Here is a 52,647-nt window from a genome sequence, read left to right as displayed (position 1 = left end):
GGCTGGATGACGCGTGGTACAGCTTCGACGTGACCAACCAGCTGGCGCGCCCGGAGCGACACCTGAAGCTGGCGGTGGGCCTGGATTATCTCGATGCCTGCCCGGTGCGCGGCATGCGCCGGGGCGGCGGCTGCGAGCAGATGCATGCGAAGGTGTTCGTCTCGCCGACGCCGGTTATTTCCGTGCAGCAACAATAGTTCTACGCACGCAAAGCCCTGTGGGAGCGAGCCTGCTCGCGAAAGCGGTCCATCAGCCAGCCAATCAGCGACTGACATTCCGCCTTCGCGAGCAGGCTCGCTCCCACAAGGGGACTGCATCAGGGCTTGGCTTTGCGGCCGGCCATGTGCTTGAGATAGCCCACCAGCATTTCAAGATCTGTATCCGGCAATACCTCAGCAGAAAACCCCGGCATCTTCGCCTGCGGCCACTGACGCAAACTCTGCGGATCGCGGATGTAGCGCTTCAAGAAATCCGCCCCGAAATACTCGGTCGGGCTATACGGAATATTCAGATCCGGCCCGAACTGCGCATCGCCCGCACCATTCAATCGATGACACGCCAGGCAGTTCTTCTGAAACAGGGCAAACCCCTTGTTCACCGGATCATCGGCCTTCAAGGCAGGATCGGGCAGCAGGGCAGGGAAGCGTTGGGCCACCGGCGCCATCAGCTTGATGCTGGCGACTTCGAACGGCCACTGTTCGGGGCTGATATTGCCGGTCTGCGGATCGGTCCAGACCAGATAGAACGGCCCGGCGCTGTGCTTGCCGGCAGACAGCGGTGGCCACGGCCGCGCCGGGTCCTCGATTGCCAGCCATGCTCGTGCGCCGTCCCTGTTCAGCAAGGGCGCAGCGGCCAGCTCTGCGGCAAAGCCGTCCAGCGCCACCGCTTGCAAGTGATCATCCGGCTTGATCCCCTTCAGCAATGCGGCCAGAGGCACAGCCTGATAGGTCATGTCTTTCTTGTAGGAAACATCATTGTTGATCGTGAGAGTTTGCAGCTGAGGATGCTTGAGCAGCTCTTCGGTCTGCCAGGTACGGCTGTTTGCGCCCAACTGCAAATCCAGTTGTGCGGCAGACAAGGGCAAGCTCAGCAGCAAGGCGCCGAGCGCAATGAGCGTTTTCAAAAGATCGCCGTCCATGTCGTAGAAGTGCGCAAAGGTTGGCACAACCACGCTGGCCCGGGTAGCGGGCCAGTCACATTTTCAGTGGCGATATACAGCACGCGACGTTTGAATCAGCCGATGACCTTGGTCAGATTCGGCAAGATCAACAACAGCGTCGTGGCGAAAAGAATGAGCCCTGCTTGACGTACTTTCGGTTGTTTGAACATGGCTTGACCGCCTTTATTGTTATTTCCTGATGCATGCCTGACTGCATATCCCTGACGGCACGCGTTGCACTTCCTGTTGAAGGACGCCCGTCTCGGCAAAACCCGACGACGATGGCGTACATCTTCACCTTAGGGCCCACGTCCGCGTTGACTTAGATCCATTTCATATGGAGTGCTTGGAAAAAGCTTTAAAAAAAGCATGAGGCGTATTGCCAGCTTCTTTGCCGCCCGCTGGCTAGACAACTCGCTGACCTGAACCGGTTCACCTCATGCCGGATGACCGTCCGTCTGAGCGTGTGCGTCAAGCGCTTTGAGCAATGTGGTCATTGCTTGCCAGTCGGCGCAGGGCGAAAGTGAAGTGACAATAAATCAGGTTCGAGGACGTCATGACTGAAGCTTTGATTTTCGATGCGTTACGCACCCCGCGTGGCAAAGGCAAGGCCGATGGCGCGCTGCACAGCGTGAAGCCGGTCAACCTGGTGGCCGGTTTGCTGAGCGCCTTGCAGGCGCGCATCGCGCTGGATACCAGTCAGGTCGATGATGTCGTCCTCGGCTGCGTCACGCCGATCGGCGATCAAGGTTCGGACATCGCCAAGACGGCGGTGCAAGTGGCCGACTGGGACGTCAGCGTCGCCGGTGTGCAGATCAACCGTTTCTGCGCTTCAGGTCTGGAAGCAGTGAATCTTGGCGCGATGAAAGTGCGCTCAGGCTTCGAGAATCTGGTGGTGGTCGGCGGCGTCGAGTCGATGTCACGGGTGCCGATGGGCAGCGATGGCGGCGCCTGGGCACTGGACCCGCAGACCAACCTGCACAGCCACTTCACGCCGCAAGGTGTTGGCGCCGATCTCATCGCTACCCTCGAAGGCTTCAGCCGGCAAGACGTCGATGCCTATGCCCTGCACTCGCAGCAAAAAGCCGCACGAGCGCGAGCCGACGGCTCGTTCAACAAGTCGCTGGTGCCGGTGCAGGATCAAAACGGCATCATCCTGCTTGATCACGATGAGTTCATCCGCGCCGAATCGACCCTCGAAGGCCTGGGCAAACTTAAGCCGAGTTTCGAAATGATCGGGCAGATGGGCTTTGACGCCACGGCGTTGCGGGTCTACAGCCAGGTCGAGCGGATCAGCCATGTGCACACGCCGGGCAACAGTTCCGGAATTGTCGACGGTGCGGCGCTGATGCTCATCGGCTCCGAAGCCAAGGGCCGCGCCCTGGGCCTGCAGCCACGGGCGCGCATCGTTGCTACAGCCGTCACCAGTACCGACCCGACCATCATGCTCACCGGCCCGGCGCCGGCGACCCGCAAAGCGCTGGCCAAGGCCGGACTGCGGGTGGAGGACATCGATCTGTTCGAGGTCAACGAAGCGTTCGCCTCGGTGGTATTGAAATTCATCAAGGACATGGCCGTCGATCCAGGCAAGGTCAACGTCAACGGCGGCTCGATCGCCATGGGCCATCCGCTGGGCGCCACCGGTTGCGCGATCCTCGGCACCCTGCTCGATGAACTGGAAGCGCGCACCCTGCGCTACGGGCTGGCGACGCTTTGTGTCGGCGGCGGCATGGGCATTGCCACCATCATCGAACGCCTCTGAGCCCCGACTTCAAGGAACCCTGTTATGAGCGAAGCCATTCGTTACGAAAAAGGCCAGGACGGTATCGTCGTGCTGACCATGGACATGCCGGGCCAGAGCGCCAACACCATGAACGCCGTGTACCGCGAGGCCATGGCCGCTTGCGTTGCCCGTTTGCTGGCCGAGAAAGACAGCATCGCCGGAGTCATCATCACTTCGGCGAAGAAAACTTTTTTTGCCGGCGGCGACCTCAATGAACTGATCAAGGTCGGCAAGCCCGAAGCCAAAGCTTTCTACGACATGGTGCTGACCCTCAAGGCGCAATTGCGCAGCCTGGAAACCCTCGGCAAACCGGTGGTCGCGGCGATCAACGGCGCGGCGCTGGGCGGTGGTTGGGAAATCTGTCTGGCCTGCCACCATCGCATCGCTGTGGATGATGCCTCGGTGCAACTGGGTTTGCCGGAGGTGACGCTGGGGCTGTTGCCGGGCGGCGGCGGAGTAGTACGCATGGTGCGCATGCTCGGCATCGAAAAAGCGCTGCCGTACTTGCTTGAAGGCAAGAAGGTGCGCCCGCAACAGGCGTTGCAGGCCGGGCTGATTGATGAATTGGCAGCAGATCCAGATGAATTGCTGGCCAAGGCGCGCGCCTGGATTATCGCCAATCCGGCGGCAGTGCAGCGCTGGGACGTCAAGGGTTACCAGATTCCCGGCGGCACGCCATCGAACCCGAAAGTGGCGCAGATGCTGGCGATCGCGCCATCGATCCTGCGCGCGAAAACCCAGGGCACTCTGCCGGCACCGGAGAAGATTCTGTGCGCAGCGGTGGAGGGCGCTCAGGTCGATTTCGACACGGCGCACCTGATTGAAACCCGCTACTTCACCGAACTGACGACCGGGCAAATCTCGAAAAATCTGATCGGTACGTTCTGGTTTCAACTGAACGAGATCAACGCCGGCGGTTCACGACCGCAAGGTTTTGCGCCTTATAAAACGCAGAGAGTCGGTGTACTCGGCGCCGGAATGATGGGCGCGGGCATCGCGTTTGTCAGCGCCTCGGCCGGTATCGAGGTCGTCCTCAAGGACATCAACCTCGCCGCTGCCGAAAAGGGCAAAGCGCATTGCGCGGCGCTGCTGGATAAGAAAGTTGCCCGTGGCCACATGACTGCCGAACAGCGCGAAGCGGTGCTGGCGCGAATCGTTGCGAGCGAAAGCGATGGCGATCTGGCGGGTTGCGATCTGATCATCGAAGCGGTGTTCGAGGATCGCCAACTCAAAGCCAGGGTGTCTGCCGCCGCGCAACAGGTCGTCGGAAGCGAAGCGGTGATTGCGTCTAATACCTCGACGCTGCCGATCACCGGCCTGGCGACCGCCATTCCGGATCAACGCAAATTCATCGGCCTGCATTTCTTCAGTCCGGTGGAAAAAATGCCACTGGTGGAGATCATCAAGGGCGCGCAGACCAGCGATGAAACTCTCGCTCGCGGTTTCGATTTCGTTCTGCAGATCAAGAAAACTCCGATTGTGGTCAACGACAGTCGCGGCTTCTTCACCTCACGGGTTTTCGGCACATTCACCAACGAAGGCATTGCCATGCTCGGCGAGGGCGTCAGTGCGCCGATGATCGAGACCGAAGCGCGCAAGGCCGGAATGCCGGTCGGGCCTCTGGCAATCTCCGACGAAGTTTCCCTCAGCCTGATGAGCCATATCCGTCAGCAGACGGCCAAGGACTTACACGCAGAGGGGAAACCACTGATTGAGCATCCGGCCTTTGCCGTGATTGACTTGATGCTCAATGAATTCAAACGACCGGGCAAAGCTGCCGGGGGCGGTTTTTATGACTATCCAGCAGGTGCCCAAAAGCATTTGTGGCCGGAGCTGAAAACGCGCTTCGAGAAGGCCGACGGACAGATTTCTGCGAAGGATGTGCGTGATCGTCTGTTGTTTGTGCAGGCCATCGAAACCGTGCGTTGTGTGGAGGAGGGCGTGCTGACCTCGACGGCGGATGCCAACGTCGGCTCGATCTTCGGCATCGGATTTGCCGCGTGGACCGGCGGTGCGCTGCAGTTCATCAACCAATATGGCCTGAAGGACTTCATCGCCCGCGCGCAGTATCTGGCCGAGCAGTACGGCGAGCGTTTTACCCCGCCAGCGCTGCTGCTGGACAAAGCGGCGAAAGGTGAAATGTTCTAGGGCCGGCGAGCATTTCGGGGCTTGCCTTGGCCGGGTGTTTCAGGGCAGGCTCTGGGGTGTTCATTATTCCCATCACGTGTCAGGTATTTTTTATGTCGTTGCGCATCTGCATTCTCGAAACCGACATCCTGCGGCCCGAATTGATTGATCAGTATCAGGGCTATGGGCAGATGTTCCAGCGCCTGTTCTCGCAACAACCGATCGCCGCTGAGTTCACGGTCTATAACGTGGTGAAGGGTGAATACCCAAGCGACGACGAGACTTTCGATGCGTACCTGGTCACCGGCAGCAAGGCCGATTCGTTCGGCACTGACCCGTGGATCCAGACCCTCAAGACCTATCTTCTGAAACGCTACGAACGCGGCGACAAATTGCTCGGCGTGTGCTTTGGCCATCAATTGCTGGCGCTGCTGCTTGGTGGCAAGAGCGAGCGTGCTTCCCAAGGCTGGGGCGTCGGCACTCACAGCTACCAGCTGGCGGCCAAGGCGCCGTGGATGAGTCCGGTGCGCGAAGAGCTGACACTGTTGATCAGCCACCAGGATCAGGTAACTGAGCTACCAGAGAATGCCACGGTGATCGCCTCCAGCGATTTCTGCCCGTTCGCGGCGTATCACATCAACGAACAGGTGCTGTGCTTCCAGGGCCATCCGGAATTCATTCACGACTACTCGCGCGCGTTGCTTGATCTGCGCCAGGAAGCGCTGGGTTCGCAGATCTACACCAAGGGTGTCGCGAGCCTTGAGCAGGAGCATCATGGCGCTACGGTTGCAGAGTGGATGATGCGCTTCGTGGCGCACAAGCCAGAAGCGGCTCAACGCTAAAAGGGCCTGCTCCCACAATCCCTGTGGGAGCGAGCCTGCTCGCCAATCCGGGACAACGCGGTCCCGGCTACAGCCACCCGGACCGCTTGAAGCTCGCCCACAAACTCACACACCCCACCGCGATAAACCCCAGCACTGCAAAATAACCGTAGTGCCAGGTCAACTCGGGCATGTTCTGGAAGTTCATCCCATAGATCCCCGCCACCGCTGTCGGGAACGCCAGAATCGCCGCCCACGCCGCAAACTTGCGCTGCACCACGCTCTGCCGTGATGCCTCGAGCAACACGCCGATCTCGATGGTCTGGCTGGCAATGTCCGCCAGCGTGCTCAGGTCTTCCATCTGCCGCGTCACGTGAATCTGCACATCGCGAAAGTACGGGCGCATGTTCTTGTCGATGAACGGGAAACTGAGCTTTTGCAGCTCTTCGCCGATTTCCACCATTGGTGCCGCATATCGGCGCAAGCGCACCACGTCACGGCGCAGACCGTGCAGCTTCTGGATGTCTCGCTCGTTGAGGGCGCTGCACAGCACGTTGCGCTCCAGCTCATCGATCTCGGCGTGGATCGCTTCGCCCACCGGCTGATAGTTCTCGATGACGAAATCGAGCAGCGCATACAGGACGAAATCCTCCCCGTGCTCGAGCAACAGCGGACGCGCCTCACAGCGTTGGCGCACGTAGGCGTACGACGCGGAATGGCCGTTGCGTGCGGTGATGATGTAACCCCTGCCGGCGAAGATATGCGTTTCGATGAATTGCAAAACGCCGTTTTCGCGGACCGGTGAGTAGGTGACGATAAACAGAGCGTCACCAAAGGTTTCCAGTTTCGGACGGCTGTGTTTTTCCAGCGCGTCTTCGATGGCCAGTTCATGCAGGTTGAACTGGCGTTGCAGGTTGAATAATTCCTGTGCGTCCGGTTCTTCCAGACCGATCCAGACGAAGTGGCCGGGTTTGGCCGCCCACGCAGCACCTTCGTCCAGCGAAATATTGGTGACTTTCTTACCCTCACTGTACACCGCAGCAGCAACAACTCGACCCATGGTGGTGATTCACTTCTTCTTGGCAGATGGCAGGGAAACCAGGCTTCAGCTTAGCCGTGTCGCTGCTTGAGAGTCAGTGAAACTTCTACAGTTCACCCGGCAAAAGAAAACCCGCACAGGGCGGGTTTGTTTTTCACGCGGCTTGCAGTTGCCGATCCATCGACTCGATGCACTCGCGCATCTGCTCGCGGCATCGCTCGATCAGCAGAGGCATGTCTTCCATGGTCAATCCGACTGTCGGAATCGCCGGCAGCGAGCGTATGAGAACCTCGCCGCTGCGCCAGCGATTCAGGCGCATATGCTTGATATAGCTGCTCACGCACACCGGAACGATCGGCACGCCGGCGGCAATCGCCATCTGGAACGCGCCTTTCTTGAACGGCAACAAATCTTCACCGAGGTTGCGGGTGCCTTCGGGAAACACCCAGATCGAGGTGTCTTCGTTCTGCAAGGTGTGGGTCGTCGTCAGCATCGACTGCCGCGCCTTGTGCGCATTGCCACGGTCGATCAACACATTGCCGGCCAGCCAGAACAATTGGCCGAACAACGGCACCCACTTCAGGCTTTTCTTGCCGATACACACGGTGCGGCGCGGGACGACGTTGCCGAACACAAACAGATCGTAGTTGGACTGATGGTTGGCGATGATCACGCAACTGTCGGGCTTGTTCATCAAGCCGTTGACCTCGGACTTGACCCGCAAACGCAAGATACACATCGCCGGCAAAGCGTAGAGGCGGGCGCACAGTCGGCTATTGTCCGGGTTGAACGGACGGCACAATCCAAGGATCACGCCGAGCACGCCCGCCAGAATAAAGTGCAGGCCCATCAACAACATACGAAACACGAACAGCATTTTTGCAGGCCCACCGCGACAAAAGGTGGCGCAGTGTACGGATGTGCACTGTTTTCGGCAATTGCCGCTATAGAGTCCGGAGATAGCCGATGTTTAAGCGCATGTTTCAGCATTGCCTGTCAGGCGCGTCCTAGAGCTTTCAGCGAATCTTCAACGCTGAACGTAAGAAAAAGCCCGACACGAAGGTCGGGCTTTTTCTTACCGGCAGATTCTGGACGAGTCAGCCCAGATGTTGCTGATCCTGCAGGATGGCATCGTCGAGGGTTTCCAGCAGTTGCTTGCGTACTTTCAGCTTGGTGTTCTTGTGCGCCAGCATGTTGATCTTCTTCAGCTGCCGCGCGGCAGCCAGGGCGGCGCCTTGCAATTCTTCGGCAGTGACGACTTTGTCGAGGAAGCCTGCGTCAACGGCGCTTTGCGGATCGAACATCTCGCCGTTGATCACCGAGCGATGGAAAGCCGAACGCCGCAAGCGATCACGCGCCAGCTCGATACCGGCATGGTGCATGGTCATGCCGATCTGCACTTCGTTAAGACCGATGCTGAACGGGCCATCGACACCGATGCGGTAATCGGCAGACAAGAGTAGGAAAGCACCCTTGGCCACGGCGTGCCCCGGGCAAGCAACGATCACTGGAAAGGGGTGAGAGAGCAGGCGGCGGGCCAGGGTCGAACCGGCCGTCACCAGAGCAACGGCCTCTTTCGGGCCGGCCGTCATGACCTTCAGGTCATACCCGCCCGAGAGGATCCCCGGCTGCCCGGTAATGATCACCACGGCGCGATCCGCCACCGCCTGATCCAGCGCCGCGTTAAACGCCGCAATCACATCCGGAGAAATGGCGTTGACCTTGCCATTGTTCAGGGTCAGGGTCGCGATACCGTCTTCGAGGTGGTAGGCAATCAACTCGCTCATGACGCTATTCCTTATTAGAAAGATGGGCAGACGTTACCCACCGCCGCAAGCCAGGTAAAGCGCCGTGACTGACCTGCCAGTCACCGTTTTGCGCTTCGGCCAGCACGGCGCGCCTCTTGCCTTGTATAAAGGAAGCGCGCGGCTCACCCGAGATTGGCGGGTTTGCCATCGTGCTCACCGGCCGAATGCAGCGTGCCCTCTTAAGCACATGAAAATTCTGAAAAAAAGTTTGCCATCAGAAAAGCTTTCGACTACATTAGCGCGCCTCGACAGACAGAACATGTCTGCAGAGATACGGTGAAGTGTCCGAGTGGCTTAAGGAGCACGCCTGGAAAGTGTGTATACAGGAAACTGTATCGAGAGTTCGAATCTCTCCTTCACCGCCAAATTCAGAAAACGCAAACCCCTGATTTTCCTAGAGAAAGTCGGGGGTTTGTGGTTTTTGGCGTCTGAAAAAAGGCCATATGGGACTGATATGGGACTGGTGCACTGTTCTGGTGCGAGAAATTTTGTGCGGCGAACGCTGGTTTGGTGATGATCCGACTGTCCTGGACTACGCTCTCCAGGAACCCTCGCTCAAGGACGACCCTATGCCAAACAGTTCTGAATTCAACGTCGCCACGGCAGATGCTCTGACATTGCTCCTGCACAACCAACATGCCTTGGCTGCAGCACTCGAAGAGGTCACGAAGTGGCTTTTAGAGAATGGTGTAGAGACAGTTGCAGATAATGCGATCGAGGCTATGGAAACCCTGGATAAAAACGCGATAGCGATTACTGCTGCTATTAATCGTATCCGGCAGATCTAGGGAATCGCCCAGAAAGGCTGCGATCCGCCAAAAGCGGACGGGCCAGCACTGGTTAACAAACTGTCGCTAACGCTTGACGTTATTCACAAAACTAAGGGCGACTCAGAAAGCCTTGATCTGTACTGGCTCCTCAAACATCTAGTTATAAAGTCGAACTCCCTTTGCATGAAGACCTTGCTTACAATTGGCCATCATTCATGCAACAAGTGGTATCAATGTCGCTTGAGGAAGTCAAAGAGATTCAACACGTCCGTGACTTCCGGATGGTCAACGAAATGATCAAAGTCGGTTGGGTTCTTGTTGATACCAACCCAGGCACTACAGAGGATGGTGCCGCTTTGCCGCTTTACATCTCAGGTTGGAAACATAATCGTGTAACCGCCAGCGTAAAGTAGGATTGGTAGTACTAATTTTAACTAGAAAGGAATCTCCGCAATGCCGATGATTGACACCGCCAAAATCAAACCTGCCAGTGACGCCGTACAGGACGCCCTCGACGCAGTCAGGAAAGCAGGGAGTGAGCTATTCCATTTAGAAAATGACATACCTCGGGACTGCGACAAGATTGACGCGGCTGAAAGGGCGTTAAATGAAGCTCGCGGGCTATACATGACGGAACTGTTCAATCTGTCCAACAAAGTGCATACAGCGGTCAAGCTGGCCGAAGCAGCTGAAGGGTAGGGTTGGCCTGTTAGCAATATCAAACCGAAAGGAACCCAGGTGGCTCTGAAGGAGAGTATCAATGAGCGATGTAAACAAAGGCGTTGAATATCTTGTCAGCTTGGCCAAGCAGGTAACCAATGGTTCGGCTGTTCACTTGGCGGCTTTGAAGGCGCTGGGTGAAGCCGGAGGGCCAGTTGCACAGGATTATCTTGTCAGCTTGGCCAAGCAGGTAACCAATGGTTCATCCGTTCACCTAGCCGCTGTAGATGCCTTGGGAAAGGCCAGCCGCGAGTGACCCCTCGTTACGTGTAATTCCAGCCTATGTTCAATCGGCCCCCACACCTGGCTCAGGTGTGGGGGCCTTTTTTTGGCAGCGTGGAAACCACTCCCACCCAGGCTGGCTTACCACTCCATGATCTTGTGGCTTCGCTGAAAGCGGTGGCCTGAGCGGATTCAGTGTAGAGCTGTAACCGGTGACAGCTTCAAGGCCATTTGCAACATCCCCACCACGTCCGGCCCATCCTCATTGATCCACGTCCCGTAGTGCTGACGGATCATGTTGCCGTTGGTATGGCCCATCTGTTCGGCGATCCAGTCGATCGACGCCACACCGGTGGTCAACAACTGGCTGGCGTAGGTGTGCCGGCACTGACCTGGTCCCCGATAGCGAACGCCGGCGGCGAGCAAATGCGCCTTGAAGAAGCGATCGCGTACCACGAAGTCGTTGGCGTGCGGCAGACCAGTCTTGGTGTTCAGGAACACAAAGTGCAGTTTGTGTTTTCGCACCGTTTTGTTGTCCCGCTCGACCACCTCCACGGTTTCCGCTTTGCGTTTGCGGGTCAACGCATCGATCTGGCGCAGGGCGTCCCACGCCGGGGCCAGCAGGCGCACCCGGCGCGTCGATCGGCGGGTTTTCGTCACCCGGTAGGCGCCGCGCACCTTGGACCGGCGAAAGGTCACCGTGCCTTGCGCCAGGTCGACATCCTCCCAGGCCAGGGCGATCGTCTCCGACACACGCGGGCCTGCCCATAACATGAACTGCACCATCAGCAGTTCGTGTGTGCGGTGGGTGGGCGTGTCGAGGATCTGTTTGATTTCCGCCCGGGTGAACGGGTCCGGGGCTTCCGGATCGGGCAAACGCACCATCAATCCCTCAGTCGGATCGTGCGCGACTTTCATTCGCGTGCGGTACAGACGGAACACCTGGCGCACATTGCTGATGATGTCGCGGATGGTCTTGTTCTTCAGGGTTTTCGACAGCGTGTCCTGTATCCATTCCTGCAGGTCCAGGTGATCGATCTGGTTGATCTGAACCTTGCCCCAGCGCGGTCGAACATGCACCTCGGCCTTGTTGGCGTAGCCCCGGAAGCTCGAGGCCGCAACGCTGTTGGCCTTGATCTTCAACCACAGATCCAGGTAATGGCCGAAGGTGTTTTCTACCAGCCTGGGCGAGTTGGGAAAGTGCCGGGCGTAATCGAAGGTGCCGGTCTGGATCTCGTATTCAACGATGTCGGCCAGGCGCTTGGCCTGGGCCACGGTAGCCGGTGTGTTGACGCCCGGGACCGTTTCCCGGCATTTCTCCCCTTTGTATTGAAAATAGATTCTCACGGACTTGCCGCGAGCTTCGACCCCACTCATGTAAACCCCTAACGCTGTACTCGTATTTCGACAGTCTGACGATCGGAAACAAAAAGGCCCGTTTCCGGGCCAAGTATCTGCAAGCGCGTCTTCTGGTGGACGCGGCTTATGGTTTGGGCTTGTGCCGGCGCAGGTGGGCATTCAACAGCTGACGCCGCCGGCTGCAGGCCTGGTGATTGCCCTGGGCGCGCCACTTGCCGCACTGGTCGCACACGCTGGTGTGATCCATGTTCCAGGGAAAGCGGCGCAGCGGTGTCGCGGCAGGGTCATTGGTCATGGCGTGACGCTCCCCAAGTAGCCGGGGTGGCCAGCAGTTGGTTGATCACGGCGACATCCGTTTCGCTCAGGTCCCCCAGGGTGCTGGCCATCTGGCTGAGGCTTTCCAGGCGCGTTCGGGCTTCAGGGGTTTTATGCACCAGGTAGCCGATGACGGCGGCGCCGATGATTGCGGTGGCCACCAGGTGGCGTGCCGGTGTGGTAGCCTTCGTGCCGCTGCTGCTTTGGTTCTGTGCTTGCATGGTATGGTCCTCGGAAGTGGTCGGGTGTCGAGGAGCTGCAACTCCTCGGCACTGTTTTTTACGCTCAGTCCTTACGTGCCAGGTGGATCACCAGGCCGTCAAAATCCGGCTCATGTTCCACACATGATTGCCATTCCAGTACCCGCAAGATCTGTTGCCTGCTGCAGTCGTCCACGAGGATTTCGCGCTCGCCAGCGGCTACCCGCACTTCCAGAATCTGCAGCAAACCTTCCTCCCCGTACGCACCGGCCTGAATGATCGGCGCGGTTTGGCCGGTGACTTCCAGGCGGCTTTGCACCCACTGCAGCTTGCTCGTATTGCCGTCGCCGGCATTGCCCATAAACACTTGGATCTGCATCGGTCTTGCTCTCCTTTACGCCTTGAATGTCCAGCACTTGACCGTGGTCGGCCGGGGTTGTGAAACGGGGTTGCGATGGTTGAAGGCTGCGCGTACGGCGCTGTGCACGGCCTTGTTGCTGTCGAGAAATTTGCGTGACCGTGACTCTTTGAGCAGGTCGCGCAACGTGGCCACGTCGGCCAGCTTTTGTTTGTGTTCGGCGGCGCGCTCGCAGAATTCGTTGAGGTTGATGGCGATCACGGTTGGATCAGAGCTGTGGTCGACCACCGGATCTTCACTGAGGGATTCGAGGTAGTCGTAAACCTCCCAAAACTCGGCCACTGCCGGATGGTCGGAACTGATCGAGGCCTGGCGTTCGATGGCCATACGGACGATTTGCCGTTGCGTGGCGGCGACTTGCGGATCACTCAATTTCAGCACCAGGCGCAGTCCGTCCAGCAGTGAGAGCAGTTGCGCGTGGTTCTTGCTGATGCGCTCCACGCGGATGTAACCGCGCAGGTCATAACCGCAACTGCTGCAGTTGCCCTGGTCGCTTACATAGGCCGTACCGCAGGCAAAACAATGCGTGTGCAGGCGGCGCAGCTTCGCTTCGTGTTCGGGCATGCGCTGGGCGAACAGATCGAGCACGGCGGACTCCTTGCCTACGGCGCGCAACAGAAAGTGGCTGAGGGTGCCGCCGTCCAGTGCGTTCAACTGGTCAGCGGCCGCACGGCTTTCCGGGGTCACGATCGGGCGCACGAAGTGCAGTTTGACGATGCGCGTCATGATCGCCTCGTGGGCGATCACCGCCGCGTTCTGGCTGATGGCGATCGTTCCTCGAAAGGGTGGTTCGTACGTCTCGTTGCCCGCCGTCTTGACGCCTTTGGTGGCCAGCGTGCCGCCGCCGTAGAAGTCTTTCAGCTCATCCCATTCGAAGGTTTTGGCGTGTACCCGATCGTCGCTGTGGCGGTCGGCCTCAAGAAACACCACCGGCATGCCGGAAACCTGGCCCATCAGGCGCGAGCGTCCGGCTTTGGTCGATTTCATCGGGTCGAAGCCTTCATAGCCTTCGCGTCCGAGCAGCTTCCACAGCAGGTTGAGCAGGGTGGTTTTGCCGGCACCGGCTTCACCGGTGGCCTCCAGAAACGGAAAGGACTGGTAACGCGCGCGGATCTGCTCGCAGAACAGCGAGCCGAAAAAGAACACCAGCGCGACGAAGCCCTGGGCGCCGAAGCAGGTCCACAACAACCGCACCCATTGCTCGTTGAAGTCTTTTCCGTCCCGCTGCAGCTTGATCGGGACACCTTTCTGCAGGGTTTTCAGGCGCAGCTTGCCGAACTCGAAATAGTCTTCGCTGTTGACCTTGTAGGTGGTGCCATCCTTGATTGCGATGTCGCCATAGACGTAGCAGGCGTATTCCTTGCTGTAGCCCACGTAGTCGATGGTCGACACGGTTTTGATGCCGAATAGCTGGTCCTTCATCAGCTTGTCGAGCTGCTGACCGCTGCCCGTGAACATGGCGCCGGCGGCCATGCCGAGCAGGCGCTTTTTGAATTCACTGGCGGCGGACAGCTGGCCGCTGGTGAAGGTGTTTTTCACGCTTTCGGAGTCGTGCGGGAAGTCCACGCGCAGGTAATACCAGGACTCGTCGGTGACTTCGTTGCGCTGAAAGTACAGGGCTTGCGGGTAGCAGTTGGCAATCTCCACGACGCTGCCGGACTGCTGCAGCGCCTTCTCGCGCTGTTGCGCCTGGTTGAGCAACTGGTCGTCGTGGTTCTCGCTGTCCTCGATGTCGGACATGGCCCGGTTGAATTTCTCCATGTCCAACTTGAACCAGTACAGGCGGCTGCCAAAGCCCAGGTGAAATTCCCCGCGCTTGTTCCAGTCGTAAATGAGCAAGGCCTTTTCAGCTGCGCTCTCTGCCAGCAGCAGGGCGCCCTGATGGCGGGCCTGTTTGAGGTCCGTTGCGATCTGTTCGGCGCGCTTGGTGTCGTCCTGAATAAAACTCCAGCGCTGGTGCAGGTCGTTCCAATCAGACTTGCGGCCGTCACGTTGCGGGATCTGTGCTGACTCGCAGACGAAACCCAGGGCACGGGCTTCGCGGACCCAACGCCGGGTGTAGGCATTGGCGCTCGGTTCGTTGTCCAGCGCCCAGACTAACTTGGGCAGCTTGCCGCCCTCACGGGTTTTGATCAGCGCCTTGAGCGAGTCCCCCGGGAACGCGTTGGACGACATGGCAGATACGGCCGCGATGTCGTTGTGCACCAGAGCGATGGCGTCAAAGATCCCTTCGACAATCCAGATTTCCTTGACCTCGAGCAGGTCGACGCAAGGGGGGCACCACCAGACGCCTCGATAGCTGTCCTTGGATTTGAAGCGCGCCTTCATCTTTCCGAAACGGTGCGGCTGATCAATCAGTCGTTCCCACCAGCCGCCTTTTTCCAGGACGAAACGCACTGTGGCGCTGCCGGCGTTGTGGTCGGGCGAGTAGAAGCTTTCCTGCGTGAACCAGCCCTGGATCAGTTCAAATCGAAAGCCCCGGGCGTACTCCAGATAAGCCCGTGCAGTGGCGTTGGGGTGCTGGTCCGTCGCCGGCGCACGCTTGCTCCAGTCCTCAAACAGATCGTCGTACAGCTCTTTTACGTGCAGGGTATGGCCGCACTTTTCTGGTCGACCACAGATCACCATCCATGGTGTATCGAATCGGGAATACAACTCCTTTTTCTTGCACTTGGGGCAGGTGCCACCGCGCATGTAATCGGTGCCTACGCGGTGCTTCAATCCGAAATCGAACTGGAGGCGTTGCAACACGTCGTGGCGGAGATCTTCTTTCATGATTACTTCACTGCTTTGAGGCTGAGGGAGAGAGCGGCCATCAGGCGTTTCTGGGCGGCCATCACCGGAGTTCTTTCGAGGATCGAGCTGTGCCGTTTTTCTTGCGGGACATACCGGTATTCATCCGCGTACCAGTAGTCGTTGAGGCTCAAGCGGTACTGCTCACGCATCGCAGCCAGAAGTGCTTCGGCCTCTGCAGGTGGCAGCTGGGTAGTCACAATTACGGCGTTTCCCATCTTGAAACCTCGATTTCGGGCGCAGCTCACCCAAACCCACGGAGTGCGGGGCAGGCGTTTGTTTGAGGGGTGGTGTTACGAGTTGGCTAAGCGAACGCGACCAATGTCTGGCGCGTTGATGATTCGCTCATAGATGAGGCTGACCGGTACGGCCCATTGTCGGCCGGTGACCGGATCAACGATCACGGTGTGCGTCGACGTGCTGCTCTGGATGTTCAGGCGTTGCCGATCGCGAACGGCGACCATGGTGGTGCCTGCCAGGTGAACGATTTTTTCAGCGACCTGCGTTTGCACGTCGTAGTCTGCAACCAAGTGTTGAACAGCCCGGCTGAACAGTTGCTGATCGTCGCTCAGGTGTTCGCAGTGGTGACGCTCAAGAAACGCCAGCGCGGCGCTCTGCAGGACATCCTGGTATTCCGGTACTGCAGACAAATTGTTCATTGAGCCTTTCCTGCGCGGTAGAGAGCGATGGCAGCCAGCACTTCTGCGTGCCTTGCTGCTACGTGGAGGTTATGCGCGTCCATGATGAATTCGGCTTCTTCATCACTGATCGAACCGTCTTCAAGAGCGGCGGCAATCGCTTGATCAACACACCCTCGCTTTGCAGAAACCTGCACGGAGCGTTTGTAGAGTTCGACATTGTCGAGCGTTCCAGGATCGGCCACTGGTACGAACAGTCCCCCGTACATCGACGCGACGTAATTGGGGAAGTGCTGAGTTCCACAGTCCTGCTCGAGCATGAAAACTTGTAAGTCGCTGAGGGGACTGCAACCAGCATTTTCGTAGGCATGGTTGTCGAATTTTTTGAGCTTCAGACCCAAGCGCGCAGCAGCGGCTTCGCGTCCGCCGGCGTAACTGCGGATGATCTCGCTCATGACTTCTTTACGGGTATCTAGGATTGGACTTTTCAACTTCTACTTTTCCCTGTTGAGCGCCACGATTACTGTTCAATTACGCCGTCTTTGATGCCAAGCAACACGGCGGCGCGATGTGCCTCCCCTCGGCGACCTTTGATCCGACCGTTCAAAAGGTCGCTGACCAAATTTTTGTTCAGTCCATGCTTGCGACTGAACTCCGCGATACTTAGTCCCTTTCGATCGAGAGCCGCCCGGGCTTGCTCGTGCGTAATGGTGGCGGGCATAGTGTTCCCTCTGTTCATTTGTGTTTGTTTGCGTTTGTCTGTGGTGATTCTTGGTCAAAAAAATGATCAAGTCAATGGTGGTGACTAAAAAAATGCTCATAGCGGATCGAGTAGGTGAACGCCTCAGGGAAGAGCGCGAGCGCTTGGGGTTAAATCAAACAGAGTTTGGAGTCCTACTTGGAGTCAGTAGGGGAACGCAAAAGAATTACGAACTGGGAGCCAGCTCCCTAGACCTTCGTTACGTCACGGCCCTGGAAGAGAAGGGGGTAGATGCGGCGTACGTGCTTACGGGACGTCATGCGACACCATTGGGCCAACTTTTTAGCCCATCGGAAGAACAGATGATCATGCAATTCAGGTCGATCCCTGATGATGATCAGAAGGCGATTCGTCGTTTCCTTGAAGCGATGGCCGACGACGCCGCCCGGCACCGGTCTTAACTCGCAACAATCCCGCACAGTCATTGGGGTATCTCTTATTCCAATGCAGTTGCGCCCACCCCATAAAGTCCATTCAGCAATGCACTTTATGGAGTAGTTAGCATGTTGGATCGCAAGAAGAACGATCACATCAACCTCGAATACGCCGGGTCGGAAATTCCCGTACTCACGGACATTGAGCGTCGACTGATCGATCTGTATCGCCGGCTGAGCCGCATTGAACAGCAACAGGTTCGTCGCGTGGCCGAGATACTGGCAATCAACCCAAAGGAGAAAGTAGAGGGCTGACCGTCATTCCTTGAATGATCCCGATCGCCGGCGCTACAGCGTTGGCGGTTTGTAGCTACGCCACCGCCTGCGATCCCAACTGCTCGAAAAGCTCCCGCTGCTTCGCCCTGGGCATTTCGCGCAAGCGATCGATCAGCATCCGTTCGAACGTCTGCGATGACGGACTGAGCGTGTGCGAGAACGTCAGATTTGCCACCCATGTGTGCCCGCACTTTGCGTCTAGGCACTGGCAGTACAGTTTGACAAAGGCTCTGGTTACCTCTTCTCGCGAGGCAATCCGGCCCTTGTGTCCGCAATTGCATACAACTCTCATTGTGTCCCTCCCCAGGGGCAGCTGATCGCCACCATATTGCCACAATAAGTAGTGGCTTTCTCTCCACTGGATTGTTCATGAAGTGGTATCCACTGCCTCAGGAACAGGTTTCCAGCTAAAGCGCCTGTCTTCTCGCAGCTTGTCATTAAGCTGGTTGAACAACTGGCAGATCGGCCGGATTTCGTTGCTGGTGTACACGCGATCGATCTTTTCGATGTCTCCGAATCCACCGGTATTTTCCGGGATGATGCCTGCCAGCGCCGGGTTCATCCGCCAAGCCGCGATGACATCGTTTCGAGTGATGTTCTTCACTTTCTCCAACTCGTCTTTCGCCTGGAAGTCGCCCACCGGGATGATCTGGATGGCGTTTTCCTTACCGTTGGGGATGTTGACGAACATAGATCGGAAGTTGCCCACGCCCTTGCTCGCGCTGATTTGGGCGCGCAGCTCGTCCTCGTCCTCTTCGGTCAGGTCGGGGTCGTTTGTGTAGAAGATGTAGCCGGCGTGCGCACCGTTGCTGTAGTAGCGCCGGCGGAAGAGGGTAGCGGCCTCATTCAGCAGCAACGCCTGCAGACCTCCCAAGTAATCCGGAATCCCGTAAATGTTCTGTTCTACGTCGTAGTCCAGGACGTGGGAGATTTCGTGCGCCTCGAACTCCATTTCCTTGTTGTCGGGCAGCAGCATCACGAAACCGCCGTCGACCTTCACGCGCATGTTGATTGCCGGCAGGTGCTGCAGCTCCAGCACCTGGCCGAATGCGTTGGTGTCGTTGTAGAAGTACGCTTCGCCAAACACCATGTAGTCCAGTCCCGCGCGGCCCATTGTCTCGGTGCTGCAGCCGACCGAGGCGATGAACTCACGTAGCAACAGGTTGCGCTTGAACTTTGGAATGGCGCCGTGGTGCGCGTTGGCGCGCAACAGCTTGGCCAGGCCGGCCCGCGATACCGGCGGCTTGTAGATCTTCCCGTCGTCGCTGGGGAACACCCCTACGTACTCGCCGATGTTGCCGGACAGCACCTGCTCCGGCTCCCCGAACGTAAACGAGCGCATCGGCTGTTGCTGTGGTTGGGCTACGTGGTGCTTTCTGCGTTTGCGGTTGGCCATGGCTGCTCTGGTTACTCGTGACGTAGCGGCTACGGCGCCGCTTGTTGGTGTTCAAAGGTTCGTTGGACAGGGCGTGCATCACCGCCCAGGCAATGTCGGCGTGGCCGGTGGCCTCGGTGCGGGATGCGCTGTAGGTGATCTGGCCGCTGTTGGTGGCGCCGCGTTTGATGGTCAGGAACGCCTGTGCGATGTCCGTCCAGCCGGCGTCCCACTCGATGCGACTGCCTTGGATCGTGTCCTGGGCTTTAAGTACCAGGGCGTTTTTCGCTTCCAGGCTGTAGTGAATCGGTGTCGCCTTGGCGTAGAAGTCGCGCACCAGGTCGAAAACGCCGTAACCCACGCCGGTGACATCGATACCGATGTGCTGCACGTTGAAGCGCTCGGTCAGCTTCTTGACCTGCGCGGCCTGGTAGGTGAACGAATGGCCCCGCCAGCTGTGCTTCTCCAGGATCCGGAACTTCGCCCCGGGTTCGAGCGGCGGCGCGATGACCACACAGGTGGCGTCGTCGCGGGTGCGACTCGGGTCGTATCCTAGCCAGACCGGGCTGTTGCCGAACGGGCGATCCAGATCCGGGTTGTAGTCCTCCCACAACGACAGATCCGAGTAGCAGCGCTCCAGATCCTTGAGACTGAACGCGCTTTGGGTGCTGTCGATGAACTTGCAGTAGAACAGCTGCTGAAACTTGTCCTCGTCGTACTCCAGCTGCAGCTGCTCCAGGTCGAACAAATCGCAGCCGCCGGCGATCGCATCGTCCAGGGTGATCGTTTTGCGCCACTGGCCGTCCGGACACAGCGCGCCCTGTGTGTAGGCCGTTTCGCTCGGCCACACACCGCCGGCCTTCTTGCCGCGCTTGCTGTTGCGGAACTCTTCGCCCGACCAGAACGGATACGCCTGGTGCGACACGGCGCTGGGCGTCGAGAAATAGGTTTTGCGCCACTTCTTGTGGGTGCCCATGGCGCTGGCCACGGTGCTGAGTTTTTCGAAGTCGCGAATCCAGAAATATTCGTCCACGTAGACGTGGCCGTGGTAGCCCTGGGCGGTGCTGCTGTTGGTGCTGAGAAAGCGCAGCTCGGCGCCGTTGCTCAGGGTGATCGGGTTACCGGTCAGCTCAATATCAAACCATTGCTTGGCGAACTGGATGATGTAGCTGCGGAAGATCTCGGACTGCGATCGGCTGGCCGACAGGAACACCTGGTTATCACCGCTCAACACGGCGTCCATGAACGCTTCGCCGGCGAAGTAGTAGGTCAGGCCGACCTGACGGCTTTTGAGGATGTTCCGGACACGGCGGGTCAGCGGGTTCTGTTTCGCCTCGAACAGTTCTTTCTGGTAGCCGTACATTTTCGAGATGAACTTATCCAGGAAGTCCACTTCGGTCAGGCCGCTGATGTCGTTCTTTGCCTTCTTTTCGCGCTTCTTGCCGCCGCCTTCGCCACGCTCACGGCGTTGGCCAGGCTGACGTTCGCGAGGCTCGTCCGGACGATCTGTTGCCGCCGCCGGCGCAGGTTTGGCCGCTAGCTTTTTCAGTCGCTCAAGCAGGCTTGTCAGCCGCTCCAGTTCGTCCAGTTCGGCTTTCGTCAGCGGCTCGATCTTCTCCAGAATCAAGGTGATTCGTCGGTTGACGGCGCTCAACGGTTCTTCATCCGTAAGCATCTCGTCCCAGCCGCCTTGGCGGATCCAGTAGTAGACGATACGGATATTTGGCAGCTTCAAATGCGCCTGGATTTCCTTCACCGAACAGCGGCGCAGGTAGAGGCGTTTTGCGGCTTCTTTGACTTCGGTCGGGTAGTTCATGGGCCGCAGTCTATGCGGCGAAAACGCCGGAAACGCGGGGTTAAGTCCCATCATTCGCCTATATCCGGAAAATAGGAGATCGCCGAAAACCAACCGTTTGTTTGGGGCAAAGCGGCTCCCTATCGTGGCGGCTCATTCAGTGATTGAGCGCAGTTACCCACCATGCCCCGTTCCCTTGTCTCCTACTGGAAACGTGTTGCCACCAGCGGCCCGACCGTCGATGGCCGCGAGATCCTGCCCCAGGAACTGCGCGACATCGCCGAGACCTACACACCTGCCAAGTACACGGCGGTGATCTGGTGCGACCACGAACGCTGGCCAGGCTCGCACGGCACCGTATTCGCTGTGCGTTTGGTGGAAGAGGGCGAGGATCTGGAGCCTGGCCAAATCGCGCTGGAAGCGCAGCTGAAGCCGAACGACCGCCTTCTGTATCTGAACGACCAAGGCCAGAAGTTGTTCAGCAGCATCGAGATCACCCCGAATTTCGCCGGCAGCGGCAAGGCCTATCTGACCGGCCTGGCGGTGACTGATTCGCCGGCGAGTCTTGGCACTCAAGAGCTGTATTTCTCCAATCGAACCAGCCGCGCCGCTTACTACGCCGCTTCGCAAGAACTTGGCCCGCTACGCGAAACCGAGCCGCAGGGTGAGATCGGGCGCCTTGCCGCCATGTTCACCCGCCTGTTCAAGCGTTTCGGTATTGAAGACACGTCCACCGAAACCACCCCGCAAACCCCAACCGAGAGCAAACCCCCAATGGATGAAGCTACCGCAACGGCCTTGAAAGCCCTGCTGGCCCAGCTGCTGGTCGTCGCTGCTGGCATTCAGGCCGTAATCGAGCCTGCAGCCGAAGACGCACCGGAACCTGATCAAGCCCCGATCGATGACGTCAGCGTGGCTGTGGACGAGATTGTCACGACTGCCGAAGAAGAGCGCGAATTCAAGCGCAACGGCGGCGGCAATAAGGCTGTGCTGGCAGCGCTGACCAGCCTGCAGAAACAGTTCACTGCGCTACAGAACACCTCCACCGGACGTCAGTTGCCGCGCAATTCCGGCCCGACTGACAAATCCAAAGCGCGGGTGCTCTGACCATGGCCCGTTCCCTGAGCGCTTACGGCGCCAAGATGTACGCCGAAATGCAGCTGGCTATCGCCGAGACCTACGGTGTCGCGCTGGCCAGCAAGATGTTTTCCGTTGAGCCGTCGATCGCCCAAGAGCTGAACGACGCCATTACCGCCAAGGCGGACTTCCTGCAGCGCATCAACGTCATTCCGGTGACCGAGATCAAGGGCGAGAAGGTGTTTATTGGCGTGTCCGGCCCGGTGACTGGCCGCACCAACACCAAGACCACTGATCGTGTGGCGAAAGACGCCTCGGCGCTGGAGAACAGCACTTACGAGCTGTCGTCGACCGAATCGGACGTGGGTTTGCCCTACGCGAAGATCGATGCCTGGGCCAAGTTCCCGGACTTCCATCAACGCTACTCCGCCGCCGTGCAGAAACAGATCGCACTGGATCGCATCATGGTCGGTTTCCATGGTGTGAAAGCGGCTGCACAGACCGACATCGAAGCCTATCCGATGCTGCAGGACGTGAACAAAGGCTGGCTGCAGCAGCTGCGTGAACAGGCGCCGCAGCAGGTACTCAAGGAAGGCAAAACACCCGGCAAGGTCACCATGGGGCCTGGCGGTGATTACGAGAACCTGGACGGTCTGGTGCATGACACCAAGCAAATGGTGGACGAGCGTCTGCGCGACGGCGGCGACCTGGTGGCGATCATCGGCACCGACCTGCTGGCTGCTGACAAGGCGAAGCTGTACGCCAAACAGGGCGACACCCCGACTGAAAAAGAGCGCATCGAGGACGCCCAGGTGATCGCCACCTACGGTGGTTTGCCGAGCTTTAGCGTGCCGTTCTTCCCGGTCAACGGCGTGCTGGTCACCAGTTGGGACAACCTGTCGATTTACTTCCAGGACTCCAGCTGGCGCAAGCAAACCGTGGATAACCCGAAGCGTTCCCGCGTTGAGGATTACAACAGCCGCAACGAGGGTTACGTGATCGAGCAACTGGAAAAAATCGCGCTGACCGAGAACGTGGAGCTGGTGAAGTGAGCCTGGCTCTCGCACACAAGCGCCGTACCCTGGCTCTGGGAACCGCTGCAGTGATCGCTGCTGCAGCGGCACCGCTGGCGTATTCGCCGGCGGAAGCCCTGAGCAGTCCGGCCAATGCGAAAAAGCATCTGCAGTTGCAGGAAGCGGCAATGGCTCAAGACCTGGAGCGCCTGAGCGCGATCAAGGGGCTGGCCGGACGCCAGGCACTCAAGCGTGAGGAACTGCTGCCCAAGTACCAGGACTTCATTCAGCGCTACATGGATTCGGGCCTTGTCATGCCGAACCCCGTACTGGTGCAGGTGATGGTCTGGCTGTTCGACACCGAGCAGTTCGAAGACGGCCTGGTGCTGGCGGACTTTGCGATCGAGCAGGGTCAGGAAATGCCGGAGCGCTTCAAGCGGCGCGACGTGCAGACCTTTGTCGCGGATGCAGTGATTGATTGGGCGTACGCCGAATATAACGCCCAGCGCAGCCCGGAGCCGTACCTGTCCAACCTGCTGCCGCGTGTCGACGGTGAGTGGGATCTGATCGAGCAGATCCCGAGCAAGTACCACAAGTTGATCGGCATGCGCGCGATGGAGGCCGAGCAGTGGGAAACCGCGCTTGAGCACCTGGAGCGCTCCACCGAGCTGTACGCGAAAGCCGGCAACGAGACGCGCATTGCGAAATGCCGCAAGGCGATCGCCAAACAAACACCCGCCGTCACCGGCGCCCAATAACCGACTACCCCCCCAGCGGGGAACTGTGGACGTGTGTCTGCCATTTATGGCTAGCCCCACGAAAAACAGTCTCCCCGCCCTAATTTGAGCGGTCAGCAATGAGCTTTTCCGGGAAACCCACCACCTTTGTGGAACAGATCATCGAGAACGACGGCTTTTGGCCGAATCTCTCCGTGTCCGAATTCCAGAAGGGCTACCGCCTGCCGGCGGAATTCCTGGGCGACCTGCTGACCGACGCCCTGAGCATCGCCATGGCCGAGGTCAACGACGACCTGGCCAAGCTCAAAACCAGCTGGCTGGCGGCGGGCATCACCGCGGTGGAAACAGCCGATCCGATGCTACTGCCTGAACGTGCGTTCAAGGCCAAGCTCTACAAGCGCGCTGTTTACTGCCGCGCCAAGGCCAGCGCCCTGCAGCAGTTCGCCACCGTGACCCGGCGCGAGAGTGCCGAGAACACCGGCAAGGAAGCGCCGGAGCGTGAAGACACGTTTCTGGCATTCAGTCAGCAGGCTGTGCGCGCCCTGCAGGGCCGTGGCCGCATCACGGCGAAGTTGCTATGACCAAGCTGCAGGCATTGACCGCCTACCTGATGCAGCGCCGCCTGTTCGCGCCTGAGCAGCTAGACAGCTTCACCGAGCAGGTAAAGCTTTCGCTGATCTGGAAACCCGACGTCGGCGGCATGCACTTCGCTGATATGCACTATCGCGCCGCGATTGTGCTGGAGCGCTTCGCCGACCATCCGGCGCGCCTGATGGCCCTGGTCGGCAGTTGGCTGGAAAACCACGATGGCGATCGCGACCGCCACGAACTGCCGGCGCCGGAATTCGCCGTGGAGCCGTTGGACAACGATCTGTTCGACGTGGAGGTCACGCTGGAATTCGTCGAGCCGCAGTACCTGTCCGAAGACCCAGCAGGCGAGATCGAGGCCTTCGGCAAGACCTGGGCGTTTGTCCCCTTTGATCTGTGGGTCGCCGAGCGCGGCGAAGTGGCCACCGATGGCCGGCCGTAGCACTTTCGAACTCGACGTGCGCGGTCGTCTTGGCGTGCGCGAGCAACTGGCCCTGTTGAGCCTGCCGCCGCAACTGCGCCGCCGACTGTTGAACCAGGTCACCAAGCGCGTGCGGACGATGAGCCGCAAGCGTGTGCGCGAACAGCGAAACCTGGACGGCTCGCCGTTCGCCCCGCGCAAGGGCGACGGCAAAGGCAAAAAGAAGATGGAAGCCGGCCTGGCCAAGTTGATGGTGGTCACCCGCGTAACCGCTGATGAAGCGGAACTGGGCTGGAAAAACGCCCTGACCCGATGGGTCGCCGCCCAGCAGCACAACGGTGCCAGTGAGCGCCGTACCGCCGCGCAAATGCGCCGCTGGAACAAAAACCCGCCGGGTTTAGCAGCCACCGACAAACAGGCCAAGCGTTTGCGCCGGTTGGGTTTTCGTGTGCGCCAGGCCGGGAAAAAGACGCTGACCCGGCCGTCTGTGGCGTGGATTCAAGAACATGTGAACTACGCACAGGCCGGCCTGCTGATCCGCATCCTGGACGATCAGCGCAAGGAGACCACCGGCGCGCAGAGCTGGGAAATCACCTTACCGAAACGCCAGTTCATTGGCGCCGAAACTGAACGCGAAACCAATCTCCTGATTAACCAGGTGATGCAACAAATCCTAACTTCACCCCGCTAACGAGGCACTGCATGGCACTCGGTCAAGTCACCGTCGACAATCTCAATCTGGGCCAGGGGCCGGTGACTGAGATTGAGCGTTACTTTCTTTTCATCGGCCCGGCCGGCAAGAACGTCGGCCAGTTCATCCCCCTGAACACTGACAGCGATCTGGACGCTGCCCTGGGCGTTCCGGCCAGCGACCTGAAAACCCAAATCACCGCTGCCCGTCTCAATGGCGGTCAGCGCTGGGCGTGCGTGGCGGCTCCGATCGCCGCCGAGGCCGACTGGCTCAGCGCGCTGGAAAAAGCCCAGCAGCAAGGCTATTCCGTGGAGTCCGTGGTGATTACCAAACCGGTGACCACTGCTGCCGAAATATCGGCCATGGATGACGCCGCCGTTGCCCTCAACAACACCTACGGGCGTCGGGTGTTCGTCATGGCATCCGCTGCCGGCGTAACCGCCGAACAGACTTGGGCGCAGTACGTGAGTGAGCGTAAGGCGCTGCTGGCCAACCTGTCCGCGCCGCGTGTCCTGGTTGTCCCTCAACTGCACGGCAACGACCTTGGCGTACTCGCCGGCCGCTTGGCGAACGCCTCCGTGAGCATTGCCGACAGCCCGATGCGTGTGGCCACCGGTGCCGTGCAAGGCCTTGGCCCGGTGCCGGTGGATGGCGACAAGATCCCGCTGCCCTCGGCCGTGCGTTCCGAACTGGATCGAGCGCGCTACTCGGTTTCGCAGACCTATCCCGACTACCCGGGCGTGTACTGGGGTGACGGCAACATGCTGGACGCCCCCGGTAGTGACTTTCAGGTCGTGGAATATCTGCGCATCACCGACAAGGCTGCTCGCCAGATCCGGGCGCTGCTGATTCGGCGTGTAGCCGATCGCCGCTTGAACAACACGCCCAACAGCATGGCGGTCAACACCAACCAATTGATGGCGCCGCTACGCGCCATGGCCAAGTCCGTCACGTTTGCGGGCCAGGTATTCCCCGGCGACATCGAGCCGCCGAAAGACGGCGACCTGGTGCTGACCTGGTTGAGCAAAACCAAGGTGGTCGCCTACTTCAAGCTCAAACCCCTCAACTGCCCGAAAGACCTGACGGCGAACATCGCCCTGGATCTTTCCACCGACAAAACGGAGTAACGCCCCATGGCAAAAATTGGCGGCAAGAACTTTGACGTGAGCCTGGGCGACATCGCGCTGCACGTCGAGAACTGCACCCTGGACATCACCGACAACTCGGCCGTGGCCCTAACCCGGGGCGTGCCGGACGGCTATGTGGAAGGCGACGTCGCCGCTGCCGGCGAACTGGAGCTGGATAGCGCCAACTTTCAACTGCTGATCGACGCGGCTCGCTCGGCCGGCAGCTTTCGCGAACTCAAGCCGTTTGATGCGGTGTTCTTCGCCAAGGCAGGCGGGGATGAGGAACTGCGTGTGGAGGCCTTCGGCTGCAAGGTGAAGGTCTCCAGCCTGCTGGCGATCGACCCGAAGGGCGGCGAAAAGACCAAGCACAAGGTGCCGTTCGACGTCACCAGTCCGGATTTCATCCACATCAACGGTGTGCCGTACCTCGCTGCCGCTGAGATTGAAGGTATTCGCTGATGGCTGATTGGGTCGACCGCGCGCAGAAACTGGAGCAACGCCAACGTGACCACGCGATCAAGGCCCAGTTGCTCAACCCTTTGCCGGTCGGGCCAAGCCTGACCCATTGCCTGGACTGCGACAAAGAGATTCCGCCGGCGCGCCAGGCGCTGGGCGGCAAGACGCGGTGCGTCCCGTGCCAGACGGACTTTGAGAAGAGTAAACGCTGATGACCACTGACGCCGTGCGCCTCGGAGCGCTGGAACAGAAGTTCGCTGTCTTCGAACACCGGCTGGGCGAGCTGGAAGACCGCCACGAAACCGTCCCGACCCGCGTCACCAAGCTGGAGCAGGGTTTCGAACACATGGCTGGCCAACTGTCGGAACTCAACGCCGGCCAGCAGACGCTGACCGTTGCGGTGAATGACATCGGCGCCAAAGTTGGCCGCTTGCTGACCATCCTGACGCTGGTTGGCGCCGTGCTGCAGATGGTCGTGCCGGCGCTGCTGCGTGTGTGGTTTCCATGAGCCTGCGCGGCAGGATTCAGGCCGGCTTGATCGCGCTGGCCAGCGCTCCGCTGGTGTTCTTTTTGGGCACCTGGGAAGGCAACGGCCACAACACCGTTTACGCGGACAAGCTCGCCGGTGACCTGCCTACGGTTTGCAAAGGCATCACCCGGTTTACCAGCCCGTACCCGGTCGTGGTCGGCGACTACTGGTCGCCCGCCAAGTGCGCGGAGGTGGAGCAGCTGGTGATCCGCAAAACGCAGCTGGAGTTGGCCAAGTGCATCACCAACCCGAACGTGGGCCAGAACCCCTTCGACGCACTGACCAGTCACGGCCACAACTTCGGCGTGACCAGCACCTGTGCCAGTCGAGCAGTCGCGCTTATCAACGCCGGTCGTATTGCCGAGGGCTGTAATGCCTTGACCTGGGCGCCGGACGGTAAGACGCCGGTGTGGGCCTTTGTGACTGACGCCAAGGGTCAGAAGCGCTTTGTTCCGGGCCTGCACAACCGCCGGCTGGCCGAATCCCGGCTGTGTGCGGAGGGCTTGTGATGCTGCGCGAAGCCTTGTTCCTGGTCGTGCTGTGCCTGGTCGTCTGGATCGGCTTCGACATGCTTGAAGGCCAGCGCGATGAAGCCAGGCGCGAGCGTGACAGCGCGCAATGGGAAGCCAGCGGCCTGCGTGAAGCGGCCCGAATCAGCGGCGAGATGCTTGCCGAGCGGGACGCGATCGACCAACGAAACACCAAGGAATTGACGGATGCACGCACTGAAAACGAACGCCTGCGCCGCGCTGTTGGCGATGGCACTGGCAGGTTGCACGTCCGCGCCACCTGTCCCGCCTCCGGATCTTTGTCCGCCTCCGCCGGCGCCGCCCGCGTGGTTGATGCAGGCACCGCCGAACTCGCAGCAGACGCTCGACCGGATTATTTCATCCTCCGAGATCAGCTCGCCTTAAGTCGGCAAATGATCGTCGGACTGCAGCAATACGCCCTTGGCTTGTGCCGGCGATCGTCGGCGCACCAGGACACCACTTTTCCCAACCTCAACGAGAGAAAAACCCCATGAGCCAACAAAACACCGAAATCACCCTGGAAGTCGGCGAAGCGGAATTCACCTTCAACCTGACCCCGGCTGACGTCACCAAGTATTTCAACGCCCTGACGCAGACCAACAAGGTCGCCCCAGGCAACAACCTGCTGATGACTACTGTGCTGCAGGAACAGAAAGCCGTCCTGAAACCGCTGCTGGCCAATCCGGTGATGGTGATGCAGATCGCCGGCGCGCTGCTGGAGGAATACGCGCCGAATGTTGAGGTGATCGTAAAAAAGCGCTCGAGCACGCTGAGCGCCTAAGCGAAAACGGCCTGGGCCAGTTGATGGCCCTGACGAACCGCTGGCTACCTGGTGCCGAACCCACGCCCGAGGCGATGGGGACGGCCAAGTGGCTTGAGGACGAACACTGGAGACGCATGGAGTTTGCCGTGGCTAACGGCATCGCCCTTGCGCTAAACGGATAACGACTTTGGCAGACCGTAGCGCCAGCCTGGCTTTCATTCTCAGCTTGCAGGACAAGGTCACCGCGCCGCTGGGCAAGGTGAAAATGGGCTTTTCCGAGCTTGCCGATCAGAGCGAAAAGCACATCAAGACGATCGGCTTGGGCTTCGGTGGGCTGACGGCGGGTGTGGTTGCGATTCAGCAATCCATGGAACCGGCGCTGGAGGTCAACCGCGCCCTGGGCGATGTCCGATCGCTGGGCGTGGCCGAGGATGCTTTGTCTGCGTTGAACAGCAAGTCGCTGGAGTTCGCGGTGAATTACGGCGAGAACGCCAAGGACTTTGTGGCTTCGGCGTACCTGATCGAGGGCGCCATCAAAGGCCTTGCCGGCAACCAGCTGGCGATCTTTACCAATACCAGCAACCTGCTGGCCAAGGCCACCAAGACCGACGCCGAAACCATGGGCGAATACGTCGGCACCCTCTACAACCTGCAGAAGTCCCAAGCCGATGCGATGGGGAAGGGCGCGTGGGTGGAAAAGCTCGGCGGTCAGACGGCGCTGGCGGTGCAGTTGTTCCGTACCAGCGGCGCGGCCATGAAAGACGCTTTCAAGGAGGCCGGCGCGATCGCTACGACCTCCGGCGTCGATCTGGCGGAGCAGATGGCGGTGATCGGCACACTGAGCAGCACCATGGAAGGCGGCGACGCCGGCGGACGCTACAAGGCGTTTTTCGAGAACATCGGCGACGCCTCGGAAAAACTCGGCATGAAGTTCACCGACCAGCAGGGCAAGGTGCTGCCGATGATGACCATCCTGGACAAGCTCCAGGGCAAGTTCGGCGACCTGACCAGCGCGTCGGCCGGGGCCAAGTTGATGGAAGCCTTCGGCGGCGAAGGCGCCCAGGTGATCGGGGCGCTGGCCAAGGACACCGATCGGCTGCGCAACGGCATCGAGCAGCTGGGCAAGGTGCGCGGGCTGGAGAACGCCGAGCAGATGGCCCGTGCGATGGTCGATCCTTGGCAGCAGTGGGCGTCCCTTGTCGAGGTCATGCGAACTGTGTTCGGCCAGGTGCTGATCCCGGTGCTGTCGCCGTTCATGGCCAAGATGGTGGACATCGGAAAAACGCTAGTGCGCTGGTCACAGCTATTCCCAAACATCACCCGGGTGATCGGCATCACCGCGCTGACGATCATGGGCATTGTCGCCGCGATGTCGGCGCTGACCATGGTGGTGGGCATCGCCCGCATGACCTGGCTTGGCATGCTGACCGTCTGGAAAGTCGTCCAGCTGTTCAGCCTGCGCACGGTCGCAGTGTTCATTCTGCAGAAGCTGGCAATCCTGGCTTACGTCGCTGTGATCTACACGCTGAGCGCCGGCCTGGCACTCATTCGCGGCGCCATGTTGCTGTGGCAGGGCGCGATCTGGCTGGTCAACGCGGCGCTGTTGGCCAACCCCGTGGTGTGGATCGTGGTCGGAATCGTCGCCCTGGTCGCGGTCATTGTCGCGGCCGTCTACTACTGGGACGAATGGACGACCGCCCTGATGAACACGGCCGCGTTCCAGTTCGTTGCCGACAAGCTGCAGAAACTGTCCGACTGGTTTAACTCCATGGGCGGCTGGTCGGGCATGGCCAAGGCCGCGTGGGACAGCATCGTCGGCATTTTCACCAAGGCCGTTAACGGCGTGATCGAGCTGCTGAACAGCATCCCGGGCGTGAACATCGAAGCGCGTTTTGGCGGCATGCCCGAAGTGCCAGGCGTCGATGCCGCGACCAACGCCGCCGACACCGCCAACGCAGCGCAGAAAGCCCAACAGACTATCAACGCAGCCATTCCAAGCCTGTCGCCAGCGCGCCCGTCGGCGGTGCCGCCGGGTGGCCTGCTGACCAGCATCCAGAACAACAACAGCAGCCAGAACAAGGGCACGCATGTGGAAAACGTGAACATTCACACCGGCAAGCAGATGACACCGCTGGAGATGGAAAACATGGTCGCCATGGCGGTGGGCGGGTGAGCGAGTACGTGGATCTGTGGATCGTCGACAACGACCTGGTGCTGGATCCGTCGCACCAGCCGCTGCTGATCGATGACCGCGTGTGCATCGCCCAGGACATCGCCCACATGATCCGCGACAGCGGGCTGCTGGTCGTGCTGGTGGCCGAGCGGGATCGCCTGCGGCAACGCGACTGCATCCAGCAGCTGGAACTGTTGGTGGAGAACGACGAACGCCTGGTGCCGGGCACGGCGCGCATCACCCAACAGGAACCAGGTGTGTACCTGGTGACTGCCAAAACCATCAAATTCGGATCGATTGAGGTAAGTCTGTGAGTCAGGTCGATTTTAAAAAGGTGATCGCTGACGCCGGCATTCCGACCACCGAAGCGGGGCTGAAGGCCGCGTGGGAAAAGGAAGTGGAAGCCCAGGGCGCCAAGGTGGCCAACACCAGCAGCTATTCGCCGTTCTGGCGGGTGATGACCACACTGGTGACCAAACCGGTGTTGTGGCTGTTGGACTTTCTGTGTCTGACCGTACTGCCGAACTTCTTTGTGAAAACGGCGGTGGACGCCTGGTTGGACATGCTCGCATGGGCGGTCAACGTCGAGCGTAAAGGAGCCACCAAGGCCCACGGTAAATTGCTGTTCACCCGCGCTGTACCGGACGGTGTGCTTGAGCTGGAAAAGGGCATTGTGGTGCAGTCGGCCGCGATCAACGGCAATGTCTATCAACTGGTCACCACGGCGCCGGTGACATTTCAACAGGGCCAGCTCCAGCAAGACGTTCCGGTGGAAGCGATCGATGCCGGCAGCGGTTTTAACCTCGCCCCGGGTTACTACGCAATCCTGCCGGTGCCGATCCCCGGCGTCGTCCAGGTGGCGAACAAAGACGGCTGGCTGGAATCACCAGGTGCGGATCCTGAACCAAACGAACAACTGCGTTTGCGCGTGCGCAACCAGTTCTCGGCGGTCAACCAGTGGCACACCGACGCGGTGTATCGCGCCATGATTTCCGCATTCCCGGGCGTGCGTCCGGACGGCGTTTACTTTGAGCATGGCGCACCACGAGGGCCGGGCAGTGCCAACGCCTATGTGCTGTTTGACGCGGGCGTGCCGGCGGCGACTTACCTGGAGCAAATCAACTCGCATATCCGCGACCAGGGCAACCACGGCCACGGCGATGACCTGCTGGCCAAGGTCATGCCGGAGGTGCCGGTGAGTGTGGTTATGTCGCTCTGGCCGCAACCGAACCTCAGTACCGAACAGATCAACACGCTGAAAAGTGAGGTTGAGCTATTCATCCGGGCAGCGTTTCGGGAAAGCACCCCGCGTGACTATCAGCCCACGCTGACTTATCCCCAGTCGCGTTTCAGCTTCAGCCGGCTGGCGGAAGAGCTTCACCAGCAGTTTGCCGACATCGCATCGCTTCGGTTTTCCCCCGGGGTGGACATCATCAGCGGTCTGGACATCCCGCGCCTGTCTTCGGTGAAGGTGAACCTGCAATGACCAAACTCAAACTGCCTTTCTGGCTCGGCGGTACCGAGCTTTCGAAGCTGGTCGCCGCTGCCCAGGCGTGGTGGGAAACCGTCACCAGCTGGCTGCGCTGGCCTTACTCGCAGATCGATCCCGACACCTGCCACATGAGCATCCTTGAGCTGTGGGCCTGGCAGCGTGACGTCACGCGCTTTCAGGGCGAGCCGGAATCCCTGTTCCGCCTGCGGGTGAAACACGCCTTCGTCAACTCCGTGGACGCCGGCAGCACCGCCGGTATGAAGCGCATTTTCGAACGCCTCGGCGTGGGCTACGTGGAGATCGAGGAGCGCCAGCCCGACCGGGATTGGGACGTGGTGTTGCTCAAGTTCAGCAATACTCAGCTGTCTTTGAACCCCGAGCTGCTGCGCGTGCTGATCCAGCAATACGGCCGCACCTGCCGGCGCTACGACTTCGTAACCATCACCCCAGTGGGGCTGCAAATCGCCCTGATTGACTTCAACGACGACCAGCAAACGCTGGTTGCCTGCCTGTAGGAGCGCACCGTGAGCGCCAGTATTACCTTGGCCGGCGAAAGCCAGATTGCCCTGAAGCAAAGTCAGAAAAAACCACTGATCATTACCCGGTTCATTTTTGCCAACGTGCCCGGGCTGAATCCCGAAACGCCAGTAGACCGCGCAGCCGGCAAACCACCTGCAGGCCAGATCGTTCAGATCTATGACATCCCGGAGCAAAACGCCGGCTTCGTGAACCCCAACCAGGTGGTGTACAGCTGCCAGCTGGGGTCGGACATCGGCGACTGGGATTTTAACTGGGTCGGTCTTGAGGACGCTGAAGGCGTGCTGTTTGCCGTTTCCTATGTGCCGCTGCAACAGAAGCGCAAGAACATCCCGCCGCAACAGATCGGCAACAACGTCACCCGCAACTTTCTGGTGGCCTTTGACGGTGCCATGCAACTGACGGGCGTGAAGATCGACGCCAGCACCTGGCAGCATGACTTCACTGTACGCCTTGCCGGCATCGATGAGCGCGAGCGCCTGAGCAATCGCGAGATGTACGGCCGCGCGTGCTTTTTCGGCAACTCGCTGGCATTTGGAAAGAGCGAAAACGGGTTCCAACTGAATGCCGGTACGGCCTACATCGAAGGCATTCGGGTGTTCATTTCAAAACCCTGGCCATTCACCGGTGTTATTCCCTTTGGAACAATCACCCTCGATGTGTGCCTGGAACGGCAGTTGAACGATCGGGTGGCGACGTGGAAGGTCGTGTATGGAGAAAAGGGCGATTACACCGACGCGGCTGGCGTTCGCCATTACTGCGTTCCGATCGCCAATTACGCCTCTGCGATAGAAATCTATGACCTGCGCCCAGCGGAGCCGATCGCCGGCGCGCTCATGCAGCATTTCGCGGCGCGTGATGGCGATTACGAAGCTTTACGCGCAAGGGGCACGACCAAAGAAGACGTGGATCTGGGAAACCTGCCCAACGCCAAAAGCGATGATCCGAACACGAACAGCAGTGACATCCTCGCCACGACGGCCGCGCTGAACAAGTTGCAAAAACAGGTCAGCGACTCGATGACCGGGATGGTGGCCGGGTTTTCCATGAGTTGGCCACCGGAAGGTTGGTTGAGATGCAACGGCGCGGCGGTTTCGCGCACAACCTATGCACGCCTCTTTGCAATGTTGGGCGCTCATTACGGAGCCGGCGATGGCTCGACAACCTTTAACTTGCCCGATATGCGCGGCTTGTTCCTAAGAGGTTGGGACGACGGGCGCGGTGTTGATGCAAGCCGGGCGTTCGGCACTTTTCAGGACATGATGATCCATTCCCACGCGCACACGGCCTCGGCCGCAGCGGTGGGTGACCACGCGCACACCGCGTGGACTGATGCCCAGGGCAACCACGTCCACCGAGCCTGGACAGATGCACAAGGCGCGCACAACCACACTGCGGCGAGTTCGGCGGGTATTGGCCAGGGCGCCGGTGGTCTGAACTCGGTGCAGCAGTCGGGTGGAGCACACGAAACGTCCTGGGCCGGGCATCACCAGCACGTCGTCGGAATGGATGCTGCCGGCAATCATGCGCACAACGTCGGCATCGGCGCCGGCGGTGCGCACACCCACGGCGTGACCGTAGCCGCCGCCGGCGGTACCGAAACCCGGCCCAAGAACATGGCCCTTCTTTTCTGCATCAAGTATTGAGATCGAGCATGACCGAAAAACTCGTGTATCAGACCAACCACCTGGGCATTTTCGTAGGAGCCGTGAAGGCTGACGAATCGCCGCTGGAGCCAGGCGTTTACCTGCTTCCGGGCGGCTGCGTGGAAACAGCGCCGCCGGCGATCCCTGAACACAAAGCCGCGTGGTGGAACGGCAACACCTGGCAGTTGGTGGATTACTTCGGCGGTGTGGTGGTGTACAGCACCGACACCGGCGAGCCGCGCACACTCGAAGGCTTTGAGCCGGTGCCGGCAGGCTTCACCATGAAAAAGCCCGGGCCGAACCAGATCTGGAAGGACGGGCAATGGGTCGATGACATCGATGCTGTGCTGGCTGCGCTTCAGGACAAAAAGCTTCAGGCGATCAACGCCGATTGCGCGGCGTACATCGCCGGCGGGTTCAACTCCAGCGCCGTGGGCAAGGTGTACCGCTACAGCAGCGCGATCGACGATCAGGTGAACTTGAACGGCCAAGTGCTGTTAGGGATGGACGACACCTACCCGTGTTACGACGCCGACCAGGTGCTGGCTTTCCGGCCGCACACGATCACCCAACTGCAGAAGGTCAGTCTTGACCTGGTGCGATTCCGTCAGGCGGCGCAGCAACAAGCCGAGATCCTGCGTCAGGCGGTGGCCAGCGCCCTGAAAGACAAAGACCTGAAGGCGATGAAGGCCATCACCTGGACGCCGCCGGCATGACTTGGGCACCGGTGACAATGCGCTGGCCGGAGCAGGCCACGCAGTGGATGGGCGAATTGTCAGCCGCCAAGGATCTGGCCGGCGGCGAGCTGGCCAGCACCGCCCAGCGTCTGGCTGGACTGAGCGGGCTGGTCAACACCAACCCTGGGCCGGTCGGCGACGCCGCGAAAGGCGCCATTGAAGCCGGTCGGGCGGCGCTGGCCGAGCAGTTGGGTCAGGTGCCGGCGTGTCTGGTGGTGACGCCGTTTCAGAGCGGAATCGGGCAGGGCACCGGTTATCAGCGCTTTCTATCGGCGCCGAACGTCCTGGAACACTTGGCCAAGAAACTGGAGGACGTCACCGACACCGGACGGCCTTCCGGGCCGCAATACGCGCTGTCGATCCTGTTCTTGGGCACACGCCTGGAACAGCTGGCCAGCGGACTGTCGCGGTTCAATGCGTTGCTGCCGATTCCCGACCTTGTACGCACTGAACGCCGTGCGCAGCACCTGCTGAAACTGGAAAGCGAAAAATGGGAGATCCCCGGCGCGGGCACGCTGCCACGTTGGCAAGGTTTGCCGCTGGAGCGCTGCACGGTGGTCAAAGCCGCGAAGCAATCCATGGTGGGCCAACTGGCCGTGCTGGAAGGTTACGCCGCCGACATTTCACCGTTGGGGGATCTGGCTGCCCTGGCAGCGCGCAAGAGCGCTCAGCAGCAAGGCCGCGACCAACAGCTGGCCGACCTGAAAGCCCTGCTGGCCGGCGGAAACCCTGACGTCAGCATACGCGCGCGGCTGATTGGCCCAGGTAACCCCAGCGAGCTGAGCCGCGACCTGCTGAGCAGTGACGCGCCGGGGCATGAATGGGTGCAGTGCGCCGGTCTGCTGTTGGTCGGCAGCAAAGAAGGACTGAGTTTTGTACAGGAACTGGTGGGCCTATGACGCTGTTGCTTGATGGGCAGAAAGTCCAGGGGAAGAACCTGAAGGTCACCGCCAATTTGCGTATCGAAAGCGGCGATATGTCGGGGCAGACCAGCAACACCGACAAAGCTCACAAGGGCTTCAAACCAAAGACGCTGGCCGTTTCGCTGACGATCCCATTTGTCGATCGGACTCAGTTGACCGACCTGATGCGTCTGGCGGAAGCCACGGCAAGCGGTGGCCAGTTGCACCTGTACCGGATCGTCAATGACACGGCCGAGGCGTTCGGTGTGCGTCAGGTGGAGTTTTCCGAGGGCGTCAGCGCCCGGGAGACCGACAGCCTGAAAGCCTGGCTGGTGCAGTTCACCCTGAGCGAGCGCGAATCGAACCCGGAGAAAGTCGAAGGTCGTCGCGCCGGCAACAAGGTCAACGCCCAGGGCGCACCGGGCAGCTCCGTGGGTGATGCCGGTACCGGCGGCGAGTCAACCAGCGACAACCCCGCTCTGAGCGGCTTTGAAAAAGTGTTGGGGCGTGTTGATAAGTGGCTGGGCGGGAGTGAGCAGAAGTGAAGCTGCACAAAAAGCTGGCCATCAATGGCGCGCCGATCACACTCATCAAGGAAGACGTCCGTCTGGACGCCACCAGCCCTGGCCGAGCGAACTTCACCGTGCAATCCTCTGGGCCGCTGAAAGGGCTGGTCACGCTCGACATCGGCTACAACGAGCGCACGCTGCAACGGCACTTCATCGGATACGTCGAGCGCTGCACCGCCGCCAACACGGTGGAGCAGGTTCTGTTCTGTCGCGAGCTGGCCGCTGTCTTGGCCAATCCGCTGCCGTTGAACCTGCGTCATGTGGATCTGCGCGCCGTGCTGGCCCAGGTAAGCGAGCAAACCGGTTTGCGCTTCCGCGTTCCCGACCAGCCTTACGCCAGCGTGAAGGCGCCGTACTTCTACAGCCTCGCCGCCGGTTACCAGGCAATGGACAGCTTGGCCCGCGTATTCAACATTCCCGACTTCACTTGGCACCAGATGGGCAACGGTGAAGTGTTCGCCGGCAGCTGGGCCGACAGTTTTTTTGGCGCCCGGGCGCCGCTGCAAATCCCCACGGAGCTGTTCGACAGCTACCAGGGCAACCAAAGTGCGATGGTCGCGGCCCTTCCCGGGTTACGACCAGGTGCAACGATCAACAACGGCGAGCGCATCACCAGCGTAGCGCTCGCCAATGACCAGATGGCCATCCGATGGAAGACGCAATCCGCCGCGCTGTAGAGCGCCAATTTCCTGAACTCACCGGCGGTTACCATTTGCCGCGCTTCGCCCTGGTTACCGCCGTGGCCGATGCGCCGGCGGACGCCGGAATCTGCGACGAATTCCGCCCTCGCTATGCTGTGGACATTGTTGTACTCGGCTCCAATGACGAGCCAGATCCGGCCATACCGCCGCTCACTGGCGTTCCGTTGCCGCTGCCCACCGGTGGCGAGGAAATGGGCATTTATGCTTTTCCCGAGGAAGGAACGCGCGTGGTGGTGTGTTTCGCCTACGGCCTGCCGAACAAGCCCTACATTCAATCGATCTTGCCGCATGGGCTGAGCATGCCGAAGGTGCCCAAAGGTGACCAGGTGTGGCAGCACAGCGGCACCGCCCAGCAGCGGGTCGACGCGGACGGGAACTGGTTGCGCCAGACCGATGGCAAGATCCGGGATCAAGCGATCGAGCGCGAGGTTGAAGCCCTGGAGAACCGCGAGCAGTTCCAGAGCCATACGCGGGCTGTCGACGACCATTCGACCGAGACTGTGGGTGGTGTGAAAAAAATCGAGGCGCTGGGCGCGCTCAAGCTGCTGTCGGGCGGATCCGCGAGCTTTGCGGCGGTGGGCGATCTTCACCAAGCGACTGGCCGGGACCTGAACCTGGTCGTGGGGCAGAAGCACAGCATCACGGTAGGCGGTGACATGCAGGAGCGAATCGAGGGCTTGCGGCGAAGCGTGTCCGGTAAGGGACAACACCTGCAGGCACCGAAAAATTGGATCGGTTCAAAGGAAGTAAATCTCTTTAAGATTGTGTGCGAAACGCTCGAACTACTGGAGCAAATGAATACCCAAATTGCTCTTCATACTCACGGAAAGACACCTCAGCCGGAAAATGCTAGTACGTTCTTAGGTGCAGCATTTACTGCAGCTAAACTCGGAAGTGAAGTGAAAAAAATAACACAATAATTTTATGGTTGTATGCCAGCTTGTGATAGTTTTGATTTTGAAAGATAGTCTGTTGCTCATGTTTGTCTATAATTTATTTGATGGATCTTTTTGTATATATCGCTAGCTCCTATTAAGTGTATCGTTAATTGGCGGCGGTTAAGGTGTTGAATGGTAGTTATAAAAAGTTAAAAAGCTTGGGGCATCGTCCCAAGCTCTAGGGTGTAATGGGGCTTGCATTGTTGCAGTAAAGAGAGATTGCAAGCCCTATTTTCTATTTTGCAAGTCTTCTGGTTTTGTTTCTGCTTTTTATACTTCTAAAGCTCGGCTGTACGCTAGGGGGAAATTTTACATCAGTGATATCAGCGCCGGTTAAAGTTGCGTTCATTATTGTTGCATCTTTAAAAGATGCATTAGATAAATCTGCTCCGGCAAAGTTTGCTTCCGTACAGGTGGTGTCGTCAAAGTTGGCTTGTTGTAGTCGAGCGTTGGCGAAGTTGGCTCTTTCAAAATCTCCAAGACAGAAGAAGGCGTCATTAAAGTTTACATTTGAAAAGTTCGTGTCAATTGCTGTTGCTCTTCCTAAAGCAACTCTGAAGCCAAATGCTTTTTCGAGGTTGGAGTTCGAAATATCTGCTGCATACAAGTCTGCCAAGTCCAAGCAGATGCCGGAGAGATTTAGCCAAGACATACATGACAAAAGTAAAGTATGTTCAGGGCCGCTTCTCTGTTGTTGAATGCGCTTTAACCATGTCCCAAAAGCTACTTTGTTAGGATGAAGTATATTGCTTATTTGAGAGGAGGCCAGTGCACAAGCATTCATCGCAGCTAATAAGGACTCTTCTGCATTTCGTGCCTGAAACAACGAGTCAGGGAACGACACCAGGTTTGTAATTTTCTCCATTGGCATGCCATTCACCAACAGATGATTGAAAAGATTGATGAAGCACTGATGCATGGCCTCGATCATTGTTGGGGGCTGTAGCTTTACTTCCGAGCGCAGAAAGTCGTGGATGTTGGTTGATAAAGCAGAAGGTCCGCACATTTCCGCCCAATATGCCAACGCCTCCGTTTCCCCCCAACCTCTGCCGCGTCCCTGCCTTCTGCTGGTCTCTTCTACAATCTCTCGCATTGCCCTTACTAGGCGGCGAGCTGTCAAATATTCGCCAAAGCTTTTGTGAGTGAATATAAAGGTTGGATCGCCTTTAGGTCTTGAACCGTGTTGTCTAAAAAAGAAGGCAGCTAGCAAAGAGGTAATTCCTGCTTCAGCGCCCTCTTGAAATGCGTTTAGCTGCTGTCCCAATCCGCCTAGTTCGCAGTAGCGCCCGATTTCACTAATAGTCGTCGTTCTGCCATCCCCGTGCCATGCAGCCAGTCCGATTTCTTCAAGAATAGAAAAGAAATCAGCTTCTTTTAAAAGTTTTATTGGTCCGTGTTGCCGCCCGTTCTCATAACCTCGCTCATAAATTGCCTCAACCAAATCATCATAAATTTGGTTGAGGTTGACGCCCTTAGAAAAATTTAGCCTGCCTCTGCAATAACTAAGAGCTAAAAGGTAGTTCAGTAGGGGTTGTGCTGTAATCTCATCCAGATCGTCACGCTTTAAGTCTGTAGGCAGTTCGCTGTAACCTAATCCTGTCAATTCACCATAGTTTTTCCACCAGTCGTTCCTAAAATCCTTTGATAGTATTGATTTTGGATCTTCAAAGGCGTTGTGGGTTTGGTGGGGTTTGGAGTTGTCTGTATAGTAAGGGAGCACTGTCAAAATTTGCCTTACTTGGCGCAACTCGCTTTCAGAGCCTTGGATCGTTACTTCGCGTCCGCTTAGTAGAACGCGAACACACAATCCATTCATATTGATTCGGTCAACAGTTAACTGAACAGAGCGCACGAAGTTTCTCGCGGTCTCAGCGGCTGCTCTGCCCTGACTAGCAAGCTCGTCCAGTCCATCTAGGATTATCAAAAGATCTGAGGTAAGTTCTTCCCTTTTTAGCGGGTTGACTTTCATAATACCCTCATCACTCAGGAATCTGCCGATCTCGTCAACAAAATCTCGGGCAGGATCAATGAAGTGTAGGGGTATGAATAAAACTTTAATAGCTCCTTGCTTAGAAACGTGTGCGGCATAGACTTTTGAGAAAGAGGATTTTCCACTGCCGGGTCCTCCGCTTATCGCTCGTACTGCATCTTCTTTTTTAGTTGATGATAACCAACGATCTAGCTCTTCAGAAAGTCGCACCACAACTTTTCTGCTGCTTGAACGATCATCTGAAATGTCCTTCGCTACTGGGCTTTCTTCATAATACGCATTAAGAGGTATATAGATTTGTCGGAGTCCAAACGGCTCGCCAAAGACAGAGTCTTCCAAACGACGTTGCAGTTGAGCATCATAAAGCTTCCAAGCTAGTTCTCGCTCGACAGATAAACTAAATGGGGAATTTAAGGCGTCGATTATATCCTTGTAAGCCGCAGAGTTAGATTGCCACTCCTTGTGAAGTTCATGAGGAAAGTATCCTGCCAGTCGTGATGAGATTGTTTTCGATTTTGCTTGCGAAACCCCAATTTCTATCAGCCAGGCTAATATGGCTTCGGCGATAGATTTTATAAGTGGAAATTTTGCTGGGTTCTTAAAGAAGTCGTTACTAACCTTGCAGGTTAGAATTTGAGTTTCAAGTAAAGGCTCAAGCTTGGAAATGTCGTATTGCTCTGGGAGTTGATCCTTTGAATCTACTAGGAGGCTTGAAAGAGATGCCACCGTTGAGCGCTGTAGTAAGTTATATAATAGATGTTCTGGTGTCTTGCTTTCAAAGCCGATTGCTGATGCTGCGTCAACTCCGTCGTCAGCTAAGTCATCAAATTTACCGAGCAACGCATGTCCGACACCTTTTGCTAAAGATACTGCTAACGCTTTTGCATCCAGCTTTAGTGAAGTTTTAAGAATAGACTTTGGCTTTTCTGCAGACAATGTCGCATCCACGTTCATTCCTTTCATAGGTGTTACTCCAATAATGAAACTTCTAACATAAATCCGGGATGTTATTTTTAGGAATTGGTATTTTTTGAAAATCGTATTAGGTTGCCATGCCGGCGGGCAGAATGCCATCACTGCTGGCAATTTTTGATCGGTGGTAGCCAATCGAAAAACCAACCTAAGGGCACCTATTTCTTCAGGGTGAAAATGTATGTGGCCAAGAAAAAATCGCGAGAAAAGCACTTATCCCCCTCCCGCCGACGGGCTTTGCGTCCTTTTTTTTTGCAAATTCAGATGTAGCGCAAACCGACCTACAACGCACGCGGCCCGTGGGGCAATGCAGGTGGTGGGTCATTTCAAGGAGTGCAAAGCTTTGAAGGGGATTGCAGCGCCACAGCACAGCGGTGCATGTGGCGGTAATGAAGAGGGGGCGCTGGAGTGCCCGGAATCATTGGTTAGAAAATTCGAAAACGTCAAATTTGGCACGTTTTGAAATCTGGAACCGTTTGCAGCAGAAACGCATTCCAGCATTTCCAAAACAGCTCAAAACTCTCTGGAGGTCAGACGGTACAAGCCTTTAGCGTAACCGGCGTCTTTTCAAAATTGCACACGGTGTAATCACGATTCTAAGTGCGGATGGGATCATGAATCACGGACGTAGTAGGCTCAATTGAACCAAGTCCTCGGATTTAGGTGCTGCCACCGTTTGGGCTTCGTCTCTTGCATCGAGACGAAGCCGGATAGCCAAGCTTCGTAATCTTCGTCCTTTGGAACCAATCCATTCTTACGCGGGGTTTCAAAGTCGACTGTGGAGATCCTTGGCGGACTGCCCCTTAACCGCGACCTGTAGCGTTTTTTGAGTAGCTCGCCATGGTCTCGCAAGTCCTCGCAAAGCTTGATACTGAAAAAAATGATGTCATCTGTGTAGAGATAAATGGCCGCAACCGCTCCCCCGTACTCCTGGTTTGTTTGCCTCGTTCCATAGGGCAAGCCAAAGTACATGTGGTGGAAAGAAGCCCCCTCCGGAAGCTGTTTATTTTTGAAAGCATTCAAAAGCTCGTTTCGCTTCGACAGCGCTGTGTTCAGATTTTCTACGGAATCAGCAAGTGCGGTAACAGCAGAGATCGTCCGCCCAGCGGCAGACAACCGACTCAGGACGATATCTTGGATAGTGGCAATTGGAGGCGAAATTCCCTGTAAATACAGCATATTAGGGCTCATCTCGAAAGGAGTGTCTGGTGGCAGCTGGCGGCGATAGATTTTTTCTTTGTACTCCTCAAATCGTTTCAGATCATCATCGTAAGAGTCCTTTAGGGCTTTGACGTGCTGCTTTTTTAACGCCATCGCGAGGCTCGCCGCCGCCGCCGCGAGGGATATCACCGCATTTGTACTGTGAAACTCCTTTACCAACTCCTCTCTGAATTTTCCTTTTTCCGCAATGCGCTGCGCCGCAACCGCACCGGCGAAAGCCCCCGCCAGCGACGTCGTAAAGGAAGAGTTCGCAAAGCCTTTGATGTTCTCCCACAGGGGAGGCAGGAGCGGGGAAATCTCTGCGCAAATGGAGGAAATGTCAGGCACGTGCGAAATCTCAATAGGGTTAGGTGAAAGGATGGTGATTCGATCGGTCTCCAGTGTAGGCGCACTGATCGAAAGTTACACAGGCCCGCGGGGAGCGCTCCCCGATAATTCAGTATTGGCTGGGAGAGTTGAAGGCTAGTAGGGCCTAGTCTTCTAGTTTTAAGTGTCCACAATGTGTCCACATTACTTGATAATTTATTCGGAAATAGCTAGCAAATATTCAGTGACCATGAGGATTTAAGGGGGTTCGCCAGTGCAGGCCGGGGCGGAGGGTTGATAGGAAATCAACTCACGTATCTAACGCCATAACTAATGACGCATAGATATTTTTCAGACGTGGGCTGGGAAAAAGGTAATTTTGGTAAGCGAGGGATAAAAGTTGGCTGCAGCCCTTGTAGTGCCTGACCTGCAGTCATTACCTCAAGAGGTAATTTTAGGTAAGGGTTAGGGTAATAATTTATGAAGTGCCCCATTTTACTGGGTTTGAGGGCTATCAGGGATTACTCATAGGAAAGGTAATTTTCTAACCTCATACTTACCAAATTATTACCTCTACGGAATTCTCTCAATGGCCCGCTTTTCGAGGCTTCCAGAGGTAGCCTCATGCTGCATTACCAAAATTACCTTTTTCCCATGGGTCAACATGAAACGTCGAAATGGCCTTCGCGACCCTATTCGGCAACCTGGTGCGCAAAACCCATGGGACTGGCATGGGACTGAGATTCAAAATCTCGCTCCTCTGCAGCCCTTATAAACCGGGGGGGTATGCTCAGAAAACCGCAAACGGGTAGTTTCGAATCTCTCCTTCACCGCCAAATTTGAAACGACAAAACCCCTGAAAACGTTAAAGTTTTCAGGGGTTTTGCGTTTCTGGAAACCAAAAAAACGAATAATAAAACGAAGCCGACTCAGTGTCGGTTTTTTTGTGCCTTGGATGGTGCGCCAAGAGCACAGCTCCCTCACCTTTTTCTCGCCAAAAATATCTGCGCTATATCGCGATTCCCCAATTCTGGTACTCGGAAAAGAACTCTGCGTGTCGGAAACGGAAAAGTCGCTCTTCCTCACACAACTCCGAGAATTTGCCTACAACCGCGCATTGAGTCTCTCGTTATCCTGATGCCGTACCAGTCTGCAGCGACTTCATCAGGAAATACTTTTCCCGCAGAAAGCAGGCCTTCTCCTCGTAATTGCGGTTTGACCCAGTTGCCCTACCATCGCGGTATCATGATCTAATACCATGAACAACAAACAGCGCGGCACGCTCAAAGCTATTTTTTCAAGGCCGATCCCGAATAACTTGGAGTGGGTGCGTATGGAATCGCTCTTCGGCGCAGTGGGCGCCCAGACCATTGAAGGCAATGGTTCAAGAGTGCGCTTTGAATTGAACGGTGTGGTCGTGACTTTTCACCGGCCTCACCCAGACAAAGAAGCAAAGCCCTATCAGGTGCGTGACGCTCGGGCTTTTCTTGAGCAAGCAGGAGTCATCCCGTGAACGTAATGAACTACAACGGCTATGCCGCCCGGATTGAATACAGTGACGAAGACGGGCTCTTCGTCGGCCATGTCGCCGGTATCAAGGACGTCGTCGGATTCCATGGTGAGTCGGTCGCAGAGCTGCGAAACGCGTTCCAGGAGGCCGTGACTGATTATCTCGATACCTGCGCCAGGCTCGGTCGCGCACCGCAGAAACCGTATTCGGGGAATCTCAGCCTGCGCTTGGCGCCAGCGCTGCATGCGACGGTCGCTGTAAAGGCGCAGCTAGCCCATAAGAGCATCAATCAATGGGTTGCAGACGTGCTCGATCGTGAAGTCCACGCGTAGCCGCGAAATCCAATTTCGGGCAGATGTTGTACAAAACCCTGTCACCCGTCGAAATCTCCTACACGCCTCATTGACCCCCCGAACCGTCCCGAGTTTACTGTATGCGCATACAGTAAATTCACTATCAGGTTCGTATCATGAGCGTCACCATCCTCGGCCCTTTGTCAGGCGCGGGCGAAAAGCTTGCGCTGTATTCGTTTCGGATTCCCGCCGGTTTTCCTTCGCCGGCGGCTGATCACATTGAAAAACACATTTCGCTGGATGAGGTTTTCGACATTCGTGCGCCGCACGTTTATCTGGCGAAGATTGAAGGCGAGAGCATGCAGGACGCCGGGATATTTTGCGGTGATCTGGTGATCGTCGATCGCAGCCTGAATGCCGAGCACGGCGATATCGTCATCGCCGGTCTCAACTCCGAACCCATCTGCAAGCGCCTGCACATGCGCGACAACACCATCATCCTATTTTCAGCCAACAGCAAATACCCGCCACGCTACGTGATGGAAGGGGATGAGCTGGTGATCTGGGGTGTGGTGACTTACAGCGTGCGCGATCATGGCAAATCGTGAGCAGGTTTTCGCGCTGATTGATTGCAACAGCTTCTATGCCAGCTGTGAACGAGTGTTCCGGCCCGATCTGGCGAAGACGCCGATTGTCGTGCTGAGCAATAACGATGGCTGCGTTATTGCGCGCAGCTACGACGCCAAACCTTTTGTGAAAATGGGCGCGCCGTATTTTCAGATTCGCGACGATCTGCGCCGCCATGGCATCCAGGTGTTCAGCAGCAATTACGCGTTGTATGGCGACATGAGCGAGCGGGTGATGACGATCATCGAATCCATGGTGCCCGCCGTCGAGGTTTACAGCATCGATGAGGCGTTTGGCGATCTCAGCGGCATTCCTGGGGACCTGACAGCGTTTGGTCGAACCATCCGCTCTGCCGTTTATAAGCGCACTGGCATCCCGGTCGGCGTCGGCATTGCCCCCACGAAAACGCTGGCCAAGCTCGCCAACCACACCGCGAAACGCCTGCAGGCGCACACCGGCGGCGTGGTCGACATCTGCGATCCGTCCAAACGCGATTGGGTGCTGCGCAACACCGATGTCGGCGAAGTGTGGGGCGTTGGTCGGCGCATGAAAGCTCATCTGGAAAGCATGCAGATCAGAAGCGCAATGGACCTGGCGAAGGCCGATCCGTGGACGCTGCGGCGCAAGTTCAGCGTGGTGATCGAGAAGACCGCGCGCGAACTGGGTGGCACATCCTGTCTGGAACTGTCCGAGACGGAACCGCCGAAGCAGGAAATTTGCAGCAGCCGCATGTTTGGCAATCGTTTGACTACCATCGAACCGATCAAGGAAGCCGTTGCTACTTATGTGCATCGAGCGGCGGAAAAGCTGCGTGCGCAGAATTCGCTGTGCAAAAAGATCCGCGTGAGTATCCGCACCGGCATGTTCAATCCGGAAGAGGCGAAGTACGCCAATGGCGCGCTGATCGAGTTGCCTTATCCGACCAATGATGTGCGATTGCTGAGCAAGGTGGCGAGCGAGGCGGTTGATCGATTGTTCCGGCCGGACTTCAAGTACAGCAAGGCTGAAGTGTTATTGATGGATCTTCGGCAGCCCGGAGAGTTTACCGAAGACTTGTTTGCCCAGTCGCAACCGCAGACGGCGGAGAAGGTGATGGGGGTGCTCGACCAGATCAATCAGCGCTGGGGGCATGGAACGTTGCGAGCGGGGAGTGTGCCGGCGGATCCGGCCTGGGGCATGCGGCGGGAGATGATGAGTTCGAGTTTTACGACGAAGCTGGATCAATTGTGGGTCGTTAAATCCAATTGAGGCACGGGTCAGATCTGGTGCCGCGTTACAATCGCTGCCTTCACTTATGCAGTAAAGGGACGACTTTCATGATCATTTCCACCACTCATTCCGTCGAGGGGCGGCAGATCACGGCCTATCTGGACATCGTCAGCGCCGAGTCTGTGCAGGGCGTCAACGTGATCCGCGATATGTTTGCGGGCATGCGCGACTTCTTTGGCGGGCGGTCGCAGACGTTGGAGCGGGCTCTTAAAGAAGCACGCATTCAGGCAACCGACGAACTGAAAGATCGAGCGCGGGCATTGCAGGCTGATGCTGTGGTTGGCGTGGATTTTGAGATCAGCATGCCGGCAGGCAAGGGTGGCATGGTCGTGGTGTTTGTCACCGGAACGGCGGTGAAGCTGCGCTGATTATTGTGTTCAAGGCAAAGCCCACTCGCACAACGAGTGGGCTTTTTCGCGTCAATCAGCCTTGTGGCTTGAGCAACACTGCGCCTCTCGAGTCATAGGTCAGCGGTGTATCGATGGCAACGAGGGGCGAAGTCCCGTCAGGCTGCGCCGATGGTGCGGGCTCGCTGGGATGGTAGACGACGCCCGGCTGCAGAAGCGGTTTGTCCGGGTATTTGATGGTGATTTCACCCGAGGCGATCTTTTCCTTGAGTTTTTCCGCACCGGCCTTGCCGGCAGCGATCTGCTCGTCCGTGAGTTTTACGACTGGCATGTTCGGGAATCCATTGATCTGCATGACCTCTCCTTGAGATTCATTTGTAGGAATAAGGGCAGCGGCCGTTCGATGGAAATCTTTAGCGAATGATCGCTTGCAACGCTTTTTTCCATTCGTCGGTGATCAGTCTTTCTGAACGGCAAGTCCAGTAGTGACCAGCTAGTCTCAAAAGCGCTTAGGGGCGATATTTTTCAGGCAAAACTGCTTTGCCAGTGTCGGCCCGATTAAGCAGGGGAGAGGCTATGACAGGTCCGTATATCGAAGATGATGGCGCTGAATTTTCATTCAACAACTGTGTGCGCTGCGGTCAGACGGAGTATCAGTCGGGTTTCGGCGAAGATCCGGTGAGCATCGGGAGAATCAAGTCCACAGCCCCTAAAGGGCCGAAAGCGAAATTCCTGCCCAAGGTCACGGCAAGGACCAGAAAGTGATTTCATCCCGTACCCCGTCACTGAACGGGGTTTTTTATGTGCGCAAGAATAGGGGTTTGAAATCTCTGGCGGGCATTGACATTAATGTCGGTTTTTTTTCACAAACTTTTCACGTTGGCCAACGTAGTGTGAAGCCATCCGTTAGAAAGCAAGTCTCCAGCCCGTCTCCCCAGCGGGCTTTTTTTTGTCCGGCATAAAACCTTTTCCCTGATCGCGGTCCAATCGACGCTGTCGCCTGCGTCTGGACTTTCCTGCGCCGAGGGCATTAAATCCCGCTCTTTTTCGTCATCCCGTTTATTTGAGGTTTTCGTCATGCGTTTAACACTGCCTGCTCTGGTTCTTGGCCTTCTGGTTGCTCAAGGTGCGATGGCTGCCGGTGATGGCACCGCGGCGCTGGGCGGTGGCCTGGGTGGCGCGCTGGGTAACGTGGTCGGTCAGAAAATGGGCGGCAGCACCGGCGCCGTAATTGGCGCTGGCGTTGCGGGCGCAGCGGGCAGCGCAGTCGCAGCACGCAAGGGCAGCCGCACCAAAGCGGCGATCGGCGGCGGTGTCGGTGCGGCCGGTGGTTCGGTGATCGGCAACAGCCTGGGCGGCCGCAACGGCGCCACCATCGGTGCAGGTCTGGGCGGCGCGGCCGGCGGCGCAGTCGGCAGCAACCTTGGCAAAGGTCACAAGCGCCACTGAGACTGATGGCCTGTCAGAAGAAGCCCGGCTCGATGTCGGGCTTTTTCATGGCTGAACGTTTCGTCCGAAATCATCTCCAATCTGCATACGCCCCGCTTGGGCGGACTGTCCCGATTCGGGAACTGCGAGGTTCATATGCGATTGTCATTATCTGCACTGTTTTTTGGCTTGGTCGTGGCGCAGGGCGCGATGGCGGCCGGAGATGGCACCGCTGCCGTAGGCGGTGGTCTCGGCGGTGCGCTGGGTAATGTGGTTGGCGGACAACTTGGCGGCAGCACGGGCGCAGCGGTCGGCGCAGGTGTTGGCGGCGCGGCGGGCAGTGCCGTCGGCGCGAACAAACGCAACCGCACCGAAGCCGCGATTGGCGGCGGCCTTGGCGCGGCAGGCGGCTCGGTCGTCGGCAACAGCCTCGGCGGCTCCACCGGCTCCGCCATTGGCGCGGGCCTGGGCGGTGCAGCAGGCGGCGCGGTAGGTAACAATCTTGGCGACGACGACGGCGGATCTCATTCCGGCGGCCACAAGCACAAGAACAAACACAAAAATAAACATCGCTGATTGATCAACGGAAACCCGGTCTGGTGCCGGGTTTTTTGTGTCTGGCCGTCAGGCAGAGGAACGATTGGCGATAGGGCTTTTCGAAAGTGATACATCCCACACGCTCAAGAGGTGCGCTATGACTCCTGAAACCGAAGGCAAAGAAGAGAAGGGCCCGAGTGGACTGCCGTTTATCAATGATCCGGGGAATGAAGATCCGGGCTCGCTGATGGATGATGCGACGGTGCCGTTGAATGATGCGGATGAGGCGGATATGGAGTATGAGGAGGATGGGGATGAGCAGTGAGGGGGGTTGAGGGTTTGAATGATGGTTTAAGGGCCTGACTCAGCAGGCCCTACAGAAAATCAGTTCCTCAGAAAGAGACGTCGATTCTTTGTGCTCTGATTTTTACAAACTGACCATTGAGGTGCGGTAAATCGAAGTGGATATCTTGATCCGCAAATTCGACGAACGACTTGAGCGTATCGCCTTCTAAGCGCCCGTAAATCTCGCATGAGAAACCATTGTCAAGCATCTCGACACGTGTTTCGCTGCCATCACATTTTGAAATGTCTATCTCGTCCGGCAGCACCATTTCGAACTCGGCTGAGTAGGTCTCACCTACTTCGATTACTGACGGGCAGTGGCCTGCGAAGCATCTCACAGTCACACCGTTGATGCTGAGCAGTAGCATTTCCTCAATGATTGGGTCGATCTCGACAATATGCGCGGGATATATCTTAGTCATCTGCAAGCCATGCTCTTGTTTTCAGAGGTTTTCCGGCGGGTCGATTAATTCATAGAGGTCATCGGAGGGCGATATTTTTTTGATTCTGCCTGAGCCTAGATAAGACTTGAACTCGCTTTCAAGAAAATTGATGTCAGTGTATTTTTTGTACTCTTCAGGCTTGTCGGCGGCGTACATAAAGACGCCACACGTCAAAGCCGTCGATTCTGTTGTTTGGGCCGTAATCGAAATCTACTAACTCTGTGGGAAAATGGATAGCACAGCCTACGTCGTGCAGTTCATACTCCACGCCATCAATAATTTCTCCGCAACGCTCTATTTGGCCACTTCGCCAGAGCCTAAGAATGTCTCGTGTACCAAATTTTTTCTGCAGCAGCGTTGTCCCTTATTCGACTTTACTGAGGAAGCCTTTGATCAAATCTTCGAAAGACGTATTATTATTGTTGCTCATGTTCTTTTATAATCATCCAGTCGAACGGTATCGAGTCTTTTTGGCTGCCATTTTTCATTCGCTCTCGTCTCAAAAATAGTTTCCTCAATATTTCTAATGATTTTTATGTTGCGAATTTTGATGTCTGTCTCTTAGGCAGATGCGAAAGTTATCATGATTATATGTGTTTTATTCTATTCGGTTTCTTTCAGGTGGCCAATATATATAAGTTGCTAATGAAGGAAATTTTCTTGATTTTCTTTAGATTTATGTATTCGGCGAATTCTTTTTCGATTATTTCTTTGTCGCAATATTTTCTATATTTAGACGGCCTTTCACAAGCAAAGATGTATAAGCGCCAAGTGTCAAATCCATTGATTTCACCATTAGGCCCATAGTCGAAATCTACAGTTCCTGTTGATAGAATGATGCGGCAGCCAATGCCGTGCAATTCATATTTAACGCCTCGAGTAACTCTCCCGCGACGCTTTATCGCCTTGGTATGCCAAAGCCTTCGAATATCTCGAGTGCCAAATTTTTTTTCAAATATCAGCGTGCTTGTCTCTACCATAGAAATAAAGTCATGTATAAGGGTATCCAAGGTTTAATCTTGATCACTCATTTTTTCTCCGGTTTTGCGAAATATCTAGTCCAATGATTTAGCTGGCTGGATTGCATTTTTATTGTTTAAAAATTGGTGAGTGCTCTTTGGGGTAGGTAATAAATTTTAGTCTTGGTGATATTGCTTTTGGTCTTGCAGGCGCTGCGCGAGGGTGTTTGATGCGTGATGTTTAGAAAAGTGACTCTGTTAAGTAGACGCTAGGTTCTCTTAATCTCAATGATGACGTAATGAATTTTATCTCGGAAGTCTCTGATGCAACGCAAACTAAGTGCCTGCTCTCAATAGTTTGAATGGATAATTGAAATACTTCTCGCGTGGGGAGATTGGATACCGTCAAGCTTGTAATTTCATTGCACGTTATCCCTATGCGACAAGAATTGTATTTTATGGACTCCCAGTTCTTCGGAGGCGTGTCTGGAATTTCTCTGATGTCAAACGCCAAAGTCAGTGTTGAAAGATTATTGTCTATGTTTAGAGTGAATAGCTTAACCTCTCCGATAGGTATATTTCGGCTGAAGACCATATTGAAGAATTTGCTGTCTTGTATCTCATTCCAGTACTTCATGTATTTCTTTTACTCTGTCGATCTATTTCTAGAAAGGGTCTTCACGTAGTGGTGGTTAACGCTCGGCCTGCGTCTTTCTAAAAGTTCACGTGGGCGTCATTTTGTCAATTCTGCCGTCAAGAAATATGTCTTTCTGCCCCTAATTCCCTATCCACTGTAAGAAAAATTCTCTCTGTAGTTCTGGCGAGTTTGTTAGGTTTTCATTTTCGTAGTCAAATATCGACACTACGTCTTTCAGTGATGGTTCTGCTCCATTTGTCAATTCATAAGCCTTTAATCCAAGAGACATTTGTGATGATAAGCTCGAGGGGTGGACATTTAACTTTGAGCCTTTACAAAAGAAAGTTACCAGAGGGTTGTCCTTGCGGATCAAACCGAAACAGTGATAAAAATTTTTGCCGGTGTATGTTTTTGGCGATAATCCGTCCAAGCTTAGAGTTATGCTTATTTCCTCGCTGTCGCAAATCAGAACTACATCTTTGATTGCGTGTTCTTTTTCTACGATAATTTTGAACTCCGAAATCATTTGTCAATTTTCCTATATGGATTCGGGATGGAGTAACCAAAGTCACGCCCATCATCAATAATTATCGTGGCGCCTAGAATATCTTCGTTTTTGATGACTTTTGGGACGGCGAATTCCTGTTCTCGGGAAAATTTGTATCGGTTTCCTAATTCTTGCTTCAAATCATAGCCATCGACTTTCTTCAAAGTATAAAGAAAGCCGGTTTTTGTAAAAAAGCTGGTAGCAAACTCTTTTCCCACGTCTCGAGAGGGGGAGGTACTGATAAAGCCGCTTGGAGGAAAATCGCTATCAATGGAGTGGAGGAATAAGTCTTCGCTGTCTCCCTTGCTTTTGAATCCGTTCACAAAAACATCGGACGGGTCTCTTGAATCTCCTCGATACAGATATTCCTGCTTTTTCTTAGGCGCTGGTGCATCAGGCTCCCCCTCATCAACCTTAACCCCATCACTCGCCCCCGGCACCTCACACCCAGGCTTATTCGGCGGCGGGCAGTTGGACGTCAACCCCAACGGATCCACCCACCCCGTCGGATTCGGCACGTACTGGTACTGGTTCAACCCACCCGCCAGCTTCACCGGATCCGGCGTCAAATACCGTCCAAGCCTCGGGTCGTAATACCGATGGCGGTTGTAATGCAGCCCACTTTCAACATCGAAGTACTGCCCCTGAAAACGCAGCGGTTGATCCAGGTAGTCTTCGCCAGCGAGGGTGACGGCGGCGACTTTGCCGTAGGCGTCGTATTGCGCGGACCAGACGATTTCGCCGCTGTAGTCGGTGAGTTCCTGTGGGGTGCCGAGG

The 52,647-nt window shown here is 57.1% G+C and carries 69 protein-coding genes and 1 tRNA gene (1 of these 70 only partly in view); 44 read left to right on the top strand and 26 right to left on the bottom strand.

Features of this window, described 5'->3' with window-relative positions; all coding sequences use genetic code 11:
- A protein-coding gene (locus AC4IHP_RS19830) for a transglutaminase family protein (RefSeq protein ID WP_073472583.1) crosses the window boundary here: on the top strand, window positions 1–197 show its end. It extends 607 nt beyond the left edge of the window; the window shows 197 of its 804 coding nt (coding positions 608–804); its start codon lies off the left edge, out of view; the stop codon is at window positions 195–197.
- A gap of 119 nt (window positions 198–316) precedes the next feature.
- Here the strand turns inward: AC4IHP_RS19830 and AC4IHP_RS19825 are convergent, their stop codons facing one another.
- Window positions 317–1,138, bottom strand: a complete 822-nt coding sequence (locus tag AC4IHP_RS19825; protein ID WP_490832557.1) for a c-type cytochrome — start codon at window positions 1,136–1,138, stop codon at window positions 317–319.
- Between the two features lie 577 nt (window positions 1,139–1,715).
- On the opposite strand from AC4IHP_RS19825, the gene AC4IHP_RS19820 reads away from it, so the two are divergent.
- The 3 genes from AC4IHP_RS19820 to AC4IHP_RS19810 all read left to right on the top strand — a co-directional run bounded on the left by AC4IHP_RS19820 (window position 1,716) and on the right by AC4IHP_RS19810 (window position 5,911).
- Window positions 1,716–2,921: an acetyl-CoA C-acetyltransferase gene (locus AC4IHP_RS19820; RefSeq protein WP_490832540.1), complete on the top strand. Its 1,206-nt coding sequence runs from the start codon at window positions 1,716–1,718 to the stop codon at window positions 2,919–2,921.
- A 24-nt stretch (window positions 2,922–2,945) separates the two neighbouring features.
- Complete coding sequence (locus tag AC4IHP_RS19815) at window positions 2,946–5,090, top strand: 3-hydroxyacyl-CoA dehydrogenase NAD-binding domain-containing protein (RefSeq protein WP_490832539.1); 2,145 nt, start codon at window positions 2,946–2,948, stop codon at window positions 5,088–5,090.
- Window positions 5,091–5,182: 92 nt separating this feature from the next.
- Window positions 5,183–5,911, top strand: a complete 729-nt coding sequence (locus AC4IHP_RS19810; protein WP_490832538.1) for an amidotransferase — start codon at window positions 5,183–5,185, stop codon at window positions 5,909–5,911.
- Window positions 5,912–5,978: 67 nt separating this feature from the next.
- On the opposite strand, the gene AC4IHP_RS19805 is transcribed toward AC4IHP_RS19810, so the two are convergent.
- From AC4IHP_RS19805 to AC4IHP_RS19795, 3 genes are all read right to left on the bottom strand, one after another.
- Window positions 5,979–6,950 (bottom strand): magnesium and cobalt transport protein CorA, encoded by a 972-nt coding sequence (locus AC4IHP_RS19805; RefSeq protein ID WP_490832537.1) that lies wholly within the window; start codon window positions 6,948–6,950, stop codon window positions 5,979–5,981.
- A 133-nt stretch (window positions 6,951–7,083) separates the two neighbouring features.
- Window positions 7,084–7,806, bottom strand: coding sequence for a lysophospholipid acyltransferase family protein (locus AC4IHP_RS19800; RefSeq protein WP_460117704.1), 723 nt, complete (start codon window positions 7,804–7,806; stop codon window positions 7,084–7,086).
- Between the two features lie 220 nt (window positions 7,807–8,026).
- Window positions 8,027–8,716, bottom strand: coding sequence for a crotonase/enoyl-CoA hydratase family protein (locus tag AC4IHP_RS19795; protein WP_076566844.1), 690 nt, complete (start codon window positions 8,714–8,716; stop codon window positions 8,027–8,029).
- Window positions 8,717–9,012: 296 nt separating this feature from the next.
- Here AC4IHP_RS19795 and AC4IHP_RS19790 point away from each other — a divergent pair.
- From AC4IHP_RS19790 to AC4IHP_RS19770, 5 genes are all read left to right on the top strand, one after another.
- A tRNA-Ser gene (locus AC4IHP_RS19790) sits at window positions 9,013–9,102 on the top strand.
- Window positions 9,103–9,306: 204 nt separating this feature from the next.
- Entirely contained in the window at window positions 9,307–9,525 is a 219-nt protein-coding gene (locus AC4IHP_RS19785) for a hypothetical protein (protein ID WP_490832556.1), read from the top strand.
- Between the two features lie 197 nt (window positions 9,526–9,722).
- Window positions 9,723–9,920: a hypothetical protein gene (locus AC4IHP_RS19780; RefSeq protein ID WP_490832536.1), complete on the top strand. Its 198-nt coding sequence runs from the start codon at window positions 9,723–9,725 to the stop codon at window positions 9,918–9,920.
- Window positions 9,921–9,960: 40 nt separating this feature from the next.
- The gene (locus AC4IHP_RS19775; protein WP_490832535.1) at window positions 9,961–10,206 is read left to right on the top strand and encodes a hypothetical protein; all 246 of its coding nucleotides are present in this window, start codon (window positions 9,961–9,963) and stop codon (window positions 10,204–10,206) included.
- A gap of 61 nt (window positions 10,207–10,267) precedes the next feature.
- On the top strand, window positions 10,268–10,483 hold the full coding sequence (locus tag AC4IHP_RS19770; RefSeq protein ID WP_490832534.1) for a hypothetical protein: 216 nt from the start codon (window positions 10,268–10,270) through the stop codon (window positions 10,481–10,483).
- A 158-nt stretch (window positions 10,484–10,641) separates the two neighbouring features.
- On the opposite strand, the gene AC4IHP_RS19765 is transcribed toward AC4IHP_RS19770, so the two are convergent.
- The 9 genes from AC4IHP_RS19765 to AC4IHP_RS19725 all read right to left on the bottom strand — a co-directional run bounded on the left by AC4IHP_RS19765 (window position 10,642) and on the right by AC4IHP_RS19725 (window position 16,893).
- Entirely contained in the window at window positions 10,642–11,826 is a 1,185-nt protein-coding gene (locus AC4IHP_RS19765) for an Arm DNA-binding domain-containing protein (RefSeq protein WP_490832533.1), read from the bottom strand.
- Between the two features lie 106 nt (window positions 11,827–11,932).
- Entirely contained in the window at window positions 11,933–12,103 is a 171-nt protein-coding gene (locus tag AC4IHP_RS19760; protein WP_490832532.1) for a hypothetical protein, read from the bottom strand.
- Window positions 12,093–12,344 carry a hypothetical protein gene (locus tag AC4IHP_RS19755; protein ID WP_490832531.1) on the bottom strand — a complete coding sequence of 84 codons (252 nt, stop codon included), beginning with the start codon at window positions 12,342–12,344 and terminating at the stop codon, window positions 12,093–12,095. The genes AC4IHP_RS19760 and AC4IHP_RS19755 overlap by 11 nt, the downstream gene beginning before the upstream one ends.
- Window positions 12,345–12,408: 64 nt before the next feature.
- Window positions 12,409–12,702 carry a hypothetical protein gene (locus AC4IHP_RS19750; RefSeq protein ID WP_490832530.1) on the bottom strand — a complete coding sequence of 98 codons (294 nt, stop codon included), beginning with the start codon at window positions 12,700–12,702 and terminating at the stop codon, window positions 12,409–12,411.
- A 15-nt stretch (window positions 12,703–12,717) separates the two neighbouring features.
- Complete coding sequence (locus AC4IHP_RS19745; RefSeq protein WP_490832529.1) at window positions 12,718–15,516, bottom strand: toprim domain-containing protein; 2,799 nt, start codon at window positions 15,514–15,516, stop codon at window positions 12,718–12,720.
- 2 nt (window positions 15,517–15,518) lie between these two features.
- Window positions 15,519–15,752, bottom strand: a complete 234-nt coding sequence (locus tag AC4IHP_RS19740; RefSeq protein WP_490832528.1) for a hypothetical protein — start codon at window positions 15,750–15,752, stop codon at window positions 15,519–15,521.
- A gap of 75 nt (window positions 15,753–15,827) precedes the next feature.
- Complete coding sequence (locus tag AC4IHP_RS19735) at window positions 15,828–16,193, bottom strand: hypothetical protein (RefSeq protein ID WP_490832527.1); 366 nt, start codon at window positions 16,191–16,193, stop codon at window positions 15,828–15,830.
- Window positions 16,190–16,663 carry a YmfL family putative regulatory protein gene (locus tag AC4IHP_RS19730; protein ID WP_490832526.1) on the bottom strand — a complete coding sequence of 158 codons (474 nt, stop codon included), beginning with the start codon at window positions 16,661–16,663 and terminating at the stop codon, window positions 16,190–16,192. The genes AC4IHP_RS19735 and AC4IHP_RS19730 overlap by 4 nt, the downstream gene beginning before the upstream one ends.
- 29 nt (window positions 16,664–16,692) lie before the next feature.
- Window positions 16,693–16,893 (bottom strand): DNA-binding protein, encoded by a 201-nt coding sequence (locus AC4IHP_RS19725; protein WP_095050509.1) that lies wholly within the window; start codon window positions 16,891–16,893, stop codon window positions 16,693–16,695.
- Between the two features lie 92 nt (window positions 16,894–16,985).
- On the opposite strand from AC4IHP_RS19725, the gene AC4IHP_RS19720 reads away from it, so the two are divergent.
- Both AC4IHP_RS19720 and AC4IHP_RS19715 read left to right on the top strand, forming a co-directional pair.
- Complete coding sequence (locus AC4IHP_RS19720) at window positions 16,986–17,333, top strand: helix-turn-helix domain-containing protein (protein WP_177409285.1); 348 nt, start codon at window positions 16,986–16,988, stop codon at window positions 17,331–17,333.
- A 102-nt stretch (window positions 17,334–17,435) separates the two neighbouring features.
- On the top strand, window positions 17,436–17,621 hold the full coding sequence (locus tag AC4IHP_RS19715) for a hypothetical protein (RefSeq protein WP_490832525.1): 186 nt from the start codon (window positions 17,436–17,438) through the stop codon (window positions 17,619–17,621).
- Between the two features lie 55 nt (window positions 17,622–17,676).
- Here the strand turns inward: AC4IHP_RS19715 and AC4IHP_RS19710 are convergent, their stop codons facing one another.
- From AC4IHP_RS19710 to AC4IHP_RS19700, 3 genes are all read right to left on the bottom strand, one after another.
- Window positions 17,677–17,934, bottom strand: coding sequence for an ogr/Delta-like zinc finger family protein (locus tag AC4IHP_RS19710; RefSeq protein WP_064392752.1), 258 nt, complete (start codon window positions 17,932–17,934; stop codon window positions 17,677–17,679).
- Window positions 17,935–18,009: 75 nt separating this feature from the next.
- The gene (locus AC4IHP_RS19705; RefSeq protein ID WP_490832524.1) at window positions 18,010–18,852 is read right to left on the bottom strand and encodes a phage portal protein; all 843 of its coding nucleotides are present in this window, start codon (window positions 18,850–18,852) and stop codon (window positions 18,010–18,012) included.
- Window positions 18,791–20,833 (bottom strand): terminase large subunit domain-containing protein, encoded by a 2,043-nt coding sequence (locus tag AC4IHP_RS19700; RefSeq protein ID WP_490832523.1) that lies wholly within the window; start codon window positions 20,831–20,833, stop codon window positions 18,791–18,793. Before AC4IHP_RS19700 ends, AC4IHP_RS19705 begins: the two co-directional genes overlap by 62 nt.
- 162 nt (window positions 20,834–20,995) lie before the next feature.
- On the opposite strand from AC4IHP_RS19700, the gene AC4IHP_RS19695 reads away from it, so the two are divergent.
- The 24 genes from AC4IHP_RS19695 (at window position 20,996) to AC4IHP_RS19580 (ending at window position 38,421) form a co-directional block, all read left to right on the top strand.
- A complete protein-coding gene (locus tag AC4IHP_RS19695) occupies window positions 20,996–21,919 on the top strand; it encodes a GPO family capsid scaffolding protein (protein WP_490832522.1) in 924 nt (307 codons plus the stop codon).
- Between the two features lie 2 nt (window positions 21,920–21,921).
- On the top strand, window positions 21,922–22,941 hold the full coding sequence (locus AC4IHP_RS19690; RefSeq protein WP_490832521.1) for a phage major capsid protein, P2 family: 1,020 nt from the start codon (window positions 21,922–21,924) through the stop codon (window positions 22,939–22,941).
- A complete protein-coding gene (gpM, locus tag AC4IHP_RS19685) occupies window positions 22,938–23,660 on the top strand; it encodes a phage terminase small subunit (RefSeq protein WP_490832520.1) in 723 nt (240 codons plus the stop codon). The genes AC4IHP_RS19690 and gpM overlap by 4 nt, the downstream gene beginning before the upstream one ends.
- A 98-nt stretch (window positions 23,661–23,758) precedes the next feature.
- The gene (locus tag AC4IHP_RS19680; protein WP_490832519.1) at window positions 23,759–24,220 is read left to right on the top strand and encodes a head completion/stabilization protein; all 462 of its coding nucleotides are present in this window, start codon (window positions 23,759–23,761) and stop codon (window positions 24,218–24,220) included.
- Window positions 24,217–24,669 (top strand): phage tail protein, encoded by a 453-nt coding sequence (locus AC4IHP_RS19675; RefSeq protein ID WP_490832518.1) that lies wholly within the window; start codon window positions 24,217–24,219, stop codon window positions 24,667–24,669. Before AC4IHP_RS19680 ends, AC4IHP_RS19675 begins: the two co-directional genes overlap by 4 nt.
- Window positions 24,656–25,339 carry a phage virion morphogenesis family protein gene (locus AC4IHP_RS19670; protein WP_490832517.1) on the top strand — a complete coding sequence of 228 codons (684 nt, stop codon included), beginning with the start codon at window positions 24,656–24,658 and terminating at the stop codon, window positions 25,337–25,339. Before AC4IHP_RS19675 ends, AC4IHP_RS19670 begins: the two co-directional genes overlap by 14 nt.
- An 11-nt stretch (window positions 25,340–25,350) precedes the next feature.
- Window positions 25,351–26,466, top strand: coding sequence for a DUF2586 domain-containing protein (locus tag AC4IHP_RS19665; RefSeq protein WP_490832516.1), 1,116 nt, complete (start codon window positions 25,351–25,353; stop codon window positions 26,464–26,466).
- 6 nt (window positions 26,467–26,472) lie between these two features.
- Window positions 26,473–26,925: a phage protein gene (locus AC4IHP_RS19660; protein ID WP_490832515.1), complete on the top strand. Its 453-nt coding sequence runs from the start codon at window positions 26,473–26,475 to the stop codon at window positions 26,923–26,925.
- Complete coding sequence (locus AC4IHP_RS19655; RefSeq protein WP_490832514.1) at window positions 26,925–27,134, top strand: TraR/DksA C4-type zinc finger protein; 210 nt, start codon at window positions 26,925–26,927, stop codon at window positions 27,132–27,134. The genes AC4IHP_RS19660 and AC4IHP_RS19655 overlap by 1 nt, the downstream gene beginning before the upstream one ends.
- Window positions 27,134–27,430, top strand: a complete 297-nt coding sequence (locus AC4IHP_RS19650) for a hypothetical protein (protein ID WP_490832513.1) — start codon at window positions 27,134–27,136, stop codon at window positions 27,428–27,430. Before AC4IHP_RS19655 ends, AC4IHP_RS19650 begins: the two co-directional genes overlap by 1 nt.
- Window positions 27,427–27,960, top strand: coding sequence for a lysozyme (locus AC4IHP_RS19645; RefSeq protein WP_490832512.1), 534 nt, complete (start codon window positions 27,427–27,429; stop codon window positions 27,958–27,960). Before AC4IHP_RS19650 ends, AC4IHP_RS19645 begins: the two co-directional genes overlap by 4 nt.
- Window positions 27,960–28,475, top strand: coding sequence for a lysis system i-spanin subunit Rz (locus tag AC4IHP_RS19640; protein WP_490832511.1), 516 nt, complete (start codon window positions 27,960–27,962; stop codon window positions 28,473–28,475). Before AC4IHP_RS19645 ends, AC4IHP_RS19640 begins: the two co-directional genes overlap by 1 nt.
- The gene (locus AC4IHP_RS19635; protein WP_207848773.1) at window positions 28,472–28,762 is read left to right on the top strand and encodes a putative phage tail assembly chaperone; all 291 of its coding nucleotides are present in this window, start codon (window positions 28,472–28,474) and stop codon (window positions 28,760–28,762) included. Before AC4IHP_RS19640 ends, AC4IHP_RS19635 begins: the two co-directional genes overlap by 4 nt.
- A 23-nt stretch (window positions 28,763–28,785) precedes the next feature.
- Window positions 28,786–28,926: a DUF6890 family protein gene (locus AC4IHP_RS19630; protein ID WP_039013052.1), complete on the top strand. Its 141-nt coding sequence runs from the start codon at window positions 28,786–28,788 to the stop codon at window positions 28,924–28,926.
- Window positions 28,927–28,931: 5 nt separating this feature from the next.
- The gene (locus AC4IHP_RS19625; protein WP_490832510.1) at window positions 28,932–30,917 is read left to right on the top strand and encodes a phage tail tape measure protein; all 1,986 of its coding nucleotides are present in this window, start codon (window positions 28,932–28,934) and stop codon (window positions 30,915–30,917) included.
- Window positions 30,914–31,231: a DUF2590 family protein gene (locus AC4IHP_RS19620; protein ID WP_490832509.1), complete on the top strand. Its 318-nt coding sequence runs from the start codon at window positions 30,914–30,916 to the stop codon at window positions 31,229–31,231. The genes AC4IHP_RS19625 and AC4IHP_RS19620 overlap by 4 nt, the downstream gene beginning before the upstream one ends.
- The gene (locus AC4IHP_RS19615) at window positions 31,228–32,403 is read left to right on the top strand and encodes a baseplate J/gp47 family protein (RefSeq protein WP_490832508.1); all 1,176 of its coding nucleotides are present in this window, start codon (window positions 31,228–31,230) and stop codon (window positions 32,401–32,403) included. Before AC4IHP_RS19620 ends, AC4IHP_RS19615 begins: the two co-directional genes overlap by 4 nt.
- Entirely contained in the window at window positions 32,400–32,924 is a 525-nt protein-coding gene (locus tag AC4IHP_RS19610) for a phage tail protein (RefSeq protein ID WP_490832507.1), read from the top strand. The genes AC4IHP_RS19615 and AC4IHP_RS19610 overlap by 4 nt, the downstream gene beginning before the upstream one ends.
- 9 nt (window positions 32,925–32,933) lie before the next feature.
- Window positions 32,934–34,592, top strand: a complete 1,659-nt coding sequence (locus AC4IHP_RS19605; RefSeq protein ID WP_490832506.1) for a phage tail-collar fiber domain-containing protein — start codon at window positions 32,934–32,936, stop codon at window positions 34,590–34,592.
- A gap of 8 nt (window positions 34,593–34,600) precedes the next feature.
- The gene (locus AC4IHP_RS19600; RefSeq protein WP_490832505.1) at window positions 34,601–35,308 is read left to right on the top strand and encodes a DUF4376 domain-containing protein; all 708 of its coding nucleotides are present in this window, start codon (window positions 34,601–34,603) and stop codon (window positions 35,306–35,308) included.
- Window positions 35,305–36,228, top strand: a complete 924-nt coding sequence (locus tag AC4IHP_RS19595; protein ID WP_490832504.1) for a hypothetical protein — start codon at window positions 35,305–35,307, stop codon at window positions 36,226–36,228. The genes AC4IHP_RS19600 and AC4IHP_RS19595 overlap by 4 nt, the downstream gene beginning before the upstream one ends.
- Window positions 36,225–36,776 carry a baseplate complex protein gene (locus tag AC4IHP_RS19590; protein WP_490832503.1) on the top strand — a complete coding sequence of 184 codons (552 nt, stop codon included), beginning with the start codon at window positions 36,225–36,227 and terminating at the stop codon, window positions 36,774–36,776. Before AC4IHP_RS19595 ends, AC4IHP_RS19590 begins: the two co-directional genes overlap by 4 nt.
- Window positions 36,773–37,477 carry a hypothetical protein gene (locus AC4IHP_RS19585; protein WP_490832502.1) on the top strand — a complete coding sequence of 235 codons (705 nt, stop codon included), beginning with the start codon at window positions 36,773–36,775 and terminating at the stop codon, window positions 37,475–37,477. Before AC4IHP_RS19590 ends, AC4IHP_RS19585 begins: the two co-directional genes overlap by 4 nt.
- Window positions 37,450–38,421: a hypothetical protein gene (locus tag AC4IHP_RS19580; RefSeq protein WP_490832501.1), complete on the top strand. Its 972-nt coding sequence runs from the start codon at window positions 37,450–37,452 to the stop codon at window positions 38,419–38,421. The genes AC4IHP_RS19585 and AC4IHP_RS19580 overlap by 28 nt, the downstream gene beginning before the upstream one ends.
- A gap of 253 nt (window positions 38,422–38,674) precedes the next feature.
- Here the strand turns inward: AC4IHP_RS19580 and AC4IHP_RS19575 are convergent, their stop codons facing one another.
- Together AC4IHP_RS19575 and AC4IHP_RS19570 are read right to left on the bottom strand one after the other, a co-directional pair.
- Complete coding sequence (locus AC4IHP_RS19575; RefSeq protein WP_490832500.1) at window positions 38,675–41,536, bottom strand: pentapeptide repeat-containing protein; 2,862 nt, start codon at window positions 41,534–41,536, stop codon at window positions 38,675–38,677.
- A 501-nt stretch (window positions 41,537–42,037) separates the two neighbouring features.
- The gene (locus AC4IHP_RS19570) at window positions 42,038–42,949 is read right to left on the bottom strand and encodes a hypothetical protein (RefSeq protein WP_490832499.1); all 912 of its coding nucleotides are present in this window, start codon (window positions 42,947–42,949) and stop codon (window positions 42,038–42,040) included.
- Window positions 42,950–44,186: 1,237 nt separating this feature from the next.
- Between AC4IHP_RS19570 and AC4IHP_RS19565 the strand changes: the two genes are divergently transcribed.
- The 5 genes from AC4IHP_RS19565 to AC4IHP_RS19545 all read left to right on the top strand — a co-directional run bounded on the left by AC4IHP_RS19565 (window position 44,187) and on the right by AC4IHP_RS19545 (window position 46,995).
- On the top strand, window positions 44,187–44,441 hold the full coding sequence (locus AC4IHP_RS19565) for a type II toxin-antitoxin system HicA family toxin (RefSeq protein ID WP_460117730.1): 255 nt from the start codon (window positions 44,187–44,189) through the stop codon (window positions 44,439–44,441).
- Window positions 44,438–44,770 (top strand): type II toxin-antitoxin system HicB family antitoxin, encoded by a 333-nt coding sequence (locus tag AC4IHP_RS19560; protein ID WP_460117732.1) that lies wholly within the window; start codon window positions 44,438–44,440, stop codon window positions 44,768–44,770. Before AC4IHP_RS19565 ends, AC4IHP_RS19560 begins: the two co-directional genes overlap by 4 nt.
- Before the next feature lie 137 nt (window positions 44,771–44,907).
- The gene (locus AC4IHP_RS19555; RefSeq protein WP_460117734.1) at window positions 44,908–45,339 is read left to right on the top strand and encodes a LexA family protein; all 432 of its coding nucleotides are present in this window, start codon (window positions 44,908–44,910) and stop codon (window positions 45,337–45,339) included.
- Window positions 45,326–46,606: a Y-family DNA polymerase gene (locus AC4IHP_RS19550; protein WP_460117736.1), complete on the top strand. Its 1,281-nt coding sequence runs from the start codon at window positions 45,326–45,328 to the stop codon at window positions 46,604–46,606. The genes AC4IHP_RS19555 and AC4IHP_RS19550 overlap by 14 nt, the downstream gene beginning before the upstream one ends.
- A gap of 68 nt (window positions 46,607–46,674) precedes the next feature.
- Window positions 46,675–46,995, top strand: coding sequence for a YbjQ family protein (locus AC4IHP_RS19545; protein ID WP_016773801.1), 321 nt, complete (start codon window positions 46,675–46,677; stop codon window positions 46,993–46,995).
- Between the two features lie 55 nt (window positions 46,996–47,050).
- Here the strand turns inward: AC4IHP_RS19545 and AC4IHP_RS19540 are convergent, their stop codons facing one another.
- A complete protein-coding gene (locus AC4IHP_RS19540; RefSeq protein ID WP_460117738.1) occupies window positions 47,051–47,329 on the bottom strand; it encodes a hypothetical protein in 279 nt (92 codons plus the stop codon).
- Window positions 47,330–47,550: 221 nt separating this feature from the next.
- On the opposite strand from AC4IHP_RS19540, the gene AC4IHP_RS19535 reads away from it, so the two are divergent.
- The 4 genes from AC4IHP_RS19535 to AC4IHP_RS19520 all read left to right on the top strand — a co-directional run bounded on the left by AC4IHP_RS19535 (window position 47,551) and on the right by AC4IHP_RS19520 (window position 49,264).
- The gene (locus AC4IHP_RS19535) at window positions 47,551–47,739 is read left to right on the top strand and encodes a hypothetical protein (RefSeq protein ID WP_490832498.1); all 189 of its coding nucleotides are present in this window, start codon (window positions 47,551–47,553) and stop codon (window positions 47,737–47,739) included.
- A gap of 312 nt (window positions 47,740–48,051) precedes the next feature.
- Window positions 48,052–48,423: a bacteriocin gene (locus AC4IHP_RS19530; RefSeq protein WP_123418714.1), complete on the top strand. Its 372-nt coding sequence runs from the start codon at window positions 48,052–48,054 to the stop codon at window positions 48,421–48,423.
- A 135-nt stretch (window positions 48,424–48,558) separates the two neighbouring features.
- Window positions 48,559–48,978 carry a glycine zipper domain-containing protein gene (locus AC4IHP_RS19525; RefSeq protein ID WP_024012287.1) on the top strand — a complete coding sequence of 140 codons (420 nt, stop codon included), beginning with the start codon at window positions 48,559–48,561 and terminating at the stop codon, window positions 48,976–48,978.
- A 118-nt stretch (window positions 48,979–49,096) separates the two neighbouring features.
- Window positions 49,097–49,264, top strand: a complete 168-nt coding sequence (locus tag AC4IHP_RS19520; RefSeq protein WP_016773805.1) for a hypothetical protein — start codon at window positions 49,097–49,099, stop codon at window positions 49,262–49,264.
- A gap of 67 nt (window positions 49,265–49,331) precedes the next feature.
- On the opposite strand, the gene AC4IHP_RS19515 is transcribed toward AC4IHP_RS19520, so the two are convergent.
- The 7 genes from AC4IHP_RS19515 to AC4IHP_RS19485 all read right to left on the bottom strand — a co-directional run.
- Window positions 49,332–49,706 (bottom strand): hypothetical protein, encoded by a 375-nt coding sequence (locus AC4IHP_RS19515; protein WP_490832555.1) that lies wholly within the window; start codon window positions 49,704–49,706, stop codon window positions 49,332–49,334.
- 21 nt (window positions 49,707–49,727) lie between these two features.
- Window positions 49,728–49,883, bottom strand: coding sequence for a hypothetical protein (locus AC4IHP_RS19510; RefSeq protein ID WP_490832497.1), 156 nt, complete (start codon window positions 49,881–49,883; stop codon window positions 49,728–49,730).
- The gene (locus tag AC4IHP_RS19505; protein WP_490832554.1) at window positions 49,861–50,025 is read right to left on the bottom strand and encodes a DUF6896 domain-containing protein; all 165 of its coding nucleotides are present in this window, start codon (window positions 50,023–50,025) and stop codon (window positions 49,861–49,863) included. Before AC4IHP_RS19505 ends, AC4IHP_RS19510 begins: the two co-directional genes overlap by 23 nt.
- 319 nt (window positions 50,026–50,344) lie before the next feature.
- Window positions 50,345–50,737, bottom strand: a complete 393-nt coding sequence (locus tag AC4IHP_RS19500; RefSeq protein ID WP_490832496.1) for a DUF6896 domain-containing protein — start codon at window positions 50,735–50,737, stop codon at window positions 50,345–50,347.
- A gap of 190 nt (window positions 50,738–50,927) precedes the next feature.
- Window positions 50,928–51,281, bottom strand: a complete 354-nt coding sequence (locus AC4IHP_RS19495) for an Imm50 family immunity protein (protein ID WP_490832553.1) — start codon at window positions 51,279–51,281, stop codon at window positions 50,928–50,930.
- A gap of 181 nt (window positions 51,282–51,462) precedes the next feature.
- Entirely contained in the window at window positions 51,463–51,849 is a 387-nt protein-coding gene (locus tag AC4IHP_RS19490; protein ID WP_490832495.1) for a hypothetical protein, read from the bottom strand.
- Window positions 51,846–52,647: RHS repeat domain-containing protein (locus tag AC4IHP_RS19485; protein WP_490832494.1), on the bottom strand; the 802-nt coding region annotated here is incomplete at its 5' end. The genes AC4IHP_RS19490 and AC4IHP_RS19485, both read right to left, overlap by 4 nt.

Source organism: Pseudomonas sp. UF-293, from assembly GCF_058245595.1.
Note: the sequence above shows the minus strand (reverse complement) of the source record. Positions and strands in the feature narration are given on the sequence as shown.

What these genes read in the sequence shown, in the direction of transcription:
- AC4IHP_RS19740 (WP_490832528.1), bottom strand. Translation starts at nt 15,752, where the DNA reads ATGGGAAACGCCGTAATTGTGACTACCCAGCTGCCACCTGCAGAGGCC.
- AC4IHP_RS19535 (WP_490832498.1), top strand. Translation starts at nt 47,551, where the DNA reads ATGACAGGTCCGTATATCGAAGATGATGGCGCTGAATTTTCATTCAAC.
- AC4IHP_RS19550 (WP_460117736.1), top strand. Translation starts at nt 45,326, where the DNA reads ATGGCAAATCGTGAGCAGGTTTTCGCGCTGATTGATTGCAACAGCTTC.
- AC4IHP_RS19555 (WP_460117734.1), top strand. Translation starts at nt 44,908, where the DNA reads ATGAGCGTCACCATCCTCGGCCCTTTGTCAGGCGCGGGCGAAAAGCTT.
- AC4IHP_RS19770 (WP_490832534.1), top strand. Translation starts at nt 10,268, where the DNA reads ATGAGCGATGTAAACAAAGGCGTTGAATATCTTGTCAGCTTGGCCAAG.
- AC4IHP_RS19700 (WP_490832523.1), bottom strand. Translation starts at nt 20,833, where the DNA reads ATGAACTACCCGACCGAAGTCAAAGAAGCCGCAAAACGCCTCTACCTG.
- AC4IHP_RS19490 (WP_490832495.1), bottom strand. Translation starts at nt 51,849, where the DNA reads ATGATTTCGGAGTTCAAAATTATCGTAGAAAAAGAACACGCAATCAAA.
- AC4IHP_RS19755 (WP_490832531.1), bottom strand. Translation starts at nt 12,344, where the DNA reads ATGCAAGCACAGAACCAAAGCAGCAGCGGCACGAAGGCTACCACACCG.
- AC4IHP_RS19785 (WP_490832556.1), top strand. Translation starts at nt 9,307, where the DNA reads ATGCCAAACAGTTCTGAATTCAACGTCGCCACGGCAGATGCTCTGACA.
- AC4IHP_RS19690 (WP_490832521.1), top strand. Translation starts at nt 21,922, where the DNA reads ATGGCCCGTTCCCTGAGCGCTTACGGCGCCAAGATGTACGCCGAAATG.
- AC4IHP_RS19735 (WP_490832527.1), bottom strand. Translation starts at nt 16,193, where the DNA reads ATGAACAATTTGTCTGCAGTACCGGAATACCAGGATGTCCTGCAGAGC.
- AC4IHP_RS19665 (WP_490832516.1), top strand. Translation starts at nt 25,351, where the DNA reads ATGGCACTCGGTCAAGTCACCGTCGACAATCTCAATCTGGGCCAGGGG.
- AC4IHP_RS19800 (WP_460117704.1), bottom strand. Translation starts at nt 7,806, where the DNA reads ATGCTGTTCGTGTTTCGTATGTTGTTGATGGGCCTGCACTTTATTCTG.
- AC4IHP_RS19720 (WP_177409285.1), top strand. Translation starts at nt 16,986, where the DNA reads ATGCTCATAGCGGATCGAGTAGGTGAACGCCTCAGGGAAGAGCGCGAG.
- AC4IHP_RS19760 (WP_490832532.1), bottom strand. Translation starts at nt 12,103, where the DNA reads ATGACCAATGACCCTGCCGCGACACCGCTGCGCCGCTTTCCCTGGAAC.
- AC4IHP_RS19710 (WP_064392752.1), bottom strand. Translation starts at nt 17,934, where the DNA reads ATGAGAGTTGTATGCAATTGCGGACACAAGGGCCGGATTGCCTCGCGA.
- AC4IHP_RS19525 (WP_024012287.1), top strand. Translation starts at nt 48,559, where the DNA reads ATGCGATTGTCATTATCTGCACTGTTTTTTGGCTTGGTCGTGGCGCAG.
- AC4IHP_RS19675 (WP_490832518.1), top strand. Translation starts at nt 24,217, where the DNA reads ATGACCAAGCTGCAGGCATTGACCGCCTACCTGATGCAGCGCCGCCTG.
- AC4IHP_RS19530 (WP_123418714.1), top strand. Translation starts at nt 48,052, where the DNA reads ATGCGTTTAACACTGCCTGCTCTGGTTCTTGGCCTTCTGGTTGCTCAA.
- AC4IHP_RS19825 (WP_490832557.1), bottom strand. Translation starts at nt 1,138, where the DNA reads ATGGACGGCGATCTTTTGAAAACGCTCATTGCGCTCGGCGCCTTGCTG.
- AC4IHP_RS19765 (WP_490832533.1), bottom strand. Translation starts at nt 11,826, where the DNA reads ATGAGTGGGGTCGAAGCTCGCGGCAAGTCCGTGAGAATCTATTTTCAA.
- AC4IHP_RS19655 (WP_490832514.1), top strand. Translation starts at nt 26,925, where the DNA reads ATGGCTGATTGGGTCGACCGCGCGCAGAAACTGGAGCAACGCCAACGT.
- AC4IHP_RS19520 (WP_016773805.1), top strand. Translation starts at nt 49,097, where the DNA reads ATGACTCCTGAAACCGAAGGCAAAGAAGAGAAGGGCCCGAGTGGACTG.
- AC4IHP_RS19595 (WP_490832504.1), top strand. Translation starts at nt 35,305, where the DNA reads ATGACTTGGGCACCGGTGACAATGCGCTGGCCGGAGCAGGCCACGCAG.
- AC4IHP_RS19515 (WP_490832555.1), bottom strand. Translation starts at nt 49,706, where the DNA reads ATGACTAAGATATATCCCGCGCATATTGTCGAGATCGACCCAATCATT.
- AC4IHP_RS19495 (WP_490832553.1), bottom strand. Translation starts at nt 51,281, where the DNA reads ATGGTCTTCAGCCGAAATATACCTATCGGAGAGGTTAAGCTATTCACT.
- AC4IHP_RS19650 (WP_490832513.1), top strand. Translation starts at nt 27,134, where the DNA reads ATGACCACTGACGCCGTGCGCCTCGGAGCGCTGGAACAGAAGTTCGCT.
- AC4IHP_RS19695 (WP_490832522.1), top strand. Translation starts at nt 20,996, where the DNA reads ATGCCCCGTTCCCTTGTCTCCTACTGGAAACGTGTTGCCACCAGCGGC.
- AC4IHP_RS19610 (WP_490832507.1), top strand. Translation starts at nt 32,400, where the DNA reads ATGACCAAACTCAAACTGCCTTTCTGGCTCGGCGGTACCGAGCTTTCG.
- AC4IHP_RS19645 (WP_490832512.1), top strand. Translation starts at nt 27,427, where the DNA reads ATGAGCCTGCGCGGCAGGATTCAGGCCGGCTTGATCGCGCTGGCCAGC.
- AC4IHP_RS19810 (WP_490832538.1), top strand. Translation starts at nt 5,183, where the DNA reads ATGTCGTTGCGCATCTGCATTCTCGAAACCGACATCCTGCGGCCCGAA.
- AC4IHP_RS19745 (WP_490832529.1), bottom strand. Translation starts at nt 15,516, where the DNA reads ATGAAAGAAGATCTCCGCCACGACGTGTTGCAACGCCTCCAGTTCGAT.
- AC4IHP_RS19725 (WP_095050509.1), bottom strand. Translation starts at nt 16,893, where the DNA reads ATGCCCGCCACCATTACGCACGAGCAAGCCCGGGCGGCTCTCGATCGA.
- AC4IHP_RS19780 (WP_490832536.1), top strand. Translation starts at nt 9,723, where the DNA reads ATGCAACAAGTGGTATCAATGTCGCTTGAGGAAGTCAAAGAGATTCAA.
- AC4IHP_RS19820 (WP_490832540.1), top strand. Translation starts at nt 1,716, where the DNA reads ATGACTGAAGCTTTGATTTTCGATGCGTTACGCACCCCGCGTGGCAAA.
- AC4IHP_RS19795 (WP_076566844.1), bottom strand. Translation starts at nt 8,716, where the DNA reads ATGAGCGAGTTGATTGCCTACCACCTCGAAGACGGTATCGCGACCCTG.
- AC4IHP_RS19680 (WP_490832519.1), top strand. Translation starts at nt 23,759, where the DNA reads ATGAGCTTTTCCGGGAAACCCACCACCTTTGTGGAACAGATCATCGAG.
- AC4IHP_RS19715 (WP_490832525.1), top strand. Translation starts at nt 17,436, where the DNA reads ATGTTGGATCGCAAGAAGAACGATCACATCAACCTCGAATACGCCGGG.
- AC4IHP_RS19590 (WP_490832503.1), top strand. Translation starts at nt 36,225, where the DNA reads ATGACGCTGTTGCTTGATGGGCAGAAAGTCCAGGGGAAGAACCTGAAG.
- AC4IHP_RS19750 (WP_490832530.1), bottom strand. Translation starts at nt 12,702, where the DNA reads ATGCAGATCCAAGTGTTTATGGGCAATGCCGGCGACGGCAATACGAGC.
- AC4IHP_RS19580 (WP_490832501.1), top strand. Translation starts at nt 37,450, where the DNA reads ATGGAAGACGCAATCCGCCGCGCTGTAGAGCGCCAATTTCCTGAACTC.
- AC4IHP_RS19630 (WP_039013052.1), top strand. Translation starts at nt 28,786, where the DNA reads ATGGCCCTGACGAACCGCTGGCTACCTGGTGCCGAACCCACGCCCGAG.
- AC4IHP_RS19510 (WP_490832497.1), bottom strand. Translation starts at nt 49,883, where the DNA reads ATGTACGCCGCCGACAAGCCTGAAGAGTACAAAAAATACACTGACATC.
- AC4IHP_RS19545 (WP_016773801.1), top strand. Translation starts at nt 46,675, where the DNA reads ATGATCATTTCCACCACTCATTCCGTCGAGGGGCGGCAGATCACGGCC.
- AC4IHP_RS19805 (WP_490832537.1), bottom strand. Translation starts at nt 6,950, where the DNA reads ATGGGTCGAGTTGTTGCTGCTGCGGTGTACAGTGAGGGTAAGAAAGTC.
- AC4IHP_RS19635 (WP_207848773.1), top strand. Translation starts at nt 28,472, where the DNA reads ATGAGCCAACAAAACACCGAAATCACCCTGGAAGTCGGCGAAGCGGAA.
- AC4IHP_RS19660 (WP_490832515.1), top strand. Translation starts at nt 26,473, where the DNA reads ATGGCAAAAATTGGCGGCAAGAACTTTGACGTGAGCCTGGGCGACATC.
- AC4IHP_RS19815 (WP_490832539.1), top strand. Translation starts at nt 2,946, where the DNA reads ATGAGCGAAGCCATTCGTTACGAAAAAGGCCAGGACGGTATCGTCGTG.
- AC4IHP_RS19670 (WP_490832517.1), top strand. Translation starts at nt 24,656, where the DNA reads ATGGCCGGCCGTAGCACTTTCGAACTCGACGTGCGCGGTCGTCTTGGC.
- AC4IHP_RS19565 (WP_460117730.1), top strand. Translation starts at nt 44,187, where the DNA reads ATGAACAACAAACAGCGCGGCACGCTCAAAGCTATTTTTTCAAGGCCG.
- AC4IHP_RS19540 (WP_460117738.1), bottom strand. Translation starts at nt 47,329, where the DNA reads ATGCAGATCAATGGATTCCCGAACATGCCAGTCGTAAAACTCACGGAC.
- AC4IHP_RS19640 (WP_490832511.1), top strand. Translation starts at nt 27,960, where the DNA reads ATGCTGCGCGAAGCCTTGTTCCTGGTCGTGCTGTGCCTGGTCGTCTGG.
- AC4IHP_RS19775 (WP_490832535.1), top strand. Translation starts at nt 9,961, where the DNA reads ATGCCGATGATTGACACCGCCAAAATCAAACCTGCCAGTGACGCCGTA.
- AC4IHP_RS19600 (WP_490832505.1), top strand. Translation starts at nt 34,601, where the DNA reads ATGACCGAAAAACTCGTGTATCAGACCAACCACCTGGGCATTTTCGTA.